This is a genomic window from Streptomyces sp. NPDC034037 (assembly GCF_055575715.1).
This window is the reverse complement of the sequence record NZ_JBVISC010000002.1, coordinates 743,338-801,008: the sequence shown is the minus strand read 5'-3', so window position 1 is coordinate 801,008 and position 57,671 is coordinate 743,338. Positions and strand designations below refer to the sequence as shown.

44 protein-coding genes, 1 tRNA gene and 2 pseudogenes (1 of these 47 running past the window's edge) are annotated in these 57,671 nt (G+C 70.8%); 28 read left to right on the top strand and 19 right to left on the bottom strand.

Going from position 1 to position 57,671, the window contains the following annotated elements; genetic code table 11:
• Positions 1-40: 40 nt before the first annotated feature.
• Both ACZ516_RS09115 and ACZ516_RS09110 read left to right on the top strand, forming a co-directional pair.
• Positions 41-1,231, top strand: a complete 1,191-nt coding sequence (locus tag ACZ516_RS09115) for an MBL fold metallo-hydrolase (protein ID WP_469009310.1) — start codon at positions 41-43, stop codon at positions 1,229-1,231.
• Positions 1,232-1,854: 623 nt separating this feature from the next.
• Positions 1,855-2,082: a DUF5133 domain-containing protein gene (locus ACZ516_RS09110; protein ID WP_469009309.1), complete on the top strand. Its 228-nt coding sequence runs from the start codon at positions 1,855-1,857 to the stop codon at positions 2,080-2,082.
• A gap of 200 nt (positions 2,083-2,282) precedes the next feature.
• Here the strand turns inward: ACZ516_RS09110 and ACZ516_RS09105 are convergent.
• Positions 2,283-2,573 (bottom strand): annotated as a pseudogene (locus ACZ516_RS09105) (cbb3-type cytochrome c oxidase subunit I); the annotation flags it as partial.
• 187 nt (positions 2,574-2,760) lie between these two features.
• Here ACZ516_RS09105 and ACZ516_RS09100 point away from each other — a divergent pair.
• The 8 genes from ACZ516_RS09100 to ACZ516_RS09065 all read left to right on the top strand — a co-directional run bounded on the left by ACZ516_RS09100 (position 2,761) and on the right by ACZ516_RS09065 (position 10,083).
• A complete protein-coding gene (locus ACZ516_RS09100) occupies positions 2,761-2,928 on the top strand; it encodes a hypothetical protein (protein WP_358577523.1) in 168 nt (55 codons plus the stop codon).
• 54 nt (positions 2,929-2,982) lie between these two features.
• A complete protein-coding gene (locus ACZ516_RS09095) occupies positions 2,983-3,432 on the top strand; it encodes a DUF4383 domain-containing protein (protein WP_361082399.1) in 450 nt (149 codons plus the stop codon).
• A 106-nt stretch (positions 3,433-3,538) separates the two neighbouring features.
• Complete coding sequence (locus tag ACZ516_RS09090; protein WP_469009308.1) at positions 3,539-5,740, top strand: NACHT domain-containing protein; 2,202 nt, start codon at positions 3,539-3,541, stop codon at positions 5,738-5,740.
• 415 nt (positions 5,741-6,155) lie between these two features.
• Positions 6,156-8,090, top strand: a complete 1,935-nt coding sequence (locus tag ACZ516_RS09085) for a sensor histidine kinase (protein WP_469009307.1) — start codon at positions 6,156-6,158, stop codon at positions 8,088-8,090.
• A gap of 71 nt (positions 8,091-8,161) precedes the next feature.
• Complete coding sequence (locus tag ACZ516_RS09080) at positions 8,162-8,596, top strand: roadblock/LC7 domain-containing protein (protein ID WP_358577531.1); 435 nt, start codon at positions 8,162-8,164, stop codon at positions 8,594-8,596.
• Between the two features lie 2 nt (positions 8,597-8,598).
• The gene (locus ACZ516_RS09075; protein WP_469009306.1) at positions 8,599-8,970 is read left to right on the top strand and encodes a DUF742 domain-containing protein; all 372 of its coding nucleotides are present in this window, start codon (positions 8,599-8,601) and stop codon (positions 8,968-8,970) included.
• On the top strand, positions 8,948-9,559 hold the full coding sequence (locus ACZ516_RS09070; RefSeq protein WP_358577536.1) for a GTP-binding protein: 612 nt from the start codon (positions 8,948-8,950) through the stop codon (positions 9,557-9,559). Before ACZ516_RS09075 ends, ACZ516_RS09070 begins: the two co-directional genes overlap by 23 nt.
• A complete protein-coding gene (locus tag ACZ516_RS09065) occupies positions 9,556-10,083 on the top strand; it encodes a GAF domain-containing protein (RefSeq protein WP_361082407.1) in 528 nt (175 codons plus the stop codon). The genes ACZ516_RS09070 and ACZ516_RS09065 overlap by 4 nt, the downstream gene beginning before the upstream one ends.
• 6 nt (positions 10,084-10,089) lie before the next feature.
• Here ACZ516_RS09065 and ACZ516_RS09060 read toward each other — a convergent pair whose 3' ends face one another.
• Positions 10,090-11,970, bottom strand: a complete 1,881-nt coding sequence (locus ACZ516_RS09060; RefSeq protein WP_469009304.1) for a DUF2264 domain-containing protein — start codon at positions 11,968-11,970, stop codon at positions 10,090-10,092.
• Entirely contained in the window at positions 11,971-14,457 is a 2,487-nt protein-coding gene (locus tag ACZ516_RS09055) for a polysaccharide lyase 8 family protein (RefSeq protein WP_469009303.1), read from the bottom strand.
• A gap of 437 nt (positions 14,458-14,894) precedes the next feature.
• On the opposite strand from ACZ516_RS09055, the gene tdh reads away from it, so the two are divergent.
• Together tdh and ACZ516_RS09045 are read left to right on the top strand one after the other, a co-directional pair.
• Positions 14,895-15,923 (top strand): L-threonine 3-dehydrogenase, encoded by a 1,029-nt coding sequence (tdh, locus tag ACZ516_RS09050; RefSeq protein WP_361082630.1) that lies wholly within the window; start codon positions 14,895-14,897, stop codon positions 15,921-15,923.
• A 32-nt stretch (positions 15,924-15,955) separates the two neighbouring features.
• The gene (locus ACZ516_RS09045; protein WP_361082413.1) at positions 15,956-17,152 is read left to right on the top strand and encodes a glycine C-acetyltransferase; all 1,197 of its coding nucleotides are present in this window, start codon (positions 15,956-15,958) and stop codon (positions 17,150-17,152) included.
• 476 nt (positions 17,153-17,628) lie between these two features.
• Here the strand turns inward: ACZ516_RS09045 and ACZ516_RS09040 are convergent, their stop codons facing one another.
• Both ACZ516_RS09040 and ACZ516_RS09035 read right to left on the bottom strand, forming a co-directional pair.
• Positions 17,629-19,488 carry an FG-GAP-like repeat-containing protein gene (locus ACZ516_RS09040; protein ID WP_469009302.1) on the bottom strand — a complete coding sequence of 620 codons (1,860 nt, stop codon included), beginning with the start codon at positions 19,486-19,488 and terminating at the stop codon, positions 17,629-17,631.
• Between the two features lie 67 nt (positions 19,489-19,555).
• Positions 19,556-20,278 carry a hypothetical protein gene (locus ACZ516_RS09035; RefSeq protein WP_361082417.1) on the bottom strand — a complete coding sequence of 241 codons (723 nt, stop codon included), beginning with the start codon at positions 20,276-20,278 and terminating at the stop codon, positions 19,556-19,558.
• A 405-nt stretch (positions 20,279-20,683) separates the two neighbouring features.
• Between ACZ516_RS09035 and ACZ516_RS09030 the strand changes: the two genes are divergently transcribed.
• Positions 20,684-21,775, top strand: coding sequence for a hypothetical protein (locus ACZ516_RS09030; protein WP_469009300.1), 1,092 nt, complete (start codon positions 20,684-20,686; stop codon positions 21,773-21,775).
• Positions 21,776-21,812: 37 nt separating this feature from the next.
• Positions 21,813-22,370 carry a hypothetical protein gene (locus ACZ516_RS09025; protein ID WP_361082421.1) on the top strand — a complete coding sequence of 186 codons (558 nt, stop codon included), beginning with the start codon at positions 21,813-21,815 and terminating at the stop codon, positions 22,368-22,370.
• 50 nt (positions 22,371-22,420) lie between these two features.
• Here the strand turns inward: ACZ516_RS09025 and ACZ516_RS09020 are convergent, their stop codons facing one another.
• Together ACZ516_RS09020 and ACZ516_RS09015 are read right to left on the bottom strand one after the other, a co-directional pair.
• Positions 22,421-23,917: an NHL domain-containing protein gene (locus ACZ516_RS09020; protein WP_469009299.1), complete on the bottom strand. Its 1,497-nt coding sequence runs from the start codon at positions 23,915-23,917 to the stop codon at positions 22,421-22,423.
• Between the two features lie 376 nt (positions 23,918-24,293).
• Positions 24,294-24,886, bottom strand: a pseudogene (locus tag ACZ516_RS09015) (phosphotransferase); the annotation flags it as partial.
• A gap of 360 nt (positions 24,887-25,246) precedes the next feature.
• Here ACZ516_RS09015 and ACZ516_RS09010 point away from each other — a divergent pair.
• The 4 genes from ACZ516_RS09010 to ACZ516_RS08995 all read left to right on the top strand — a co-directional run bounded on the left by ACZ516_RS09010 (position 25,247) and on the right by ACZ516_RS08995 (position 27,864).
• The gene (locus tag ACZ516_RS09010) at positions 25,247-26,146 is read left to right on the top strand and encodes a LysR family transcriptional regulator (protein ID WP_469009298.1); all 900 of its coding nucleotides are present in this window, start codon (positions 25,247-25,249) and stop codon (positions 26,144-26,146) included.
• Positions 26,147-26,262: 116 nt separating this feature from the next.
• A complete protein-coding gene (locus ACZ516_RS09005) occupies positions 26,263-26,826 on the top strand; it encodes a helix-turn-helix domain-containing protein (protein ID WP_469009296.1) in 564 nt (187 codons plus the stop codon).
• Positions 26,823-27,365, top strand: coding sequence for a GNAT family N-acetyltransferase (locus ACZ516_RS09000; protein WP_361082426.1), 543 nt, complete (start codon positions 26,823-26,825; stop codon positions 27,363-27,365). Before ACZ516_RS09005 ends, ACZ516_RS09000 begins: the two co-directional genes overlap by 4 nt.
• A gap of 79 nt (positions 27,366-27,444) precedes the next feature.
• Positions 27,445-27,864 (top strand): MmcQ/YjbR family DNA-binding protein, encoded by a 420-nt coding sequence (locus tag ACZ516_RS08995; RefSeq protein ID WP_361082428.1) that lies wholly within the window; start codon positions 27,445-27,447, stop codon positions 27,862-27,864.
• Between the two features lie 38 nt (positions 27,865-27,902).
• Here ACZ516_RS08995 and ACZ516_RS08990 read toward each other — a convergent pair whose 3' ends face one another.
• A complete protein-coding gene (locus ACZ516_RS08990) occupies positions 27,903-28,826 on the bottom strand; it encodes a transketolase family protein (RefSeq protein WP_469009295.1) in 924 nt (307 codons plus the stop codon).
• An 84-nt stretch (positions 28,827-28,910) separates the two neighbouring features.
• Positions 28,911-29,627 carry a transketolase gene (locus ACZ516_RS08985; RefSeq protein WP_469009293.1) on the bottom strand — a complete coding sequence of 239 codons (717 nt, stop codon included), beginning with the start codon at positions 29,625-29,627 and terminating at the stop codon, positions 28,911-28,913.
• Positions 29,628-29,781: 154 nt separating this feature from the next.
• Here ACZ516_RS08985 and ACZ516_RS08980 point away from each other — a divergent pair.
• From ACZ516_RS08980 to ACZ516_RS08965, 4 genes are all read left to right on the top strand, one after another.
• Positions 29,782-29,855: transfer RNA gene (locus tag ACZ516_RS08980), tRNA-Pro, on the top strand.
• A 519-nt stretch (positions 29,856-30,374) separates the two neighbouring features.
• Positions 30,375-33,158: a helix-turn-helix domain-containing protein gene (locus ACZ516_RS08975; protein WP_469009292.1), complete on the top strand. Its 2,784-nt coding sequence runs from the start codon at positions 30,375-30,377 to the stop codon at positions 33,156-33,158.
• 435 nt (positions 33,159-33,593) lie between these two features.
• A complete protein-coding gene (locus ACZ516_RS08970) occupies positions 33,594-34,256 on the top strand; it encodes a HEPN domain-containing protein (RefSeq protein WP_361082436.1) in 663 nt (220 codons plus the stop codon).
• 318 nt (positions 34,257-34,574) lie between these two features.
• Complete coding sequence (locus ACZ516_RS08965) at positions 34,575-35,852, top strand: hypothetical protein (protein WP_361082438.1); 1,278 nt, start codon at positions 34,575-34,577, stop codon at positions 35,850-35,852.
• Between the two features lie 57 nt (positions 35,853-35,909).
• Here ACZ516_RS08965 and ACZ516_RS08960 read toward each other — a convergent pair whose 3' ends face one another.
• A complete protein-coding gene (locus ACZ516_RS08960; RefSeq protein ID WP_469009291.1) occupies positions 35,910-36,824 on the bottom strand; it encodes an antibiotic ABC transporter ATP-binding protein in 915 nt (304 codons plus the stop codon).
• Between the two features lie 129 nt (positions 36,825-36,953).
• Here ACZ516_RS08960 and ACZ516_RS08955 point away from each other — a divergent pair, with 129 nt between their 5' ends.
• A complete protein-coding gene (locus ACZ516_RS08955; RefSeq protein WP_361082442.1) occupies positions 36,954-37,811 on the top strand; it encodes an NAD-dependent epimerase/dehydratase family protein in 858 nt (285 codons plus the stop codon).
• A gap of 25 nt (positions 37,812-37,836) precedes the next feature.
• Here ACZ516_RS08955 and ACZ516_RS08950 read toward each other — a convergent pair whose 3' ends face one another.
• On the bottom strand, positions 37,837-38,667 hold the full coding sequence (locus ACZ516_RS08950) for an NAD-dependent epimerase/dehydratase family protein (protein ID WP_469009289.1): 831 nt from the start codon (positions 38,665-38,667) through the stop codon (positions 37,837-37,839).
• 200 nt (positions 38,668-38,867) lie between these two features.
• On the opposite strand from ACZ516_RS08950, the gene ACZ516_RS08945 reads away from it, so the two are divergent.
• Entirely contained in the window at positions 38,868-43,052 is a 4,185-nt protein-coding gene (locus tag ACZ516_RS08945) for a caspase family protein (protein WP_469009288.1), read from the top strand.
• Here the strand turns inward: ACZ516_RS08945 and ACZ516_RS08940 are convergent.
• The 7 genes from ACZ516_RS08940 to ACZ516_RS08910 all read right to left on the bottom strand — a co-directional run bounded on the left by ACZ516_RS08940 (position 42,995) and on the right by ACZ516_RS08910 (position 52,107).
• Positions 42,995-44,503, bottom strand: coding sequence for an alpha,alpha-trehalose-phosphate synthase (UDP-forming) (locus tag ACZ516_RS08940; RefSeq protein ID WP_361082448.1), 1,509 nt, complete (start codon positions 44,501-44,503; stop codon positions 42,995-42,997). The two genes, ACZ516_RS08945 and ACZ516_RS08940, sit on opposite strands and share 58 nt — an antisense overlap.
• Positions 44,500-45,093, bottom strand: coding sequence for an SIS domain-containing protein (locus ACZ516_RS08935; RefSeq protein WP_467493825.1), 594 nt, complete (start codon positions 45,091-45,093; stop codon positions 44,500-44,502). Before ACZ516_RS08935 ends, ACZ516_RS08940 begins: the two co-directional genes overlap by 4 nt.
• 248 nt (positions 45,094-45,341) lie before the next feature.
• A complete protein-coding gene (locus ACZ516_RS08930) occupies positions 45,342-46,433 on the bottom strand; it encodes a glucokinase (RefSeq protein ID WP_361082450.1) in 1,092 nt (363 codons plus the stop codon).
• A 347-nt stretch (positions 46,434-46,780) separates the two neighbouring features.
• The gene (locus ACZ516_RS08925; protein WP_469009286.1) at positions 46,781-48,151 is read right to left on the bottom strand and encodes a hypothetical protein; all 1,371 of its coding nucleotides are present in this window, start codon (positions 48,149-48,151) and stop codon (positions 46,781-46,783) included.
• Positions 48,151-49,395 carry an ATP-grasp domain-containing protein gene (locus ACZ516_RS08920; protein ID WP_469009285.1) on the bottom strand — a complete coding sequence of 415 codons (1,245 nt, stop codon included), beginning with the start codon at positions 49,393-49,395 and terminating at the stop codon, positions 48,151-48,153. Before ACZ516_RS08920 ends, ACZ516_RS08925 begins: the two co-directional genes overlap by 1 nt.
• Before the next feature lie 18 nt (positions 49,396-49,413).
• Positions 49,414-50,514, bottom strand: coding sequence for a DUF1152 domain-containing protein (locus ACZ516_RS08915; RefSeq protein WP_469009284.1), 1,101 nt, complete (start codon positions 50,512-50,514; stop codon positions 49,414-49,416).
• Positions 50,515-50,670: 156 nt separating this feature from the next.
• Positions 50,671-52,107, bottom strand: a complete 1,437-nt coding sequence (locus tag ACZ516_RS08910) for a coproporphyrinogen-III oxidase family protein (RefSeq protein ID WP_469009282.1) — start codon at positions 52,105-52,107, stop codon at positions 50,671-50,673.
• Positions 52,108-52,747: 640 nt separating this feature from the next.
• Here ACZ516_RS08910 and ACZ516_RS08905 point away from each other — a divergent pair.
• From ACZ516_RS08905 to ACZ516_RS08890, 4 genes are read left to right on the top strand one after another with little or no spacing between them, the layout of a single operon-like run.
• Positions 52,748-54,043, top strand: coding sequence for an ATP-grasp domain-containing protein (locus ACZ516_RS08905; protein WP_469009281.1), 1,296 nt, complete (start codon positions 52,748-52,750; stop codon positions 54,041-54,043).
• 44 nt (positions 54,044-54,087) lie between these two features.
• A complete protein-coding gene (locus ACZ516_RS08900; RefSeq protein ID WP_361082462.1) occupies positions 54,088-54,834 on the top strand; it encodes a 2OG-Fe dioxygenase family protein in 747 nt (248 codons plus the stop codon).
• A 46-nt stretch (positions 54,835-54,880) separates the two neighbouring features.
• Positions 54,881-56,158 (top strand): MFS transporter, encoded by a 1,278-nt coding sequence (locus ACZ516_RS08895; RefSeq protein ID WP_469009279.1) that lies wholly within the window; start codon positions 54,881-54,883, stop codon positions 56,156-56,158.
• Positions 56,155-57,210 (top strand): GNAT family N-acetyltransferase, encoded by a 1,056-nt coding sequence (locus ACZ516_RS08890; RefSeq protein ID WP_469009277.1) that lies wholly within the window; start codon positions 56,155-56,157, stop codon positions 57,208-57,210. Before ACZ516_RS08895 ends, ACZ516_RS08890 begins: the two co-directional genes overlap by 4 nt.
• A gap of 34 nt (positions 57,211-57,244) precedes the next feature.
• On the opposite strand, the gene guaD is transcribed toward ACZ516_RS08890, so the two are convergent.
• Positions 57,245-57,671, bottom strand: the 3' end of a protein-coding gene (guaD, locus tag ACZ516_RS08885) for a guanine deaminase (RefSeq protein WP_469009276.1). It continues 1,109 nt past the right edge of the window; 427 of the gene's 1,536 nt are visible here — the last part of the coding sequence; its start codon lies off the right edge, out of view — the gene reads right to left on this strand; its stop codon occupies positions 57,245-57,247.

Genomic DNA, 57,671 nt, shown 5'->3' with positions numbered 1-57,671 from the left:
GGACATAATGGGAGGCCAGTCCCCCCTTTCTGGAGGTCCCGTGTCCCGGTCCCTGATTCCCGGGCTCCGCACCCTGCGGACCCCCGCCTTCGGCGCGGATCCGGCGGGCGCGCGGCTGGCGCGGATCCGCAGGTCGCCGAACTTCTCCGTGGCCGACGGGTCCTTCCGCAACCCCGTGGGGGCGCGCATCAGGCCGTCGGGTTCCAGGAAGGAGTTCGCGAAGGTCTACTTCCGCAAGGAGGAGCGCGCGCGCCGGGGCCCCGCCGGGACGATCCCCGTGCACGCCACGACCCTCGCGGACCTCGCGAAGCCGCCGGCCGACGGACTGCGCATCACCTGGATGGGGCATTCCAGCGTCCTCGCCGAGCTCGACGGGCGACGCGTGCTCTTCGACCCGGTGTGGGGCCAGCGGTGCTCGCCGTTCTCCTTCGCCGGGCCCAAGCGGCTGCACCCCGTGCCGGTGCCGCTCGCGGCCCTCGGGCCGGTCGACGCCGTGGTCATCTCGCACGACCACTACGACCATCTGGACATGCCCACCATCAAGGCGCTGGCCGGGACCGGCACGGTGTTCGTGGTGCCGCTCGGCGTCGGCGCCCACCTGGAGCGCTGGGGCGTCCCCGCCGACCGGCTCCGCGAACTGGACTGGCAGGAGTCGACGCAGGTCGCGGGGCTGACCCTGACGGCGACGCCGGCGCGGCACTTCTGCGGCAGGGGCCTGCGCAACCAGCAGCACACGCTGTGGGCGTCCTGGGTGGTCGCCGGGCCCGAGCACCGCGTCTTCCACAGCGGGGACACCGGTTACTTCCCGGGCTTCCGCGAGATCGGCGCCGAGCACGGGCCGTTCGACGTCACGATGATCCAGATCGGCGCCTACTCCGATTTCTGGCCGGACATCCACATGACCCCCGAAGAGGGCGTGCGGACCCACCTGGATCTCCAGGGCGGCCGGGCGAGCGGCGTGATGCTGCCGATCCACTGGGGCACGTTCAACCTGGCGCTGCACGCGTGGGCGGAGCCGGGGGAGTGGACGAGGGACGCGGCCGAGGAGGCCGGCCAGGCGGTGGCGTTCCCGCAGCCGGGCGAGCCGTTCGAGCCGACGGGGAACCTGCCGGGGGAGGCGTGGTGGCGGGCGGTCTCCGACCCGATCGCCCCTCCCTGGCGCGGTCCCCGAGGTGCTCAGGGTGCGGCCGAGACGAGCAGGGGTGATCTCGACCTCGCGGGCGAGCGGTGACGTCGGTCGGCGACGAGCTCGGCGCGATGGTCCGGACGCTGAAGCGTCCTCCGGCTCGGCCGGTGTCGGTGGCAGCGTCTGCGGTGCGGCGCATGTCTGCCGCATCAACCGACCTCAACGCCGAGACATCGCTGTCACCGGTGTATCCCTTCAACGCGTCAGGGGAGACGATCACCCTCTACGACGGCCCGGTGGCCGGACCGGCCGGGCCGGAGGTGCCCGGAGTTGTGCGGTACGACTTCACGGGCCCAGGTTCCCGTCACGCCTCCCGGAATGCGCCGACTCTGCGATGGCAGCTGCCGGGAGGAATCCATCAACTCACCGGCAGCTCGATGAGCTGAACCCCGCCAAGGCGTGCCGACGACGCACCACATCGCCGCAGCGCACCGACCGCGAGATCATCGTGCAGTCCTGGGCCGCTGCCCGTATGGATTCGGCCACCTGCCGGGCGGGGGAGGGCGCCTCGCACGGGGCGAAGCGGTGAGCATCGGCACCGACAAGCCCTGCCCACCGACCGCGCTGCGCCCTCCGATGATGACCGAAAATATGTCGGCATGGCGGTCCAGGCGTGGGGCAAACGATGGATGTAGTACCCACCTGGATCTGGTGAAGGAGAGCTTCCCATGCTGATGGCGCACCCGGCAGTGCTGAAGGATCTGGTCGAGCAGTACGAGACCCTGCGGGCCCTGCACGCCGAAGACGGCAGCGCCGAGGCGCGCCAGCGCATGGAGGACGTCGCCTACACCCTGTGTGTATCGACCGGTACGCGCGACATCGAGGCGGCCCTTGTCGCGGCCCGCCACTGCCTGCCGGGCGCTCGCGTGGAGGACGACTCGCTCCTGACTGCCTGAACGCGGCACGCGGCGGGCCATCGGGGACTTCCCCGCTCGGCTGTGCCCTTCGGGTGCTTCCCTTACGCCTGGCGTGCATGACCGTGGACCCAGATCGTCATGGACGTGCACCTTCGCGCTTTCGACATGCGGCACAGGACCTCGGCCCGTTCGTCGCCGACTTCCCCGGTCTGGTGGTGCCGGCGACGCGGTAACACGGGGAAGAGCTCCACGCCGGTGGGTACGGCGATCAGATAGGTCATGAATGCGAAGAACGGCAGCAGTGCCGCGCCGGTCGCGAACATGTGGTGCGCCCACACCGTCACGGACAGGCCGGTGATCGCGATGGTGGCGCCGACGAGCCCCATGTATTCGAAGATCGGTTTGCGGGAGAACTCGGGGAGGATCTCGGTGATCACACCGAAGAACGGTAGCGCGAGGATGTGGGCCTAGGGGTGCCCGCAGAACCAGAACAGGTGCTGCCAGAGAATGGCCCCGCCGTTCTCCGGGTTGACACCAGTGCGCTGCTGAGGACGAGGAGGGCGGTGAGGCGAAGGTGTTCCGCTTCCGCAGTTTCTTGCGGTGATCCCCGCTCCGGTCGCCATCGAGCCCGATCGGTGGTGTGCTTTTGGAGGGTAAAGGGGCCGGGACGGGGTGCCTGCACGGGCCTGACACCGACACATCCGGCACGGAGGCAACATGAGCGAGCAGACACCGTCACAGGCCGAGGGCGAGCGAGAGCAGGACACCGCGTCGAATGGCGAGCAGCCGACGTCCGACGCCCCTGAGCCGCCCCGCACCACTCCCTCACAGGCGGAAGGCGAAGACACGGACGAGGAAGACCGCGAGTCCGTGGAAGGGAACTGATAGCTCGTCAGTGGGCGCCGGCCGCGAAGGCTGTTGAGAAGGAAGGTCGCCGTCATGACCGCACGTACACGCGCCACACGGGGTTCCCGTAGCCCGGTCCAGCGGGCGGCCCTGCTCGTCGGAGCGGTGTTCCTGCTGGTAGGAGTGCTGGGCTTCATTCCGGGAATCACCACGGATTACGACACCATGAAGTTCGCGTCCCACGACTCGGGCGCGGAGTTGCTGGGCGTTTTCCAGGTCTCCATCCTGCACAACCTGGTGCACCTGGCCTTCGGCGTCGCGGGTCTGGCCCTGGCCCGGACCGTCTCCGGAGCCCGGACATTCCTGCTGGCCGGAGGAGCCGTCTATCTGGTGCTGTGGCTCTACGGCCTACTCATCGACCACCACAGCAGCGCCAACTTCGTACCGCTCAACAACGCCGACGACTGGCTGCACTTCGTCCTCGGCATCGGCATGATCGCACTGGGCGCGCTGCTCACCCGTCGTAGCGCCGCGGCCAGGTAGGAACCGGGCGGCGGCCTTCAGTACCGGTGATCCAGGGTCTCGTGATGGTCCCTTGAGCCATGATGTGCTCATGGTGCATCGAAGGCGTGCCGGGGGAGTCTCGGCAGTGGTGTTCAGCGTTGGGGTGTGCTTGGTCGGCCTGTGGTGGACGGTGGACACGCTGCCGCAGACGAAGGGGGAGAAGCCCGACCCGGCAGGGGTCCTGGCTCTCCTGCCCAGCCTGGTGGGTGTGGTCCTCGGGGGATGGGGAGCGTGGGCGGGAATCCAGGCCCTGCACAACCAGCGCACGGCCTCGGTGATCGCGGACGAACTCGCCGGACTGGTGGCGCGGGTGGAGGGCGTGCAGTACCGGCAGTTGCTGGGCAGTGGGCCTGCCGCGCCGGACGGGCGGATCGACCTCGCTTTCACGGTCACGGCCACAGGGATGAGCAGTTCGCGCGCCGACGGAACGCTGGAGGGGATCGCCGAGTACTACCGCAGCCTGCGGCCCGGGCGGATGGTTATCACCGGTACACCGTCCGAGGGCCGGGACGGGCGGATGGGCGGTGACGCGGGAACCGGAAAAACCGTGCTCGCCCTGTCCTTGATACTGGGCTTGGCCAAGGAACGTTCCCCGCAGGAGCCGGTGCCGGTACGACTGACCGCGGCATCCTGGCCCGGCAGCGGCATACGGGACTGGCTGCGGACACACCTGACCGATGTTTATCGTCTTCCCCGCCGCGAAGCCGCCCGTCTGGTGGACGCCAACCTCGTTCTGCCGGTCATCGACGGTCTGGACGAAATGGACCCGGGCACAGCCCCCGGCTACACCTCACGCGCCGCCGCCTTCCTCCGCCGCATCGAACGGTTCGAGCACGGTGGCGAACACTGTCCGGTCGTCGTGACCTGTCGGCACGCCCACTATCAGGCCCTGGTGGAAGCAGGAACAGAGCCCCGGATCGTGGCACACGTTGCCGTGGCCCGCGTCGACGCTTCCCGCGCCCATCGATACTTGTCGCAACGCGTGGCCGGTACGGAGCGGGGTCGAGACCGCTGGCAGCCGGTTCTCTCCGCCCTGGACGCAATGACGGCGGGTCCGGTCGGCACCGTTCAACCGGCACACACTCTGCTGGCCGAGGTACTGGATACACCCTGGCGCCTGACTCTCGTCGCCACTGTCTTCGAGGAGCGCACCGTCGATGGGAGATACCTGCGTGATCCCGGCGATCTGCTCGTGCTGGCCCCCGGCGGGCATCTTTACGAGTACCTCTTGGACCACTACATCGGTGCCGCGGTGGCCACACGCCACCGTGAATCGGACGGCATCCCCCGGCCATCGGGTACGCACACCGCCGACACCGTCTGGCGCAACTTGGCCTTCCTCGCCCGTTACCTCAATGACAACAGCGGCCCCCAAGACGGCCCACCCCGATACGTCGCAGGGCGTGCGCTGAGCAGCACCGACCTGGTCCTCCACGAACTGTGGCCCTTGGGCGGGAAGCATCGGACACGGTGGACCGAACGTGTTCTGGCCGTGACGGCGCCACTCCTGCTGGTCAGTCTTGCCGGACTTCTGGTAGCGGGTGACTCTTTCGAGTTGGTAGTGCCATGGGCGTTCCTCCTCTGTTTCGCGGTGCTCTACCGTTCAGCATGGCCGAAGCCATGGCGGATCGACTTTGGTCGCCTTCGTACCCCGGCCGGCCGACGCGCTCTTGCATTGGGTTCCACGGTCGGTTTCTCGATCGGTTTCCTGGTTTTCTTCGGCCTGTTCTATAGTATTTTCGGCTTCTTCTATGCGACGAATGAGGCCAGTGACCCATGGCTGCTCCAGGACAGCCTCGTGGTCGGCCTGGCGTTCGGGCTCGCGACAGGGCTCGCGGCCGGTCTCGCACGCGGGCTCATGAGTAAACAGGAGCAAGCGGGAGTCCTTCCCCATCACCTCATCCGCATGGACCTCACGGCTGCGATCGTGTTCGGACCCGTGACAGCGGTCGCGGCCACATTCCTTTCCGGGCTCGTAAGTCTGCTCGCGTTCAACACCCTTTACGGAGTCAGCTTTGGGGATCTTCCCTTTTTGACGGTGTCCTTTTTCGGGTTGATGATCGGGGCGTTCATTTTTGGTCTCCCTGTCGCAGGCGGCTCGGCAGCCCTGCGGTATTTCGCGCTCCTCCTGCACATACGCAGGAAGCTACCGTGGCGGTTGGGGCGCTTCCTCGACGTCTGCTATGAACTGGGCATCCTGCGCGTGTCCGGGACGGCATGGCAGTTCCGCCATCGTGAACTTCAGGACCACCTCGCCACCCGCCCCGTGCCACCACCCCGCTCATGAGCGTTTCGACGTGGGCCGACGTCGGCTCCCCGCCAACTTCTGCGGCACGGTGCCGGCCGTGCGGCCTGCGCTGCTTGCAGGTCCGCGTCTCAACGAACCTGCTTACGGCTGGGCTGTCGAAAAGTTCGATGTCAACAGCCTGAGCAGTTGTGGCGGAAACGTACGTACGGCGTGAATCAGACGCCCGTACGAGACGTCATACCAGAGCGGGACGCACCCCCGCAGACTTTGTCAACTGCCCACCGCACGTGATGCCGCGCCGACTACCGTGAGTGGCCGTCGGGCGACGCAGCGATCACGAGAGCAGGCATGCCATCGCGACCTGCCGGCCGGCACGGCGCTGCCGAAAACATGCCGCACCCACGAGGAGTCGGACCACCCGCCGAAGCCCCGTCGCAACGTACCGAGGACGCAGATGTCGCACCTACGCGCACCGGCCGCCCGCGCAGACCGCCGTGAGGGCGGACGGCACGGCAGGCCCGGCAGCCGGGCCGCCCTGGCCCTGCCCGAGACGCACATACGGCCCCAGCTCCTGCGGATCGCCGTGCTGCCCGCCGTCGCCGTCGGGCTGAGCGCCTGCGCGGCCGTGCTGTTCACCCTGAGGTCCACCGGCGCCCGGCCCGGGCCCGCCCTGTTCGCAGTGCTCACCGCCGCGGTCCTCGTCGGCCTCACCGGCATCGTGATCGCCGCCGTGGCGGCCGACCGCGCCGCCAGGTCCGTGCACGACCGGCTCGGCGCCCTGCGGCGCACCGCCGCGCGCGGCCAGTCCGAGCTGCGCGGCGTCGTGGAACAGCTGCGCCGAGGCGATCAGCCGCCCGCGCGCGGCACACCACCCGGACCCCGGCCCGGCGGGGACGAGTTCGACCAGCTCGCGGACGAGCTGTCCCGCGCCCAGGGCGTCGCCGTCGACGCCGTCGTGCAGGCCGCACAGCTCTCCGGGCACGCGGGCAGCGAACAGAAGGTCGAGGTCTTCGTCAACCTCGCCCGGCGCCTGCAATCGCTGGTGCACCGCGAGATCTCCCTGCTCGACGAGCTGGAGAACGAGGTGGAGGACCCCGAACTGCTCAAGGGCCTCTTCCACGTGGACCACCTGGCGACCCGCATCCGCAGGCACGCGGAGAACCTCGCCGTGCTCGGCGGCGCCGTGTCGCGCCGCCAGTGGAGCAACCCCGTCTCGATGACGGAGGTGATGCGCTCCGCCATCGCCGAGGTCGAGCAGTACTCCCGCGTCAAACTGGTGCCGCCCATCGACGGCACCCTGCGCGGGCACGCCGTCGCCGACGTCATCCACCTGCTCGCGGAACTCGTCGAGAACGCCACCGTGTTCTCCGCCCCGCACACCCAAGTCCTGCTGCGCGCCAACCTCGTGACCGCCGGGCTCGCCGTCGAGGTCGAGGACCGGGGCCTCGGGATGCCCCTCGCGGAGCAGGACAAGATGAACCGCCTGCTCGCCGACCCCGACCAGGTGAATGTCGCGAGCCTGCTCCAGGACGGGCGGATCGGGCTCTTCGTCGTCTCCGCCCTAGCCCGCAGGCACGGCGTCGCGGTCCGCCTCCAGAGCAACATCTACGGCGGTGTGCAGGCCGTACTGATCCTGCCCCAAGCCCTGTTGGGTGCCGAGCCGCAGGCGGAGCCCGTCGCCGACGTACGCCGCCGTCCGGCAGCCGAGGAGGCAGCGCGGGGCGCCTCGGGCGACGGGCGGAACGTATCGCCCGTACAACACGATGTGCCGACCGCGCCGATCGGGTCCGCCGTGGCATCGACGGCGTCCGCCCTCCCAGGCCTACAAGGGGTGCAAGGAGTGCAGGGCGTATCGGGTGCAGCAGCCGTACAAGACGTGCTTTCTGTACAAGCTGTATCGCCGGTACAAGACGTGCCCCCCGTACAAGACGTGCCCCCCGTAGGAGACGGAGGGCCAGGACAGGGCGGCGGCGTAGGGGGTGCCGCCCGCGCAAAGGGCCTCGTACCCGCGCCCCTGCCCGTGCGCGGCGCCCGCCAGGACCGGCCGACACCCGCCGACGCCGTGCCCGGCATCCGGCCCGAGGACCGGCGGGCCGCCGCCGAGCACGCGGCGGCACCGCTCACGCCCCTGGGCGGCGCGGCGCCGGACCGCGTCGACCGGCCCCAGCTCCCCAAGCGCCGGGCGCAGGAACACCTCGCCCCCCAACTGCGGGACGCCCCGGCGCCGCGCCCCGACAGCGAGCACCTCGTCGGCCACGACCCCGGGCTCATGGCCGCGTTCCAGCGCGGCATCGGCCTGGCCCAGGCGCAGGACGCGCGCGACCCCACCCCACGCGGCGGCGGCCTCCCCGGGGACGGGCGCGAGCAAGGCGGTCGGCCCACACCATGACGCCCCGCCGCCCCCCACCGTCCCCGCACCCGCTGACCCTCGTACGTCGTACCCCAAGGAGTCGATCCACCATGGCGAGCGATGCGCCGACCGGCCATGTATCCGATCTCGACTGGCTGATGAGCGGCCTCGTGCAGCGCGTGCCGCACACCCGCAGTGCCGTCCTGCTCTCGTCCGACGGCCTCGTGAAGTCGGTGCACGGCCTCGACCCGGACAGCGCCGACCACATGGCGGCCCTCGCCTCGGGCCTCTACTCGCTGGGGCGCAGCGCCGGCATCCGCTTCGGCGACGGCGGGGACGTCCGCCAGGTCGTCGTGGAACTGGACTCGACCCTCCTGTTCGTCTCCACCGCCGGCTCCGGCACCTGTCTCGCCGTCCTCGCGGGCCGCGAGGCGGACGCCGCCATCCTCGGCTACGAGATGGCGATGCTGGTCAAGAGCGTGCGCCCGTACCTGATCACCGCGCCCCGGCAGCCCGCCGGGGAACCCGCGTCGATGAGGCGCTGAGCGTGGCGGCCCCGCACGACGGGCCCTGGCTCGACGACGCCGCCGGACGGCTCGTGCGTCCCTACACCGTCAGCGACGGACGGACCAGACCGACCACCCAACTCGACCTGCTCTCCCAGGTGATGGCCACCGGGGCGACCCCCCTCGGCTACCTCGGGCCCGAGCACTCCGCGGCCCTCGGGCTGTGCGGTACCCCGACGTCCGTCGCCGAGGTCGCGGCGCAGCTGAAGCTGCCCGCCGCCGTGGCCAAAGTGATCCTCTGCGATCTCCTCGACTCCGGGGCCCTCACCACGAAGGCCCCGGACTTCTACCACAACCCGACCGACCGGTCCCTGTTGGAGGCAGTGCTCGATGGATTACGACGACAGCTCTGACCCCTTCCCCACCTCCGACCCCTTTCCCACCGCGCTGAAAATCCTGGTGGCCGGCGGTTTCGGGGTGGGCAAGACGACCTTCGTGGGCGCGGTCAGCGAGATCGCTCCGCTGAGCACGGAGGAACTGCTCACCACGGTCAGCGAGGCCACCGACGACCTGTCGGGCGTGGAGAACAAGACCACGACGACCGTCGCCATGGACTTCGGACGCATCACGCTCGACCCCGAACACGTGCTGTACCTGTTCGGCACGCCCGGCCAAGAGCGGTTCTGGTTCATGTGGGACGAGCTGTCCGAGGGCGCCCTCGGCGCGGTGGTGCTCGTGGACACCCGCCGCCTGGAGGACTGCTTCGCGGCCGTGGACTTCTTCGAGCAGCGCGGCATGGGCTTCATCGTCGCGATCAACGAATTCGACGGCGCCCACCGCTACGAGCCCGAGGAGGTGCGGTCCGCCCTCGACCTCGACCCGCGGGTGCCCGTGGTCCGCTGTGACGCGCGGATCTCCAGCTCGGGCATCCAGACGCTCCTCATCCTCGTCAAACACCTCCTCAACCACGCGCCGGAGCCCAGTTACGGAGCCCACACGTGAGGTACGACCCGGCCGGCCACCTGCTGCTCACCCCCGTCGACAAGGAGGCCCCGGCGCGCGTGCGGCGGCTGCGCGGTCTGGGCATCGGGGACCGCGTCGAGCCGGCCTTCGACCACTTCGCGGGCCGCCTCGCGGAGCTGACCGGCGCACCGTACGCGATGGTCAACTTCATCGACGAGCACCGCCAGTTCTTCGCCGGCCTGCACCCGCAGGGCAGCTCCGTGGGCCGCTACATGGCCCGCGACCACGGCTACTGCCCGCACGTGGTGGTGCGCCGCAAGGCCCTCGTCCTGGAGGACGTCCGCGACTTCCCGCGGTTCGCGGGCAACCCCGTGGTGGACGAGACCGGCATCCGCTCCTACCTGGGCGCGCCCCTCGTCGACCGCACGGGCATCGTGCTCGGCACGGTCTGTGTGGTCGACGTCGAGCCGCGCCGCTGGGGGCGGGCGGGGCTCGACACGATCAAGGCGATGGCGGCGGAACTGGTGGAGCAGATCCACCGGCGGGAGGACGGCTTCATCTGACCCCGCTCACAGCTCCAGCTCCGTCCCGTCGGGGAACCGGACCCGTACGCCGTCCTCGTCCACGGCACAGGTGACGCCCTCGCGCAGTGCCCGCGCGTTGATCGTGTCCCGTGCGAGGATGACCAGCGTGACATGGACGCTGTGCCCGCCCGGATGGTCCGGGAAGGCGAGGAAGGGCGTCGCGGAGTGCGGCCCGTAGGCGTTGGCCGCGACCTCGCGGGCGACGCCCGTCTCCTCCTGCCAGCCGTGCAGGGCCACCAGGGCGCTGGTGAGGCCCGTCGCCGTGCGGGTGAGGGCCCAGCCGGGGCCGGATTCGACGTGCGGGCATGCCGCGTCCGCGACCGCGTAGCCGCCCTCGCGGACCGTCGCGCCGGCCGGGGCCCGCAGCCGGTGCGCGCGGATCTCCCACGGGCCGTGCAGAGCGCTCGTCGTCACGACGGGGAACGTGCCGTCGTGGCCAGGCAGGCGGGCGTCGTGGTGGGAGGCGGCGAGCCGTCCCGCGCAGCGCAAGGGGTGGATGCGCAGGCGCCGCGAGGGCGTGCCGTCCGGGGCGAGCAGGGCGAGGTGACCGTCGACGCGGCGCTCCCACGCGCGCGGGGCGGTCTCGGGGGCGCTCGCCGTGGAGTAGCCGAACTTGGCGTAGTGCGGGTCGTCCTGGGCGGGGCCCGCCAGGGGGTTGTGGTCGCTGCCGTGGTTGATCAGCCGCACGATGCCGTCGTGCCGGGTGCCGTGCAGGAGCCAGCCCGGCCGGGGGAGCGCCGTGTACTGGTCGTACTCCTCGACGGGGAGCGGCAGTTCGCGCTCCGTCCACACCGGGTGGTCGGCGGGCAGCAGCAGACCGAGGAAGGCCTTGCTCGACCAGTACGGTGACGCCGGACCCGAGTAGGGCTGGGTGGCGGGCGGGAACGTGCCGTACCAGCCGAGCGGCAGCAGCCCCCGCTCGTCGGGGACGCCGCGCTCCACGAAGTGCCGCACCGCGCCGGAGGCGAGCCGCCGGGTCAGGCCGGGCGCCAGGGGCGTGCAGCGCACGAGGGCACCCATCCAGGCGGGCACGGCCGCCGCGAAGCGGTAGGTCAGGGAGCGGCCCTGATGGACGGGGGCGCCGTCGGCGCCGAAGAAGTGCGGGTGGACGGTCAGGAACCGGGCGAGGCGCTCGCGGTAGAGCGCGCCGCGGCCACCGTCGTCCTCGCCGGCCATCCGGGCCCACAGCAGCGGGTACAGGTGCATGGCCCAGCCGATGTAGTGGTCGAAGTTGCGCCCGTCGCCGTCGCTGTACCAGCCGTCGCCGCGGTACCAGTCCTCGATGCGGTCCAGCCCGCCCTCGATGTCCGACCGGCTGTGGGGCGCGCCGACCGAGGCGAGGAACTGCTCGGTCACCACCTGGAAGAGACGCCAGTTGTTGTCCCAGGTCTTCGCCCCGATGAACCCGGAAAACCAGTCGACGACCCGCTCCCGGACCCGGGTGTCGAGCGTGTCCCAGATCCAGGGGCGGGTCTCGTGCAGCCCGATCGCGATGGAGGCGGCCTCGACCATCTGCTGGGAGCGGTCGGTGAGTTGCGGCCACGCCTCGGCGCCGGCCCGGTCGGTGCCCGTTGTCAGACCCCGCGCGTAGCGTTCTGTCAGGCGGGGGTCCACCTCGCCGCCCGCCCCGGCGATCCGGAAGGAGGCCAGCAGGAATGAGCGCGCGTAGCCTTCGAGGCCGTCCGACACCGCCCCCGAGCAGCTCTGGCGCCCCGGCAGGCGGTACTGCGCGAAGCCCGGCGTCGCGTAGGGCACCAGCGCCTCCAACTGCCGGTCGGCGAGCGCCTCCCAGTGCGCTCTCGTCCAGCCGGTCAGCGGGGACAGGACACGGTCGGCGGGCGGCAGCCAGCTGCGCGGCGCGGACATTCAGACGACCTCCGCGGTGTGCGTGCGGCCCCGGGAGCCGCCGACCCGGACGGTGACGACAGGGTGCCGCCCCGGGGTGAGGGTCACGGTGTCGTCCGCGCGGAGCACCTTGCGTACGGGAAAGGGGAGTTCCACGCTGAGGGTCGTCTCCGTGCGGCCGGGATCGGCGACGGCCACCGACGTGCTCTGCGCACCGCGCCGGACGAGGACCGTGCCCGGCCCGGACGAGACGAGCCCGGCGGCGCGGCCCGGCCGCCAGAAGTGCGCGGCGAGCAGACCGGCGCGGGGTGCCTCGACGGCCTGGGCGGTCGTGTCGTTGGCGACGATCCGCACCGGGCGGCCCAGCGCCCAGGCCTCGGTCGCGGCGGGACTCGCGCCGGGCAGCAGGACGTAGGCGTACGAGGCGTCGGAGGGGGAGGCGCCGTGGTCGAGCCAGAGCGTGAGATAGCGCCGTGTGAGCGGCGTCGTGCCGCCCGCCGTGTCCGCCCCCGTGTTGATGTCGCGCCATCTGCCGGTGCGTTCTTCGCGCAGCGCGCGCAGGCCGAGGGCGTCGGCCCGGCCGGGGAAGTCCGGGAAGACGTAGCCGCCGGTGCCCGACAGGTGCGCCCACCGCGCATCGTCCAGCCGCGCGGACCAGCCCGGGTGGCCGGGTTGCGGGCGGCCGTCCACGGTCAGGGCCCCGGTAGGCCCGCCGGGCCCGGGGAGTTCGTCGCTTTGTCCGTGGATGCGGCGGTTCTCGACGACCGTCTCGATCGTGCGGCCGTCGCTCGCGTTGATGCCCGCGCCGAGCACGAGCACCGCATTGTCCAGGCAGAACCACGCCTTGCGGGCGCGCAGGGTGCTGCCGTCGGCGAGCAGCTCCATGGCGGCGGCGCCGTAGCGGCCGTCCAGGGCCGCGCCGCCCGCCACGGCGTTCTTCGGGCGGTAGGTGCCGGTGCCCGCTCCGGCGCCGATGTCGGCGCGGGCGCGGGTGTCCACGGTCGTGCCCGGCAGGCGGTACGGGTCCACGGTCGCCCAGAAGCCGTCCCCGAACTGCCCGAGATCGTCGCCGTGGTACAGGTAGGTCATGCCGTCGCCGGTGTACCAGCCGTGGAGGTTCTCGCCGTTGCCCGCCTCGTACGCGGCGATCCGCCGGGAGGAGAGCGACAGCGTCAGGGCCCAGCCCGGCCGCCGGTGCACCACCCGGTCCATGTCGGCGAACACATGGTGGCCGGTGAGCCGTTCGGCGGCGGGAATCGACGGGTCGTCCAGGACGGCCTTGGCGCGCGCCAGCGCGGGGATGCCGACCAGGCCCGCATAGGGGGTGGTGGTGTTGCGGCGGATCCACCCCTTGGCCAGCGAGCGCCAGCGCCACGCACAGGTGTCGGGGGCGCCCGTGGCCAGGTGGAGGATGTGGGAGACGGCCGCCGCGCCGTCGTGGTGGTCCCGCGCCTCCTCCCGCGACACCGCACGGCCGCGCAGGGCGTCCATCATCAGCCCGTCGAAGATCACCGGTGCGAACGTCCGGTCCACCGCGTCGTACAGCACCGACGTACGCGGGTCCTCGACCGCCCACGCGGAGCCCGCGAGCAGCGCGATCAGCCGGCCGGCGGCGCCGAGCAGGACACTGCCGTACGTGCCGGTGTACGCGACGGAGCCGTGCTGGACGAACGAGCCGTCCTCGTAGAAGCCGTCGCCCGAAGTGACGTACCTGAAGAGGCTGTTCCGGCCGCCGTCCCGGACGTCGGACAGGCCGTCGCGCGCGAGCGCCACCGTGGCCGGGTCCCGGGCGAGCAGGCCGCGCAGGGCCACGATCACGGCCTTGTCGGCGCGGTTGGCGCCGGTCTCCGGGAGCGAGGGCGTGTTGGCGCGGCGGTCGGGGTCCGGGCAGAAGCGCGCGACCGTCGCCGTGTAGGCGGCCAGGTCCTGCGCCGGCATCCGCTCGCGCAGCAGGACGCAGGTGTCCATCAGGGCGCCCGGCGCCCCGATCTCCCAGAACCACCAGTTGCCGGACTCCGGGCGGCCCGGGTGGTAGCCGGTGGCGTGCAGGAAACGCAGTGCGTCGAGGAGCGTCCCGACGACGTCCGCGCCCGTGCCGGCCCCGGACGCGGTGCCGGGCGGGGCGCTGAGGGACGTGCCGGGGGTGGCCCAGGCCGTGGCGAGGGTGCGCAGACGGGTGTAGCTCTGGCCGAAGTTGCCGGGCTCCGAGGCGGGGGAGAGGTCCGGCCACAGCGCGGTCCTGCCCGCCGAGCGGTCCAACTGCCGCCACCAGGTGGCCGCTTGGGTGTCCAGGGCCTTGAGCGCCGCGGCGAAGTCGGGATCGCCGGCGTCGAACGCGCCGCCGGTGAGCTGGGTCGCGGCGCGTTCGAGGAGGGCGTCGTAGGCGCTCTCGTGGTCGGCGGCCCACGCCGTGGTGCCCGCGACCGACGGCATGACGGCGGACGCCGCCCCGGCCGCGAGCAGGGAGCGACGGCTGGGCCCGGTGGGGCCGGAGAGGGGCAGGGGCATGCGGGCTCCCGGAGGCCGGAGGTGTCGGGGCGGAGGGGCGTCAAGGGCGCGGGGCACAGGGGCGGTGGCGATTGCGCGACAGCATGTAAGCGGTTGCTGTGAGGTGCAAGAGGTCCGGCGTCTTTCTGTGTTCCTTTCTACCCAGAAGCCATGGGGCGGCGGGGTGTTGTGGGGACGCGGCGGTCTCACTCAGCCTGTAAGCGATTACTGCGGTGCCGTCGGGGGCCAGAAATGAGCCTGTCGGGTCGCGGCCGACAGGTGCCCGCCCTGTACACCGAGCAGACCGCCTGTTTCGAGCGTGACCGGACCCGCTGACCCACAGGTCTGAAGGAAACCTGCGGCGCCGCTTAAGAAATCCTCGATGGACCCGGGCGCCCCGGTACGGAAGATTCCTGTGCCGTCGGGGGAAACATCGACGTACGACAGGAGCCGTGGCGTTGAAGGCGCTGGTCAAGGAGAAAGCGGAGCCGGGTCTCCGGCTGATGGACGTGCCGGAGCCGGTCATCGGCCACGGCGACGTCCTCATCAAGGTGCTCCGCACCGGGATCTGCGGCACCGATCTGCACATCCGGGCCTGGGACGGCTGGGCGCGGCAGACGATCACCGCACCCCTGGTCGTCGGCCACGAGTTCGTCGGCGAGGTCGTGGAGACCGGCCGCGATGTCGCCGACGTCGAGGTCGGCGACCTGGTCAGCGGCGAGGGACACCTGGTCTGCGGCAAGTGCCGCAACTGCCTGGCCGGGCGGCGTCACCTGTGCCGCGCCACCGTCGGCCTCGGCGTCGGCCGGGACGGTGCCTTCGCGGAGTACGTCGCGCTGCCCGCCGGCAACGTCTGGGTGCACCGCGTGCCCGTCGACCTCGACGTGGCCGCGATCTTCGACCCCTTCGGCAACGCCGTGCACACCGCTCTGTCCTTCCCGCTGGTCGGCGAGGACGTGCTGATCACAGGGGCCGGGCCGATCGGCCTCATGGCGGCCGCCGTCGCCCGCCACGCCGGCGCTCGCAACGTCGTCATCACCGACGTCAGCGAGGAGCGCCTGGAACTGGCCCGCAAGGTCGGCGTCAGCCTCGCCCTGAACGTGGCGGAGTCCACGATCACCGACGGCCAGCGCGCGCTCGGGCTGCGCGAGGGCTTCGACGTCGGCCTGGAGATGTCCGGCAACCCGCGCGCGATGCGCGACATGGTCGCCAACATGACCCACGGCGGCAAGATCGCGATGCTCGGCCTGCCGTCGGAGGAGTTCGCCGTCGACTGGGCGCGGATCGTCACCTCGATGATCACCATCAAGGGCATCTACGGCCGCGAGATGTTCGAGACCTGGTACGCGATGTCCGTACTGCTCGAAGGCGGCCTCGACCTGGCCCCCGTCATCACGGGCCGCTACGGTCACCGCGACTTCGAGGCCGCCTTCGACGACGCGGCGAGCGGCCGCGGCGGCAAGGTCATCCTCGACTGGACCTCCTGACCCTCCCCGGCCCACCCCGAAGGAATACACGCATGTTCGACTCCGTACGCGAAGACCTCCAGGCCACGCTCGACGAGATCCGGGCCGCCGGGCTGCACAAGCCCGAGCGGGTCATCAGCACCCCGCAGTCCGCGACGGTCGCCGTCAGCTCGGGGGGCGAGGTCCTGAACTTCTGCGCCAACAACTACCTCGGCCTGGCCGACCACCCCGAGGTCGTGGCCGCCGCCCACGAGGCCCTCGACCGCTGGGGCTACGGCATGGCCTCCGTCCGCTTCATCTGCGGCACGCAGGAGGTCCACAAGGAGCTGGAGGCGCGGCTGTCCGCCTTCCTCGGCCAGGAGGACACGATCCTGTACTCCTCCTGCTTCGACGCCAACGGCGGTGTCTTCGAGACCCTGCTCGGCCCCGAGGACGCCGTCATCTCCGACGCGCTCAACCACGCCTCGATCATCGACGGCATCCGCCTGTCCAAGGCGCGCCGCTTCCGGTACGCGAACCGCGACCTCGCCGACCTGGAGCAGCAGCTCAAGGAGGCGTCCGGGGCGCGCCGCCGGCTGATCGTCACCGACGGCGTCTTCTCCATGGACGGCTACGTCGCCCCGCTCGCGGAGATCTGCGACCTCGCCGACCGGTACGACGCGATGGTCATGGTGGACGACTCGCACGCCGTCGGCTTCGTCGGCCCCGGCGGCCGCGGCACCCCCGAGCTGCACGGCGTCATGGACCGCGTCGACATCATCACCGGCACGCTGGGCAAGGCCCTCGGCGGCGCCTCCGGCGGTTACGTCGCCGCCCGCGCCGAGATCGTCGCGCTGCTGCGCCAGCGCTCGCGCCCGTACCTCTTCTCCAACACGCTGGCGCCGGTGATCGCGGCGGCCTCCCTGAAGGTCCTCGACCTGCTGGAGACGGCGGGCGACCTGCGCGAGCGCCTCGCCGCCAACACCGCCCTGTTCCGCTCGCGGATGACCGAGGAGGGCTTCGACATCCTGCCCGGCGACCACGCCATCGCCCCGGTCATGATCGGGGACGCGGCCGTCGCGGGACGCATGGCCGAGCTGCTCCTGGAGCGCGGCGTGTACGTGATCGGCTTCTCGTACCCGGTGGTTCCGCAGGGCGCGGCCCGCATCCGCGTCCAGCTCTCGGCGGCGCACTCCACGCAGGACGTGAACCGGGCGGTGGACGCGTTCGTGGCGGCGCGCGCGGAGCTGGGGGAGCGGGGCGGGGCCTGACGGATCCCACGCGCGGCGAGGGGCGCCACCCTGTACGGGCGGCGCCCCTCGGCGCGGGCATTGGACACGGGTCCCCCGGCTCAGCCGAGCAGCGCCTCGTCTATACACCGGTTTCCAGGGCTCCTCGCATAGGGACAAGCCCCTTGCCTGCCGACACGGCCCGGGACAGAGAAAGGCCCACAGAAGTGTCTCCGCGGGGCGACATCGAGAACAGGCACGCTCCCGACCCCGGGCCTGGTGCTGAGCGTCTGTACTTGCCATTCACACAGGCCATTCGCAAGCTGCTCAGTAAGCGAGACGTTGTGCTCAGTCTCAGGGTGCCGGCTGCAACGATGTGGAGCTGGCCGTCCCGCCTGGCAGCACGCGCCAGGTGCGAGCTGAGGTTGCGTTCCCGGTGGTTGGTGGCGAGCTAGGGGCCTAATAGCCGCCCTCGTCGTTGCGGATGGCCGGACGCCGTGCTGTGGAGATGGAACCTCTTATCGGGTTTTGAAGCGGCGGAAGACGTTGCGGGCCACGTACACGCCTGGTCCGCCGAAACCGACGATGTCGACGCGGCCGTCACCGGTGATGTCGGCGACGAACCGGGGGTGGTGGCCCACCCGCCAGGCGCCCGCGTCGTCGTTGTGGCCGAAGCCGCGGCACACCAGCTGCGCCTGCTCGAACCGGCCGTCACCGCAGCTGTGCGCCACCCAGACCCCTTCGTCGCCGAAGCCGACGATGTCGGGGTTGCCGTCGCCGGTGACGTCGGCGAGGACCCGGAGGTGTTTCTTGCTCGTCCACCCCTGGGCGTCCCCGAAGTCGTTCAGGACGAGCTTGGGGGGCTCGAACGTGCCGTCGCCGCGTCCACGGGCAACGACGACGCCCTGCGGGCCGAACCCGACGATGTCCACAGCTCCGCCGCCGGTGGCCGGGAGCAGGGAGCGGGGGTACTCCTCGGTCGAGCTCCACCCCTGGTCGACCCCGAAGTCGTCGAGGACCCACAGGGGCTCGGCGAATTTCCCTTCCGTGTTTTGGAGTGAGATCCAGACGCCGTCGTCGTGGAAGCCGACGATGTCGGTGCGGCCGTCACCGGTGGTGTCGGCGAGGAAGCGGGGGTGCTTGTCGGCAATCCAGCCGCCCGCCGACTGGCCGTGGCCGAACGCCCGGAGAGCCGGTTCGGCTGCCAGGGAGGCGAATTTCCCTTCCGTGTTTTGGAGTGAGATCCAGACGCCGTCGTCGTGGAAGCCGACGATGTCGGTGCGGCCGCCGCCGGTGGTGTCGGCGAGGAAGCGGGGGTGCTTGTCGGCAATCCAGCCGCCCGCCGACTGGCCGTGGCCGAACGCCTTGATGACCGGCTCGCCGCTCGTGGGTGCGAACTTTCCAGTGTCGTCCTGCAGGAACACGCGGACACCGTCGGCGGCGAGTGTGACGGCGTCGGGCTTGCCGTTGCCCGTGGTGTCCACGAGCGTCCATAGGTCTTTGGGACTCGGGGAGGGCGCGGGTGGGTGCAGGACGCGCTCGTCGTCTTTGAATGTGCCGTCACCCAGGGCGACGGCCGTCACCGGCCCCTTCGCGGGCTTGAGCCCGACAATGTCGGCGCGGCCGTCACCGGTGGTGTCGGCGAGGAACCGGTCACCGAGCCCGGCCCACCGGCCTGGCTCCAGGGCGCCCGGTTGGCCACCGATTGAGCTGCCGGCTCCGACGCTCTGCCAGGCGCTGGCGTCCTGCCCGCTTCCGAAGCGCTTCAGGACCAGCAGCATGTCGCTGAAGGAGGGTGTGGCGTCAGGCGCCGGTCGCAGCGCGGCCGAGGGGACAAGTCGCCAGGACTGGCGGCTGTTCCAGTGGCTCAGTGGCGCGAAGCGCAGCACGGGATCGCTCGTGCGCTCGGGCTCGGCTGTGACGAACCGCCAGCGCTGGCTTGCCGCGCTGTCGTCGTACTCGCGCAGGACGACCCGGATCTCGTCCGCCGCGGGGTCGGCGAGGTCGAGGACGGCGCCGTCGGTGGCGTCTTCGATGAGGTAGAGGCCCGCTTCGTCCTCGACGGGGACGAGCCGCCAGCGCTGGGCCTTGCTGCCGGCGGCGGCATCCGATTGGAGGATGCCGCGGTCTGCGGCGGCGGGATTGTGGAGGACCTTGCTGCCGACCGCGTTGCGGATCACGTACGTCTGCTCGTCTGGTGTCTGTCCGCCTGGGGCTTGCACGGGGGTGAGCTGCCATTGCTCCGGGGTCGGGCGCCCGTCCGGGAAGTCGCGTACGACCAGTGTCCCGTCCGTTCCCGGCGTGGACCTGGCGCCGAGGACCTTCCCCGTCGCTGCGTTGACGATCTCCAGTTTCAGTTCTTGCGTGGGCACGGGCATCGTGGTGCCTCTTCCGGGCGGTGCGGGCGGGGGCTCGGGGCAGGTGCGGTGGGGCGACGGCCGTGGGTCACGTGAAGACGTGATGGTAGGGGACGCTCCACTCGTTGGGCAGGCGCGGGTAGAACGTGTTGATGACCGTCCCGGTGAAGTCCCCGCCCCAGTTGTAGGTCACGCGTACCTCGCTCTTGGCCGTCACCGCGTGGTCCTTGAAGCCGAGGATGGTGTCCGGGTGGGTGATCGGCACAAAAGTGATGCCGCCCCACGGCGTCACCGTGACGACCCACATCTGCGTGTCCTCCGGCGCGCCGTTCTTCCCGCGCCACAGGTCGCCGACCTTGTCGGGCAGGCCTACCTGGACGGTGTCGCCCGTCGTGCCCGTGGGGGCGTCCTGGTGGACGGTGATGCGCCGGCGCTGCGGCTTGGGCACGCCGTCGTCGCCGCGCCCGGGATCGGCCTGGCCGGCGGCGGGCGGCTTGGGGGGCTCCTGGCCCGCGGCGCTCTCGATGAAGTACAGCGGTCGCTGCCCGAAGAAGCCTGCCGGGGTGATGTACCAGAGGTGGCCTTGAGCCTCTTTGATGGCCGTGTCGAGCGTGGTGGACAGCTGGACTCCCTTGTCGTGGGTGCTCTTGTCCAGCTCGGCAGGCCGCAGGAAGCCTCCGTTGAAGGCGTGAACGAGCATCACTGGCCGGTTCTCGACCAGTGCGGCCACGATCGCGTTGTCGTAGCTGTTCACGGCGACCGGGCCGCCCACCACCAGGTTCGACATCGCCGTGCGTTCTTGGGTGTACATCGCGGAACCTCACCTGTTGTCGAAGTGGAGAACGATAAACCAGCCACAAGGGCAGCGCTTTTCGGCATGGCATTGCCGCCGCATTTATCCGACCTGCATCGACGCAGTCCCGGCTTTTTAGGGGGCAATCAAATCCAATGCCGCCGTCCAGCAAGCGGGTGCCAGCACGACCTGCGCGTACAGAAATTCGCGAGGAATCGATCGAGTGGCTGGCAATGCCTCAACTTACCTCAATTGGCGGCGAGTGTGGGGCGGTCAGTGATTTGTTTTCACTCGATTGGGTGTGATGCCCGAGGGGGCCTTCCCAGGAATTGGGGCCTCTGCTAGTTTCGAATTTCGGCAAGCGCGCGGATATCTGTTCCATTTCATCGAGCGCGTTTCGGACAGATCAGTCGAGGACGGGGAATGCCTTCCACCGCATACAACCTGGAACGGTTCAAGCGTCATCCGCTGACAAAAACCAACCTGCGGGAACTGAACATCGACTTGCAGGTCCTCCTGAACCACCCCAACCTGGTCTACACCGACAACAACGGCGTGCAGCACAGGCCCGTCGGCGTCTCGATCAACAAGGAGAAATCCTCCGACGCTTTCCCGGACTCCGCGTTCGATCGTGGCTGGCTCGCCTACATGAACCTCGGGGAGCCACTGATCGAGGAGCGGGGTGACATCACTCCGCCCCGGCCCGACACGTTCTCCTCCCGCGCCTACGTGAACCGCAGCCAGAAGAACTCAATGACCTTCACCGACTCGGTCGAATTCACCGTGTCGAACGGGGTGACGTGGTCGCTTCACGGGGATGCCAAGCTCACCTTCGGCGGCACCATCGGCGCGCAGCTGCAGTTGCAGTTGCAGAACCAACTCAAGATGGATCTCCAGGCGCAGTTCGGGACGCAGATGCGGAACGACATGGCGAACAAGAACGCCAACACGGTGACCAACAAGAACAGCAAGGACAGCGTCGGGGTCGACAACGCCAACGCCACGGAGACAGCCACGACGAACTCGACGGGGAACTCCACGTCAAACTCGGTGACGGACTCGGTGGCATTCACCACTCAGGGCAGTGCCACCGGCAGTGCGTCGCTCAACGCGCAGCTGGCCCTGGGCCTCGCAGCCACCGTCGGCGGGTCCCTGACGACCAGCTGGACCTCGAAATCGCAGATCGGCGGCACGGTTCCGGCGGACTCCCGTGTGGAGACCATGGCCACGCAACGGCGCGTCCACCGGCACTACGAGTACGAGATCCCGGTGACCTTCGCCGGGTATCTCGCGGTGCAGTACGCCGTACCGGTTCCGGTCCTTTCTCCCCCGCAGCCCGGAAATCCCGGGCTCGCCCAGGTGGTCGCCTATGACATCGCCAGCATCAATCTGGCCGGCGGCGGATTCCGCATGAAAGGACGGATGGAGGTCGTCTCCGCCCTGGACGTCCATCACACGATGTTCGAGGAAGAGCGCCTGGTCTACAGCCAGCGAGCCCTGCACAAGGGCCCGTGATCGGGCGGCGACGCCAAATCCACGACGACGAGAGGCAATGACCATGGTGTTCAACAACATTTTCGGTTTCGCGGAAGACAGCGCGGCGCTCTTCTCGGTGAAACCCGGCAACACCGACTCGCGACGGGCTGCGGACACCGATTTCGAGGACGTCGCAGAGGGCGCGTACGACGACAAGAGCGCGGACCTGTTCATCAATGATCTCCACGGGGCTTCCTCCCGGGCGAAAGTCGTCCGGGAGCAGTCACCTGAAGCGCGGGTCATCATGGGCATCCTCGGCTCTTTCATCCAGACGACGAAGAACTCGGCCCAGACGGAGAAGGACTCGGCCCATGCCGGCACGGTCTCCGGCACGGCGTCCGCCGGCATGGCAAAGGCGAAGGAGACGGTGAAGGAGGAGGACGGGCTGCAAAAGCACGGGGGCCTCCAGAGCGACCCGGACAGGGCGGCATACGCCAAGACCCCCGAGGCGCCGAAGACACCCAAGGCCGCAGAGCCTGCCGAGCCCCCTTCAGCGACCGCCAAGGCTCCGCAGAGGCTGGGGGAAACCAAGAAGACCGAGACGACCACCGAGGGACCATCCAGTTCCCCGTAGCGCTCACGTCGTAGGGGGGCAGGGGTGTGACAGCCCCTGCCCCTCCTGCGTCATACCGGGAGCAACTGCCACTGACGGTCCCGGGGGTCGCCGTCCGCCTCGTACTGCTTGATCACCGTGCGGGCGTTGGTGTCGACCCGCAGCAGCAGACCACTGTTGCGGTTCGCGATCTCGTACACCCGCGGAGAATCGGTCACCGGGCCCACCGGGATCAGCCGCCACTGCTGGTGGTGCGCGTCAGCACCCTCGTAGGCACGCTGCGCCACTACCGCACCCTTGGCCTTGTGGGCTCCCACGACCTCCAGGACCTTGCCGCTGCGCACGTTCTCGATCCGGTACAGGACCTCGCCGTCGTCCTGCCCCGCCGCGACCAGCCGCCACCGCTGGTGATCCCTGGGGACGGTGAGCGTCTGCTGTACCTCGGCCCCGTCCTTGGTCGACTCATGTACGACTGAAATCCTCAATTTGCTGCGGACGTTGGCCCAGGAGACCACCGTGCCCGAATCGGGCAGCCCCGCCAAGTTCGCCGACGTGATCTTCCGGACCCGGGCGTTGCTGTAGTCGGCGATGTAGAGCGAGTCCACGCAGTCCACAGCAAGCCCGTACGGGTTGGACAGCTTGGCGTCCTTGGCGGCCAACTCGCCGTCACCATCGAAGCCCGGGGCGCCCGTTCCGGCAAGCGCGCTGACCTTCCCGTCAGCCGCGACCTTCGTGATCCGGTGGCTGCCGTAGTCGGCGACATAGAGGTCGCCCACGCTGTCCACCGCCATCCCCACCGAGACGTTCAACGGGGCCGTGGCCGTCCCGGCAAGCGTGCGGATCTTCCCATCGGCCTTCGGGACCATCCGGACCCGCTGGTTGCCGGAATCGGCGATGTAGAGGTTGCCTGCACTGTCCACCGCCACGGCGCTCGGGAACTTCAGCTGGGCGTCGGTGGCGAGGGTACCGTCAGGGGCCAAGCCAGGGGTGCCCTTCCCGGCCACCGTGCTGATCTTCCCGTCGGCCGTGACCTTCCTGATCTGGTGGTTGCCGTGGTCGGCGATGTAAACATCGCCCGCGCTGTCCACCGCGACATCGTGCGGCGTGCTCAGAGGGGTAGCGGTGGCCAAGGTGCGGTCAGTGGCCCCGGTGCCCGTCCCGGCGAACGTGCGGATCTTCCCGTCGGCCATCGTGACCTTCCGGATACGGTGGTTGCCCGCATCGGCGATGTAGAGGTCGCCCGCGCTGTCCACGGCAATCCCGCGCGGGTGTTGCAGCGCGGCCAAGTGGGCAGAGACCCCCTCTTCTCCACGTCCCGGACTCCCGGTCCCCGCGACCGTGCTGATCTTCCCGTCAGACGTGACCCTCCGGACCCGATGGCCGGCGTGCTCACAGATGTAGAGGGTCCCGTCGCGGTCCACCGCGACCCCGTACGGCCCGTTCAACTTGGTCGAACGGGCCAGCTCCACACCCTGTTTGGCCGCCTCTGGGATAGCTGTTCCCGCGACTGTGCTGATCCGGCGAGCAGCCTGCTCGCCACCCGCAGTTCCCGTGTCCGTGCTCATCATCTTCGTCCCTTCACCGGTCCACGCGGCCGCCGCCTTGATGGTGACGGCGAGAGCGGGCGAACAGAGCGCGAAGCAGAACGCCGGATCACACCCTTTTCCTGAAACGGAGCGTTTACTCATGGGCGGCCCATGGGGCGCCTCCTGCACAAGGCGAACCACGCCTCGACACACGACCGAAAGGCCAGCCACCCTCACGAGGCAATACCAGACGTGGCGTTGACGAAGACAAGCTCCGCCGTCGTTGTCGTGTCGCGGCATGCGGCGGCGAGGCATGAGCCTGGCCGTGGTCCCGGCCGCGACGCCGGAGAACGACGACCTAGTTCTACTTCCCCGACACTTCTCACCCCGACAGCCAACTCGCCTAATGAAGGTACTGGAAGCCCCCGTGGAACCAGACCCGGGGCGGTCCCAGCCGGGCGCGCCCAGGGCGGCGTCCTACAGCGCGGTCATCGCCTCGGCGTCGAACACCCCCTCGACCTCGGCGATCGCTGTCCGCGTGTCGCGGTCCCTGGCGGACAGGGAATCGGGCGCGTGGTCCGGGGCTTGCCGGGCCGGGAAGTCACCCGGCGCGATCGCCTGCAGCGCGGTGAGGAACTCCGCCAGCCGGAGCGCGGCCTCGGTCGAGTCACCCGGTTCCTCGGCGGTCGCCACCTCGCCGTCCAGCCAGCGGGACACCGCCCACGGCCACGGGTAACCGAACCCCGGCTCGCCCGCCGCCACCGGCTCCGGCACGGCCAGCGGCAGGTGCGGGGCGAGCCGCGGCAGCCACTCGGACTCCTTTCCCGCCTGTTCGACGGCTCCGTCATGGCGGGGCAGACGGACGGACAGCTCCTCGCCGAGCCGGTAGATCACATGGTCGGAGCCGGCCGGGTCGATCAGGTCGAGCGGCAGCGCGGCCCACTGCGGGAACTGGGCGTCGACCAGCCGCCTGGCCAGCGTCGCCTCGATCGCCGGGCGGGCGGTCACCATGGGAGGGTCCTTGCGGCCAAGAGGCGTGGCTCCTTGAGATCGGCTCGGTGTGCCCGTCGGCCTGGTCGGCCCGTCGACCCGGCCCCGGTCGGCCCGGTCGGCCCGGTCGGCCCGGTCGGCCCGGTCAGCCCGGTCGGCCTGGGCGGTCCGCTCCGTGCGGTGGGCGGTGGGCGGGGGTCGGGTGCCATCTCAGTGCGTCGAGGGCCCGCCTGCCGAACGGTTTTCCGAAGATCCCGGGACTACGGGGGCGCGTACGGCGTGACAGCGCGCGCCCCCTGTGCGGCGTCCCGTGGGCGTCCCGCCAGGCACCCGGCGAGACCGATGGTGCGGTGGGGGCTCCCGATTTGGGAGAATCGCCGCATGATCGAAGCACGGCGGCTGCACATCCTGCGTGCGGTGGCCGACCACCGTACGGTCACGGCCGCCGCGGCCGCCCTGTACCTCACCCCGTCCGCCGTCTCCCAGCAGCTCACCGCCCTGGAGCAGGAGACGGGGCACCGCCTGGTCGACCGCTCGGCGCGCGGCGTACGGCTGACGGCCGCCGGCGAGATCCTGCTGGCGCACACCAACGCGGTGCTGGCCCAGCTGGAGCGGGCCGAGGCCGAGCTGGCCGCGTACAGCTCCGGCGAGGCGGGCACCGCCACCGTCGCCTCCTTCGCCACCGGCATCGGCCTGGTCGTCGCCCCCGCCCTGGCCCGCCTCGCCGTCTCCGCGCCCGGCATCAGGGTCCGGGTCCAGGACGCGGAGGGCGACGCGAGCCTGCCGATGGTCCTCGACCGGCAGGTCGATGTCGCGGTGGCCGTCGAGTACCGGGGCGCGCCGGGCGCGGACGACCCCCGGCTGACCCGGGTCCCGCTCTACGCGGAGCCCTTCGACGCGGTGCTCCCGCTCGGCCACCGGCTGGCCGGCGCCGCACGGGTACCGCTGGCCGAACTGGCCAAGGACGCCTGGATCGGCCCCTTCGCGGGAAACCCGTGCCACGACGTGGTCGTCCTCGCCTGCGAGCAGGCCGGTTTCCAGCCGACGCCGGAGCACTGGTCGGACGACTTCCGCGCGGTCGTGGCGCTCGCGTCGGCCGGCGCCGGCGTGGCCCTCGTACCGCGTTCGGCGCTGCGGGGCATGGACGTCTCGGGTGTCGTGGTCCGCCCGGTGGAGGGCGCGGCGCCCACCCGCCGGGTGTTCGCGGCGGTGCGATGCGGGGCGGAGGGACACCCGCTCATCCGCCCGATCCTGACGGCCCTCGGGGAGGCGGCGGGCTGAGAGCCGGCGACGGTGGTCCGGTGTGCGGATGGCGGCGGTCCGTAGAGCGGACGGCGGCGGTTCGGAGAGCGAGATCACCCTTGTTCCGGTCCCACATGCGGGATAGCGTGCCGAATATGGAACACGAAGGAGTCGACGCGCGCCTGGCCGCCCGACTGTCCGAGCTGCGCGCCGAACGCGGCTGGTCCCTGGGCGAGCTGGCCGAGCTGAGCGGCATCAGCCGCTCCACCCTCTCCCGGGCCGAGCGTGCGGAGATCAGCCCCACCGCGGCCCTCCTGAACCGCCTCTGCGCCGTCTACGAACGGACCATGTCCCAGCTCCTGAGCGAGGTGGAGGCAGAGCCCGCACAGCTGGTGCGCGCCGTCGACCAGGCCGTCTGGTCCGACGACGACGCGGGGTTCATGCGCTGGCAGGTCTCGCCGCCGCACATCGGGATGCGCGGCGAACTGGTCGAGGGCCGATTGCAGCCGGGCGCCGACATCGCGTACGACCGGCCGCCCGTGCCCGGTCTCGAGCAGCACATCTGGGTCCTGGAAGGGTCCCTGGAAGTGACGGTCCAGGGGGAACCGCACGCCCTGGGTACCGGTGACTGCCTGCGCTACCGGCTGTGGGGCGCGTCGCGCTTCCGCTGCCTGGGGGAGCAGGCGGTGCGGTACGCCCTCGTGGTGGTGAAGTCATGACCGTCGCCACGTCCTTGGCGCGCCTCGACGCCGCCCGGCTCCTGGAGTGCGCGGACGATCTGGGCCGCCTCTTGGCCGACACCGTGCGGGGCGGTGCCTCGCTCGGTTTCCTCGCGGACCTGGACCGCGCGAGCGCGGCCGCGTGGTGGCGCGGGCTGGCTCCCGCGATCGAGGAGGGGCGCCTCGCCGTCTGGGCCGCGCACGACGCCGAGCGGGTCGTCGGAACGGTCTCCGTCGCGTTCACCGACAAGCCCAACGGCCGCCACCGCGCCGAGATCGCCAAGCTGATGGTTCACCCGTCCGCGCGGGGCCAAGGCCTCGCCCGCGCCCTGCTGTCCGCCGCCGAGGACGCGGCGGCGCGGGCGGGGGCGACCCTCCTGGTCCTGGACACCGAGACCGGCAGCCCCGCCGAAACCCTCTACGCGAGGACCGGTTGGACCTCGGCCGGGACCATCCCCGACTACGCGACGGACCCGGCCGGGACCCTCCGGGCGACGACCCTGTTCTACAAGCGCCTCGGCGAGAACCCGGCCCCCTGAACGAACGGGCCCGCACGAGACCCCGGCCACGCCGGGGCGGGCCCGGGCGACTGTCAGTGGCGTTGGTTACGGTTCCGGCATGTCGAAGTCCAGATCCCGGGCCCGCGTCACCTCCGACGACGTGCGCCGCATCGCCCTCGCCCTGCCGGAGACGGTGGAGAAGATCGCCTGGAGCATGCCCACGTTCCGTGTCGCCGGAAAGATGTTCCTGACGGTCCCGGACGACGAGACGTCCATCGCGGTGCGGTGCCCGAAGATCGAGCGGGACGAGCTGGTCCTCGCCGAGCCGGACAAGTTCTGGGTCGCCGCGCACGAGGCGTCCTCGGCATGGGTGCGGGTGCGCCTGGCGGCGCTTGACGCCCAGGAGCTGACCGACATCCTGGCGGACTCCTGGCGCCAGGCCGCGCCGCCCCGACTCCTGGAGGAAAATCCCGAGTTGGGGGTCCTCACCCCCGAAGACATACCCGAGGACATACCCGCGGGCATCCCCAGGGCATAGGGGCACCACCACCCCGCAGCAGCTGAGAGGCGCGGGCCCTACGGCGTACGTACGCGGGCACGCTCGCCCAGGAAGCCGCCGATCCGCTCGCGCAGCGACCCCGCGTCCAGGCCGTGGGCGGCCAGATGCTCCTCGATCTGCCCGTAGCGGCGCAGCTCACGGCGGCCCACGCCCAGACCGAGCACGCGGTGCGGGACATCGGCGAGCGCGTCGTTCGCGGCGCAAGTCGAGGTCCCGGCGAGGTACGGCTCGACGATCACCACGTCGGCCGCCTCCGCGTCTCCCACGGCCCTGCGCAGCGCTCGCCCGTCGAAGGGCCGCACGGTCGTGGCGTACAGCACGGTCACGTCGAGCCCTTCTGTCGCCGCGAGGACCTGGTCGAGCAGCGGCCCGACGGCGATCACCACGCCCGCGCGCCCCTCGCGCACGGTGAGGAAACGTGCGCCGTCCGCGTGCAGCGCCCGGGAGTTGGACTGCACCGACAGGCGTACGTACACCTTGTCGTCGCCCGCCGCGACGGCGTGCCGCAGAAGCGTCTCGGCCTCGTCGGGGTGGCCCGGCACGTGCACGGTCCAGTCGGCGAGGGTGTCGAGCAGCGCCACGTCGCCGGGCGACATGTGCGTGAAGCCGCCGGCGGGCCAGTCGAAGGACGCGCCGGCGCTCACCAGGACACCCCCGAGGCCCTGGTGCCCGAAATCGAGTTTGAGCTGCTCGAAGGGCCGCTCCACGAGGAAGGCGGCGAAGGTGTGCACGACGGGCCGCATCCCGGCGAGCGCGAGCCCGGCGCCCGCGCCCACGAGCAGCTGCTCCCGGATGCCGACGTTGATCACCCGGTCGGGGTGCTCGCGCATCGTCTGCGCGAAGGCGTCCTTGCCGATCTCGGCGAGGACGACGGCGACGCGGGGATCCTCGTCCAGCAGCCGGGAGACGACAGGGGCGAATCGGTCACGCATGGTGTCCATGGCGGAACGTTCCTTTCCAGATGTACGGAGGGGGAGGGGCGGTGCGGCTCACGCTTGCCGGGGGTCGTGCGGGGGCTCGACCGCCTAGTCCTTGGGCTCGACCCGGGCGACGACCACGCGCGGCCGCCCCGGGTGGGGTGCGGTGAAGGCCGCGTACAGGGCGTCGTGGTCGCGCCCGTCGACCGTCTCGGCGGACCACCCCGCGGCCTCGAAGCGGGCCTGGAGCCCACCGGGCCGCGCGTGGCTGGCGGAGGCGTTGTCGATCACGAGGACGTGCAGTTGTTCGAGCCGTGCCGGGCCCGCGAAGGCGATGGCCTCGTGGTTGCTGCCCTCGTCCATCTCGGCGTCACCGACGAGCGTCCACACGGCGGGGCCGGTGCGCCCCTGGGCCCTGAGCCCGAGCGCCGTCCCCACGGCGACGGGCAGCCCGTGCCCCAGCGAGCCGCTGCCGATCTCGGCGCCGGGCACCAGCATGCGGTCGGGGTGGTGCCCGAGCGGGGAGTCGTATGAGCCGAAGCCCTCCAGCCACGCGGCGGGCAGGAAGCCCTTGGCGGCGAGGACGGCGTAGTAGGCCATGGGCCCGTGCCCCTTCGACAGCAGGAACCGGTCCCGCCCGGGGTCGTCCGCCCGCTCCGGCGTGACGCGGAGCACACGGTCGTAGAGCACCCACAGGGCGTCGAGCGTCGATGTCGCGGCGGGCCCGTGCTTCTCGTCGCCCGTCATCAGCGCCATGAGGTGGGGCAGATCGGCGTATCCGTAGGCGCGTGCCGGGGGCGTCGTCGTGGTCGTGTTCGTCACCATGCGAGGAAGCGTCCAACCTCAACCTCGCTTGAGGTCAAGGATCGCCGTCCGCCGGAAAGCCGTCCGCCGGAAAGGGGTGAGCGATCACCAGTGAGAGTGCGGTATTGTTTTCCTGCGCGTTCGGCCAGGGGGAAACCCCAGGTCACACGGGCAACGGGACGTGGCGCAGCTTGGTAGCGCACTTGACTGGGGGTCAAGGGGTCGCAGGTTCAAATCCTGTCGTCCCGACTCGTGAGAGTCGCAGATGAGGGGCCGCTTCAGAGCAATCTGAAACGGCCCCTCGATCGTTTTCGGGATCAGTCCGACGATCTTGCGCAGGACGTGCACCTGGACGGCGCCGGACGGTCCAGATCCAGTTCGTGCCGTCGGGAAGGGCAAGCCCTCGCGGCCCGATCCCGAAGATGCTCATGCCGAGCAGCTGACGGTGGCGTGAGGGTGAGCGCCTGTCCGGTCACTGGTCGACATCACTGCGGCGACCGTGCAGCGCCGTGAAGAGGTCGACCAGGGTGGCGGCGAAAGTGAAGAGACTACCTGCGGCCTGAACGATGACCAGCCAGTCGCTCATGATTCCTCCCGTGTTCGGTGGCGTGGTTTCAGTGCAGCGGCCGGGCGCGCCCTCCGGCCACGGTCTCGGCGGGAGTCGGAGGAAGCCGGAGGCAGACCGAGAAACCTTGGAATCGGCGACGGTGACGGGTCCCGGTCCGTATGTTGAGTGGTCGGTACGGGCGGGCCGTGTGAGGGGGCGCGGTGGGGGCAGTGGACCCGGATCGGGCGGACGGGCCCGCCGGCTTCGCGGCGTGCCTCGACGCGCTCCGTCGGCAGAGGGGCCTGTCGTACGAGCGCATGGCGGCGGCAGCCGGGAAGTTGCCGCCGAAGCCCGGCGGACCGGCCTGGGAGCCCCTGGCCAGGAGCACGATCGGTGAGATCGTTACCGGTCGCCGGATGCCGTCGCGCGACAAGCTGTTGACCTTCCTCGCCGTGTGCGAAGTGCCGGCCACGGAAGTCTCGGGGTGGCTGGCCGCGTGGAGCCGGGTCGGGTCCGTGTCGGTCCGACGGCCCTCCGGGGCTCTGCTGGTCCGGGATGCCCGGCCCCGCGCGCTCGGCGTTCACGCGGCGATCCAGGTGACCGGTCCGGCGACCGCGGCGGACGAACTCCCGGTCTACGTGCCGCGCGACGTCGACGCCCGCCTGCGGGCCGCGCTGGCCGCCGGACGGTTCGTGCTGCTGGTCGGTGGGTCGTCCGTGGGCAAGACGCGCAGCGCGTGGGAGGCGGTCCGGGCAGAGCGGGCCGACTGGTGGCTCGTCCAGCCGCCCGACGCCACCGCCCTGGCCGCCTTGGCGGCCGCGCCCGCTCCCCGGACCGTGGTGTGGCTCGACGAGTTCCAGAACTACCTCAGCGATGGGCTGACACCCGCGACGATCCGCGCCCTGCTGGCGGGTGAGGCCGAGACAGTGCTGGTCGGCACGCTCTGGCCCGACCACTACTTCCGGTTCACCGCGAAGCCGGGGGCGCGCGAGGACGATCTGTTCCGGCGCGAGCGTGAAGTGCTCAAGCAGGCGGAGGTCATCGACCTCGCGGACCGGCTGACTCCCGCGGAGCGGGAGCTGGCGGACGCCGCGGCGCGGGACGATCCGCGCATCCGCGTCGCCCTGACCTCGGCCGACTACGGCATGACCCAGGTCCTCGCGGCAGCCCCTCATCTGGTGCTGCGCTGGGAACAGGCGTCCGACCCCTACGCCCGTGCCCTCATCACCGCAGCTGTCGATGCACGTCGGCTCGGAGTCGAGGGCGGCGTGCCGACCGCCTTGCTGACGGCGGCGGTCCCGGCGTATCTCGCCCCCTCCGAGATCGCCAGGGCCCCGCAGGACTGGTTCGCGCGAGCCACGGCTTACGCGACCAGGGAGCTGCATGGCGCGACTTCGGTCCTCAACCCGCTCCCAGGACGGGAGATGGGCACGGTCGCCGGATACACCGTGGCCGACTACCTCTTGCAGCACGGTGCCGCGACGCGGCGCGCGAGCGTGCCCGCCGACAGCGTGTGGCAGGCGTACGCCGACCACCTCACCGGCGCGGACCTGTGGCGCACGGGACGGGCCGCGGAAGACCGCGGCCTCTTCCGGCAGGCCGAGCAGATCTATCGCGCGGCGGCCGGAGACCTGGCGCAGGCCCGGTCGTCGCTCATCGATCTGATGGCGCGACAGGGCAGGATCGAGGACGAGGAGCGGGTCCGGCGGGCGGCGGCCGCCGCCGGCGACGACCTGGAGCTCGTCCGGCTGGGCAACTTCCTCGACCAGCGCGGCCGACCGGCCGAAGCCGAACGCGTGTTCCGCGACGGCCTCGCACGGGGAGACATGAGCGTGGTCAGCAGCCTGGCTTCCTTCCTGGACAGACACGGCAGGACAGCCGAGGCTCTCACCACCTGGCGGCAGGCCATCACCGCGGGCCACCACGTGTGGTTCCCGTTCATCGAGTTCCTGCAGAGCCACCGGATGCGCGACCAGGCCTACCAGGCGCTGCGCGAAGGCGCCCGGGCCGGCGACCTCGGCTGCCGTAACCAGCTGGTCATGATGCTCGACATCGGCGAACGCACCGCGGAGGCGGAGGAGGTGCTGTGGAGGTCCGCGATGGCCGGTCACCGTTACGCCCATAGCATTCTGGCCAGACGCTTGGAGAGTGAGGGGCGGGCGGCCGAGGCCGAGTGGGTGTGGCGCCACAGCGTCCGGCACGGAGACGGGGACGAGACCTCGTCCAGTGGGCGCGAGATGCTGAGCGACCTCCTCCTGCGGCAGGGCCGGCCGGCCGAGGCGGAGGAACTGTGGCGCGCCGGGGTCCGTGCCGGGGAACATGGATCGGCCTCGGGACTGGCCACGGTGCTCGAACGGCAGGGCCGTGTCGACGAGGCGGTCGAGCTGCTCCTCCCCAGCGCCCTCAAGGGCGACCCCGACGCCCTGCTGACGCTGTCCCTCCTGCTGGGTCGGCACGGCAAGGAAGCCGAGGAGGAGCGCCTCCTCGAAGAGGTCTCCACGACCTACGACAAGGGCACCGGCTGGCTGGTCAGCCTCCTGCTGAAGCAGGGGCGCTCGGAGGAGGCCGAGGCTGTACTGCTCCGCTCGGCTCTGAACGGAGGCGAGAGTGCCTGGTCTTCCCGTAGTCGCCTCGTCCAACTCCTGGTCGAAAGCGGGCGGATCGACGAGGCGGAGGCGCTGCTGCGGAGGATCGCGGCAGCCGGCAATCTGACGGTGAACGAGGAACTCGTCACCTTCCTGGAAACGCACCGGAACACCGACGAGAGTGAGGCGATCTGGCGCCGCCTGGCGGACCACGGCGACTCGGCCACGCGCTGGTACGCCGGTCACCACCTGACGAAGTTGCTCGCACGGACGGGCCGCATCGCCGAGATCGAAGAACTGTGGCGCCGGAACCTTGCCATGGGAGGCGGTACGCAGGTCCTGGACGTGCTCACCGGCATGCTCGCCGAGCAGGGGCGGACCGCCGAGGCCGACCGTTTGCGCAGAGAGGGAGTGAGCTAGGGCGCACTTCCAGGCGGTGGGACGGCACAGGTCCGTATGTCGCCGGGAGCGTGCGGGCGCGACGGTGGGTGGCCCGGGGTTCTGCCGGGCGAGCGGTTGCCAGGGCGACCGGAGGCTGCGTACGAAGCGGCTGCGCGCCTGTCTCCGCCCGCCGACGGAGAACAGGGTGCCGCTCAGGCCTTGCCCGCCTCCCAGGTCTCCTGACCCAGGACCTTCACAAAGACGCCCAGGCCAGCCGCGCGACCATGAACCGGGCTCCGGCCGTCCCCGCCGAGTGGGACGCCCACATCGCGGCTCATCGGAAGGTCACCCCCGATGAGGCGAAACGCGATGCCGCAACTCAACGACGAGGTACCACTGTCACTCCCGTCCGCTCACGCTGTCCCCGCCATCGCCGCTAACCTCCTGTTCAACCCGACCTTCCAGAGGAGCCCAATGCCCAGCAAGGCACGCCTGGCCTTCGACGCGAACCGCAAGGACATCGACCGTCTACTCGAAATCCACGCCGACATCACTCCCCAGGGGCCGGGCCGCAAGTGGCAAGTCGACGCCCTCCACAAGGCATCGATCGTCCTGCTCTCTGCTTTCTGGGAGGCGTTCTGCGAGGACCTTGCTGCGGAGGGACTGGAACACCTGGTTACACACGGGGTAGACGCGCAGGCACTTCCCGAGCCGCTCCGCAAGCGGGTGTCCAAGGAGCTTGACCCCAAGAACCAGCTTGCTGCTTGGGCTCTTGCGGACGGCGGCTGGCGTACGCTGCTCCGCACACGACTGGCCAACCTGCAGGCCGAGCGGAATCAGCGACTGAATACGCCGAAGACCTGGAACATCAAGATGCTCTTTGGCGACGCCATAGGGATTGAGGACGTCCCGGATCATTGGTCCTGGCCCGGAATGAGCCCAGCCAAGGCTGAGAAGAAGCTCGACGCCCTCGTCACCCTCCGAGGAGATATCGCTCATCGCGGTTCTTCGCTGACGGCACCCACCAAGCCCAAGGTCGAGACCTACTACGCTCACATCCAGCGGCTGGTCGACACGACCGAAACCTACGTCGGAGCAGAACTGCAGACGGCGACCGGCATTCCTCTCTGGACGTAGTCGCAGGGCGGGAGCGGCTGTCTCATGAGACTGCTGATTGTGCGCCTTGCTCGGAGCGAAGATCTTCTTTCTGCTTGCCAGCGCTCGCGGACGGGGCGGTGTTGGTGGCCTCGGAACTGTCACCACCGCCGTTGCAGGGGGTAGCGGCCGGCGCCACGCAAGCGGTGGCTATGACAGCCGCACGGTGCGGTGACCCCGGGGGCGGAACAAGCCCCTCCGTGATCGTTCGTGGCCAGTTCGGCCCTCACGCCACCACCCCCCGTGGCCGCTACATTCACCCCCGACCGGACACACCCGACCAGGGGGAAGCAGGCAACGATGCGTTCCACAGGACCCGTCAGCCGGTTAGGCAGATCAATTACGGCGGTGACCGCCACGGCGGCCGCCATCGCGGTCACCGCCATGAGCCTCGCCGCCTCACCAGCTGCCGCCGCGCCCACCGGCACGACCGCGCCCCAGCCCGGCGACAGCTGCACGGCCGCCGACCTCGGCACCCGCCACCCGTACATCAAGACCACCGAAGTGTCACCGACGATCACCCACTTCAAGGGCTGGTACGTCACCGAGGGCACCACCGGAAACCAGACCGTCACCACCAGCACCCAGACGACCATCTCCGTCTCCGTCGGCCTCAACGGCAACGCCGAGGGCGGTTTCGCCGTCGAGACCCTCGGCAAGGTCGGCGCGAGCCTGGGGCTGAGCGTGAAGGTCGACTCCTCCTCCACCAGCACCGTGTCGAACGCCGTCACGTGGAACTTCAGCAAGCCCGGCTACTACGGCGTCTACAAGGGCACCAAGAAAGTCACCGGCACGTACGGAAGCCTCAACTGCAACCGCGTCCAACAGGGCGACGGCAGCTGGGCGTTGAAGTGGTTCGAGGGGACCGGCGGCGGCAGCTTCACCACCTTCACCACCCTCGAGGAAGGCGCCGTGCGCTGCCAGGACAGCGTGCCCGCGGGCAGCATCATGGCCAAGGCGCAAGGCCTTCTCGACTGCGGCTCGGCCGCCGCGAAGGCCGAGCGCCCGGCGGGCGCCGTGGCGCCGACGGCGAAGGAGAAGCGGGACCGTCTCGTCCAGCGCCCGGCCCTCACCGGCGCCACGCCCGCCGAACAGCCCAAGGCCGCCGGACGCGGCGCGCGGGCCGCTCTGGACTGCGTGGGCGGCACCTTCAAGATCGCCGTACCCGGCAAGTCCCTGTCCTGGGGCGCACCGCTCCGGGCGGACGACGGTGTCCGGCTGCGGCCCTCGACGATCTTCAGCGGCCACCTGGACCACTGGCGCCTGTGCAATGTGACGGAGCGCGACGGGGTCCTCGAGGCGTCCCTGTGGAACTGGGGCAACGGCGGGTGCGCGAGCATCCCCGCGCAGAACGCGGCCATCGACCGGGCGGTCGTGATGACGGTCCCCTGCGCGGAGGACGACCTCCAGCGGTTCTACGTCTACCGCGACGTGCCGGGCAGCTCGAAGGTCGGTCTGCAGAACAAGTACACCGGCTCCATGATGGGCCACGACCGGTACGCCGACGGGGAGTTCCTGCGCCAGTACTCCAACGGCAGGCAGGACGGCACGGGTACCTACGAGCTGATCGGAGTCTGACGGCCCACACCCCCTGACGCCGACTACTTCCTGATGCGGGCCGCGCTCTGGACCGCGTCAGGGAGTGGTTTCGGTGAGCGCTCCCGCGATGGCCCTGCCCGTGGTGGGGGCCGTGAGATAGCGGCTCACGGAATGCATCTCGACGCCGTTGTGGACCTCGTGGTCCTGGACCTGCGCGCCGAAGCGGGGGGCGAGTTGCTTGACGAGGGCGACGATGTCGCCCTCGTCGGCGATGTTCGTCCAGCGTTCGATTCCGGGGGGCCAGACGCCTGTGCCCTGGTGGGGAGCCGGCGACAGGCGGTCGAAGATCAGGCCGCGCAGTCCGAGCGGCGAGCCGAGGGTGATCAGTGAGGAGATGCGCCACTCGGGGTGCGCCTTCCGCAGTGCTTCGTCGCACAACAGCTCGTACGCCGCCACGCTGCCCAGCGAGTGCGCCACCAGCACCCGGGTGTCCGCCGTGATGGTGCGGGCCACCGCCGCCCGCACCCGCACCCGCAGGTCGGGCTCGTCGAAGTACCGGCGGACCTGCTTCAGCCCGAAGATGAGCAGCGGTTCCGCGACCCGCGCGAAGTAGGGCGCGTGCGTCAGCGCGTCGAGGGCACGGCGTACCAGCGGGCGCGTCAGCGGGCGGGTCGCCGCGTATCCGACCACACCGCGGGACTTCTCGTCCGGGCCCCGCACCTGCGGGTACGCCCGCGCCGCCGCCAGCCACCACTCCAGCAGCAGCTCCGCCTCGTAGTCGCCCTCCACGTCCGTCTCGTCGTACGCCGGAATCGCCGTCGCCCGGGTCCCGGGCCGGACGAACGCGTCGCCGTAGAAGGCGCATTCGATGTCGTGGTCGCCGAGTGCCGGTCCGGCCGGGCCGAGAGCCGCCGTCACGCCGTCGCGCAGGGCGGGCGCGACCGAGGCGTGGAGCGTTCGGGGGCCCTTGAACTGCTGGGCGATCCCGTGTACCACCACGATCCGCGCCATGGGACCTCCTCGGACGGGCACCGGAGCGGCCACCTTCCGGGGTGGTCGGCACAACGACTATAGTCCCCCCGCCACTCGCACAGCCGGGGTGGCGGTACGTCAGATGCCGGTGCTGACAAGGGAGTTGCCATGCGAGTCGCGGTGACCGGGGGACTGGGCCGGATCGGGCGGGCCGTGGGCGCGGAGCTGGCCGCGCGCGGACATGAAACCGTCCCGGTCGACATCGCGCCGATGCGGGCGCAGGAGCCCGGCTACCGGCGTGCGGATCTGCGCGAGCTCTGGCAGGCCGTCGACGCCCTGGACGGCGTGGACGCGGTGGTCCACCTCGCCGCCACGGGCGTGCCCGACTCGCACACCCTGCACTCCGACCTGGCCGAGGGGGCGACCTTCACGGCGAACACGACCTCCACGTACAACGTGTTCCAGGCGGCAGCGGTGCACGGCGTCAAGCGCGTGGTGTGGGCCTCCAGCGAGACCGTGCTCGGGCCGCCCTTCCGGATCGGCGGCCCCGTCCACCTGCCCCTGGACGAGGGCCACCCCGTCCGCCCGGAGACCAGCTACGCCCTGTCGAAGGCGACAGGTGAGGGTCTCGCGCACCACTTCGCCCACTGCCACGCGATGACCCTGGTGGCACTCCGCTTCTCGGTCGTCATGGACCGGACGGACTACGCGGCACTGCCCGAGTACTGGGCCCGGCCCGAGAGCGGCCGGTGGAACCTGTGGAGCTACGTGGACCTCGACGACGTCGCGATGAGCTGCCGGCTCGCGCTGACGGCGGATGTCGAGGGCGCGACGGCCCTGATGATCGCGGCTCCCGACACTCTGTCGGACCGGCCCACCGCCGAGCTGCTCGAAATTCTCGGCGAGGGGGCCAAGCTCACCACCAGGCCGTTGGGGGCCTTCGAGTCGCTGCAGTGTTCCGCGAAAGCACGAGAGCTGCTCGGCCGGCGTCCCGCTCGCTCCTGGCGGGACGTGTACGCCGGTTGAGTCCGGGCCGCGCACCCTTTCCCGCTCAGTCCGGATTGGCGCCGCCCTCCGTCCCGGAAGGGGTACGGCCGTGAGGCAGATCGGTGAAGAGCTCCTTGAAGGCCGGCGAGAGCCGCATGAAGTCGTAGGCGGGCTCGAAGCCCAGCAGTTCGCGGGTCGCGGTGATGTCCAGGCGCTTGAACCAGTTGTCGCTGACCGCGTGGAAGATTCCGAAGCGAATTCCCTCGACCCGGATGGCGCGTTCCAGGAGAGGATGGAGATCCTGGTCCGCGACAAATGTTCCGATCATCCATTCGGAATCCGCGGCCCGCGCGGCCTCGGGATTCTGGAAGGCGCCGATCCGTACCGCCACGACCGTCATTCCGTGGCGCTCCGCCATATAACGTCCCAATGCCTCGCCGAAGCATTTGGAGACCCCGTACAGATTCCCCGGGTTCACCGGCGCGTCCGGCGTGACCTGGCGGCCGGGCGCGTAACCGGAGACGGCGTGCACCGAGGAGGCGAAGACGACCCTCGGGCAACCAGCCGCCCTGCTGGCCGTGAACAGGTGGTACGTGCCCACGATGTTCGCGGTGAGCAGGCTGCCCCACTCGGCTGCGGTATTGGAATCCGCCGCGAGATGCAGTACGCAGTCAGCGCCCCGGCACAGTTCGGTGAGGCGGGGGAGGTCCGCGAGGTCGCAGTGGGCCGTACGCCCGTACGCGGCGAGTCCCGAGAGGTCGGTCCCGGGCCGGTCCAGCAGGAGCAGTTCGAACCGATCGGCGGCGAATTCCGCGAATCCGCTGCCGATACGCCCGGCCGCCCCCGTGACGACCACCTTGAGGCGGCCCTCGGTGAACGGCAAAGGTGTCTTCATCACAACCGCGTCGCCCATCCGCGCCCCACTCGTCAGTGCCGACTCCGGGCCCCAGTCTCTTCCCGTAGGCGGTGAAATGCTATCGATTCACCTGCATGGGGCGTATCGTACGACCGGAGACAAGGTTCCGAGGGGGCGGAAGCGGTCGAATGATCTCGAACGAGCCAATGGGAGCCGACTGCGGGAATCCCCGCCGATTCGTGATCGCTGCCGGGACCGGCACTTATGCGGCCCAGGGGATCGAAGACCTGCCGGGGGTCGACGGCGACGTGGAACTCGTCGCGAGTCTGTTCGCCTCCTTCGGCTACGAGCGGGTGCTCCGGGACCGCAGCCGGAATCCGACCGCCAAGGAACTGGTGTCCGGACTGGAGGACTGGCTGGGCTCGGCGGACCGCCGGCCGGACGACATCATCGTGCTCTACTACGCCGGTCACGGCGTGCGCGCTGGCGGTGGACGCCACTACCTGCTCTGCTCGGACAGCGTCGAGAACCGCCTGGTGTCCACCGCCGTCAGAACGGACGACCTGGCCCTGCTGTTCGCAGACGACGTGGTCCGGGCCCGCGTGCTCATCGTCCTCGACACGTGCTACGCCGGGGCGGGAACGACCGACATCGCCATGGTGGCGAACCAGTTGGCGGCCCGGCGCACGACGGAAGCGGGCAACCTGTGGCTGCTGGCCGGCGCCCGCGCCCGGGACGAGGCCGACGAAGGCGTCCTGACCGGGGCGCTGGCCCGCACACTGGCCGAGCCGAGGGCAGGCGCCCACCAGCAGTACATCGACCTGTCGGAGATCACCGAGCGGATCAACGACCACTTCCGCGAACACCACCCGTACCAGCACGCGAGCTGCACCTCCGTGGACACGGCCGGGGTGCCGCCGTTCTTCCCCAACCGCAACTTCGTACCCGGCCTTTTCGGCCAGGAGTTGGACGTCGAGACGCTCACCAGGATGCGGCGTGAGCGCTCCACCCACTTCGACCTCCGCGCCCGCGGCGTGGAGTACGTCGGCGAGGTGGGCTCGTACTTCACCGGCCGCGTCGCCGCCCTCACCGCGCTGGCCCGCTGGCTGTCCCGCCCTTCCCACGACCGCCGCGCGCGCATCGTCACCGGCGGACCGGGCTCGGGCAAGTCCGCCCTGCTCGGGCGGCTCCTGCACCTCTCGGACAAGTCGGCGCCCGACGCGCGGACGCCCCCCGGGACCGTTCCGCCGACCGGGTGCGTCACCACCCACCTCCACCTGCGCCGCCGCACCCTCGACGACGTGGTGGCCGAACTGGGCCGGGCCGCGGGCTGCGTGGCCGCCACCCCGGACGACCTGCTCGGCTTCCTGCTGGAGCGGTCCGCGCAGTTCACGGTGCTCCTCGACGCCTTGGACGAGGCGGGCACCGTGGGGGACCAGGCCGAGGCGACCCTGATCGCGCGGGCCCTGCTGCGGCCGATGTCCACCATGGCGCAGGTCCGGCTCATCGTCGGCACCCGGCGCGGCCCGATCGAGGCACTGGGGACCGCCGTCGAGATCATCGACCTGGACCAGCCGGCGTACACGGGCATCGAGGACGTGGCCGACTACGTGACGGCCCTGCTGCGGGCCGAGGACGACCCCGACAGTCCCTCCCCCTACCGGGACGACACCGCCCTGGCCGCCGCGGTGGCGGGCGGCGTCGCGGCCCGGGCCGGGCAGTCCTTCCTCGTCGCCAACATGACGGCGCGCGCGTTGATCAACCGTCAGGTACAGGTCGACACCGCCGAGGCCGACTGGCACCGCCGACTTCCCAACGAGGTGAAGGACGTCTTCGCCGCCTACCTCTCCCGCTTCGGCGCCAACGAGTGGCGGGTGCGGCGGCTGCTCACCCCGCTCGCCTACGCCGAAGGACAGGGCCTGCCCTGGGACAACCTGTGGGCGCCGCTCGCCTCCGTGCTGGCCGGCGTGCGCTGCTCCGACGAGGACATCAACTGGCTCCTGGGACATGCCGGCGCCTACATCGTCGAGGTGCGCGTGGGCGATCGATCGGTGTTCCGGCTGTACCACGAGACACTCGCGGAGTTCCTGCGGGACTCCCGCCGCGACACCGAGGCCCACCGCCGGATCACCACGACCCTGCTCGACCAGGTGCCCGAGTCGGGCGCGCGCCGCGCCTGGACCAACGCCCACCCCTACATCCGCAGCCATGTCGCCAGCCACGCGGCGATCGCCGGCACCCTGGACGAGCTGCTGGGCGACCCGGAGTTCCTGGTGCACGCCGATCCGGTGACGCTGGCACCGGCGCTGCGCCGGGTCGGCACCGAGCAGGCGCGCACGGTGCGCTCGGTCTACCGCGCCTCGCTCAGGCTGCACCGCCAGTGCGACCCCCTGACCCGCCGGCAGATCCTCGCCTTCGACGCCGCGAGCCACCAGGCCCGGGAACTGGCGGCGCAGCTGAGCGCGAGCCTGCCCTGGCAGGTCCGGTGGGCCACCGGTTCCCAGGTCAATCCGGCGCTGCAGATGTCCTTCGGCGACCACTCCCACGGCGTCAAGAGCGCCGACTGCTTCGAACTCGACGGCCGGCCCCATGTCGTCACGGCCGGCACGGACGGCCTGCTGCGGCTGTGGAACCTGAGCAACGGCAACCTCCACGGCATGCTGCGCGGCCACATGGCGGAGGTGAACTGCGTGACCCACCTGCGGTTCGAGGACGAACCGCTCGGGATCAGCGCCAGCAGCGACGGCACGGTCCGGGTGTGGAACCTGCGGAGCGAGAGCGCCCGCACGCTGCTGAGCGGACACGTGGGCCGGGTGGGTGTCGTGACGGGCATCGTCGTCCGTGGCGGCCTGACGCTGGTGAGCGGCGGCGACGACCGCACCATCCGCCTCTGGGACCTCGCGAGCGGGCGGGAGCAGCAGCTCCTGGTCGGCCACACGGGGGCCGTGCGGGCCCTCGCCTGCGCGGAGATCGACGGCAGGCCGAGGGTCGCCAGCGGCGGCAGCGACGGCAGCGTACGGCTGTGGGACGTACCCGGGACCGAGGACCTGGAGTCCGGCCGCGCGGCGCGCCGCCAGGTGGGGCGGGTGGAACTGAAGGGGCACTCCGGTGAGGTGAACACCGTGGCGTTCGCGGAGCTGGACGGGGTGCCCGTGCTGATCAGCGGCGGCGACGACCGCACCGTACGCGTGTGGGACGTGCGGAGCCTGGAGCAGAAGTGCTTGTTCTCCGGGGACATGGGCTGGGTCAGAGCGGTGGCGTGCATGACGCTCGACGGGCGGAGCGTGGTGGTGTGCGGCACGGACAGCGGCCACGCCCACATCTGGGACCTGCGCCGGGAGGTGGAGCTGAGCGTGCTGATCGGGCACACCCACTGGGTGCGGGCCGTGGCGGGTGTGGAGGTCGAGGGGCGCACCGCGGTGGTCACCGGTGCCAGCGACGGCACCATCTGCGTCTGGGACCCCCGGGTGGAGACCCAGGCCGATGTGGTGGGGCACGCGGGCGGGGTCAACGCGGTCGGCACCGTGACCGCGGACGGTCACGTCCTCGCCGTCAGCGGTGGCGACGACCGGACCGTGCGCACCTGGGACATCGAGTCCGGCCGCCGGCGCGCGGTCATCGAGGGGCACACCGGGTTCGTCCGGGCGGTGGCCTGCGTCCGGCTCGACGACTCACCCGTGATCGTCAGCGGGGCCAGCGACGGGACCGTCAGGGTGTGGGACCTGACGAGCCGGCGACAGCGCGCGGTGCTGACCGGGCACACCGACTGGGTCAGCTCCGTGGCCTGCACGCAGATCAGGGGCAAGCCCGTGGCGGTCAGCGCCAGCGACGACTGCACGCTGCGGGTCTGGGACCTGCGCACCCTTGCCGAACGGGACATCCTGACCGGCCACACCGGCGGGATCAACACGGTGGCGTGCACGTCCTTGGACGGCCGGCCGGTCGCGTTGACCGGGTCGTTCGACGGCTCCATCCGGCTGTGGGACCTGGAGACAGGCCGGGCCTCCGCTGTTTTCACCGGTCACACGGGCTGGGTGCGGGCCCTGGACTGCGGCACGCTGGACGGGCGCCCGGTCGTGGTCAGCGTCGACGACGACGGCGGGGTGTTCGTGTGGGACCTGAAGGGCCGCAAGCGGCCGGTGCGCCTCAGCGACGCGGGGGCCGGGACCAACGCCATCGCCTGTATGCGGCTACGGAACCGGACGGTCGTGGTGACGGTCGGGGACGACCGCGTCGTACGGTTCTGGGATCTGCACACCCGTCAGCGCCAGGAGGGCTTCGTGCTGACCGCGCCGGGCTGGTCCCTGGCGGCGGCACCCGACAACCGGCTGGTCATCGGGACCGGCCGGGAGGTCTGCGTCTTCGACTACCGCGGCGACGGCACGCCTGCCGGAGGTGTGGCCGTCACCCGCTCCAGCTCCTGAACCTGCCGCGCGAGCCAGCGGACCGGATCACCGCCGGTCACCGCGTCCCGCAACCCCGCGGCGCGTCGGCGGCGCTCGTCGGGCGACAGGGCGAGGGCGTCCCGCAGCGCCCTCGCGGTCGCATCGACGTCGCGCGGATCCTCCAGGAGCAGGGCGTGCCTCCCCAGCAGATCGCTGCTGCCCGCCGAGCGGGACAGGACCAGCGCGCCGTGCCGCGCGTTCAGCTGCGGGCCCTCCTGCGAGACGAGGTTCATGCCGTCGCGTACGGGGTTGACCAGCAGCACGTCGTACGACGTGAGCGCCGCGAGGCACCGGGCCAGGTCATGGCCGACATGGACGTCGAGGCAGCCGGGGAACCGGTGGTTCAGACGCTCGACCAGGTGGCGGACCCGGTCGGCGTGGACGCGGTACTCGGGGATGCGTTCCCTGGACGGGGTCAGACAGCACGTCATGACCACCCGGCCCCGGAGCGCGGGCGTGTGTTCCAGGAGGTCCTGGAACGCCTCCAGTCCGCGCAGGACGTTCTTGGAAGGGTCGATGCGGTCGACTTTGACGATGCGTCGGATGGCCGGGTCCTGCGCCAACTCGCTCTGCCAGAAGGCGACCTGTGCGCTCCGCGCGTTCGCCGCGAGGAGCGCCGAGTCGGCGGGCACGGGGTAGCAGCCGACCGTGCTGGTGCGGGCCGGGGCCGCGACCTCGCCGTCCCGTGCCGGACGGGGACCGGTCACCACGCCGACGGTGTCCGGCGCCGCGCCGCCGCGCTGTACGCGCCACCCCCACGCCTCGCAGCAGGCCAGGAAGTTGGCGGCCCAGCGCGGTGACTGGAAGCCCAGCAGATCGGCGGCGAGCATGCCGTCCAGGACCGCCCCGGCGACGGAGTCCGGCAACCGGGCGAGTTCGTCCGGAGTGCAGAACGGCGTGTGGAGGAAGAGTCCGACAGGCTGACAGGGCCGCAGGGCGCGGATGAATCCCGGGGTCGTGGCCAGCTGGTAGTCCTGGACGAGCACGGGGGTGTCGGGCCGCGTGTCCCGCACGACCTGCTCCGCGACGCCTTTGTTCACCTGCTGGTAGGAGCGGGTGAAGGCCTGGGCCTTTGGTGGCCGGGCGGCCGTGTCGGCGACGTCCGGCCACAGCCCGTGCAGAGCCAGCCAGAGCATGCGTACACCCACGTCGTCGTAGTACTCGCGGTACCGGCGCTCGTCGACGGGGTGAGGGGTGTACGTATAGCCCAGGCGGCGGGCCAGCTGCGCGTGTTCGGCGGAACCGACGGCGCGCCGGTCACCTTCCGCGTCCGAAGGAGCGACCCACAGGGTGGACCGGGGGAACCCCCGGGCGGCGGCATCGAGGATGGCAGTGACGCTCCCGATCCGGCGCTCCGCCCGCAGTCGCGGCCCTGCGCCGGAGAAGGCGACCGGCCCGCGATCGGAGGCGATCGCGAGCGCACGCGTCACTGGGAACGCCCGACGGCGAGATCGACCGCCTCCGTGGCGAGGGGCCGCTGGGCGGTCAGCGGGTGCCCGCGCAAGGCGTTGGCCAGGGCGTGCAGCAGTCCGATGTGGACGGTCTCCACCACGCCGTAGTCCCAACTCGGCACGTGCAGCGCCACGTCCACCTGGCGCAGGGCGCGACCGCCGTCGGCGCCGAGCAGCCCGATGGTGGCGGCGCCGAGTTCGCGTGCCGTGTCCAGGCCCGCCAGTACGTTCTCCGAGTTGCCGCTGACGCTGACGGCGATCACGACGTCCTGCGGGTCGAGCAGCGTGTCGAGCTGGCCGGAGAAGCCCAGGGTGCTGCCGCTGTCGTTGACCCAGGCGGTCAGCAGCGCGGAACTGTCGGAGAGGGCGACGGCGCGCAACCGCTCATGTCTGGTGCGGCCGATTCCCTTGGCCAGGTCACAGGCCATGTGGCTGGCGGTCGAGGCGCTTCCGCCGTTGCCCATGATGTAGACCCGGGCGCGGCGGCGCCGTGCCGCTTTGAGGAGGGTCACGGCCTGGTGGAGCGCGCCCGGGTCGATCGCACCGAAGCCGCCGGCGGTGTCCCGCATGAACAGTTCGTAGACCTGCGCCACCGATTGCGTCTGCGGGGTCGACCGAGGTGGATTGTTTCGAGGTCGGCTGCTTCCGAGAACTGTCGGGTCATCCGACACGTTCGCCGGACCCTGTTCGGAAACGGCGGCCATGGGGTGCGCTCTGGTGTCGGAGGACCCAGGACATAGGCAGTGAGCTCCTAGCACGCGACGACATTGACGTGCGAACTTGCCTTGCGTGCTAAGGATGGTAGCTCAGAGGCCCCTTATCCGCAGGCGTGTTCGCGCCGCACGGGGGCCGGAACGGGTGCCTGCGCGGCGGACTGGCGCGTGAGCACGAAGGCGCCCCTGACCGCCACTTGACGGTCCGTCACGGCGTGGAGGGGGATCTCCTGCATGAGTTCCGCGTGCTCCGCGCCCGTCGCGACGAAGCGCTCCAGGAAGGCCGTGTCCGAGACGAGGAGGTCGCAGATCCCGGGTGCCTGCAGCACTCCGCTCGTCAGCCACACCGAGCCGCCCTCGCTCATGCAGGTCAGAACGGTGCTGCGCAGGAACTGGCCCAGGATGGCGCCGAACAGCCGCATGATCTCGCGGCAGCAGGCGTCGCCGCCCACGGCGGCCGCGGTGATGACCGGTCCGATGCCGCGGTGCTCCCGCCGGAAGCGGTCGACGTGTTCCTGGATGTAGGGGCCCGGCTTCTTGCGCGTGGTCATGAAGTCGTACATGTGGTCGATGCCGCGCAGTCCGCCGATGGACAGCTCCACCGAGATGGGGATGCCCGGCCGAAGCCGCTGCAGGGAGCGGAGGTAGTCCTCCTCCAGGACGGTCACCGGCTGCCAGGCCACATGGCCGGACTCCGCCGGGTGGGCGCGCCCCGAGCGGTCCACGGAGGCGCTGCCGACGCCGGTGCCGACCGACACCGCCAGCAGGGCGGGCCCCGGATGGGGCGTGACGTCCGGGGTCAGCGGGACCCAGTCGGACTCGTCGAGGTCCGCCACCCCGGCCGTCGTGGCGACCATGTCGTTGATGGTGACGAGCGACATCTCCAGGTCCGTGGCGAACGCCCGGCGCCGGAAGGTCGGCCACTGGGGGTGGTTGGTGATCCTGACGTCGCCGTCGCGCCCCGGTCGGCCGGCGACACCGGCGACCAGGGACCGGGGCAGACAGCCGGCCATGTCGAAGCAGCCGTAGAAGAGGTGCTCCAGCGAGTCGTAGTCGGCGGAGCGGGCCTGGACGTGCTTGACCTCGCCGGTGGCCGGATCGAGAAAACGCATGTGCGTCTTGGTGCCGCCGGCGTCGATCCCGGCGATGTCGGTGCGGGGAAGGCTGATGATCCGTTCTCGGGGAATGTGCGGCATGACGGCCCTCATCTGTCAGTAGCCGGAAGTGTCCGGTGATATGGGTGAGGCGGGTGCCGGAAAACTATCCCGACGCGGTGGCCGCCCGGTGCGGAACCGCCGTCGGTCGCGGCGACGCTCCCGCCCGCACAGAAGAACGCCGGTCACCGGCAGGTGCCCACACCAGGGACGCAGTTGAGGACCGCGGCCGCGGGTGCCTTTTCTCTCTCAATGGTAGGGGCCGGGTGTCTCCCGCAAAATCACTCGTAATAACGAACTTCCTTACGCACGCCGGATTTACGTAACCTTGTTTCCGATCTTCGTCCAGGCCGAGCGCCGCTACGGATTTCATTTCCCCGAGATCCGAGTCAGTCGTCGCAGAGGAACACCGTCCCCAGGCGGCCGCCCCTTCCGGAGCTGATGACGCCGCTGTCGATCTCGGGTGTGCCTCGCAGGTACGCCCCGCCGTAGCCGTGGCCGGCCAGGAAGACGCCCCAGGTGAGTACCGTCGGTTCGGTGGTGCCGGCGATGCCCGGGGTGGGGAAGTCCTCCGGCACGGGGCGGACACGGCGTTGGAGGATGTACGGGCCGTCCACCGCGGCGCGGACGGCGTCGGCCCACGCCTCGGCGGACGTCTCCCAGCCCGCGCGCACGTCCAGGCCGCTGTGCGAACTGCTCGCCTTGAGCACCAGGTCCTCCCGGTGCGCCTGCGCGTAGGGGAGGAGGTGCACGGGCTCCCCGGCGACCTCGCCCTTCTCGTCGCGGACCGCGCGGGTCCACGGGAGCAGGGCGTCGATCACCTCCAGTTCCGCGCGGTCGAAGAGGGGGCGGTTGCGCTCGTCGCTGAGGAGGGCCAGCGCGGCCTTGCTGCCGTACACCTCGTTCTCCAGCGGCGTGAAGAGGTGGACCAGCCCCCGATCGGCGGCCCGGGTGAGCGGAGCGAGCAGGGCCACGTCCTCGGCGGTGCTCACTTCGTTGATGACGAACCAGCGGTGCACGAGGTCGATCCGGCGCCCGGCGACGCGGATCCCGTCCGCGCGGTAGTCCACCTGCCCCAGATGGCAGGGCACGGCGTCGATGCCGTGGGCGGCGAGCAGCGAGGCCATCCGGCGCAGATGCGGTTCGAGTGCGGCGTAGGCGTCGGGCCACTCCATCAGGGCGACGACGGGGGCGGTCGTGCCGAGGCCGGGAAAGGACTCCCGCCACAGGTCCACGAGGACCTCGATCCCGTCGGTGAAGTCCAGGCGGTGCTCGTCCGCGAAGGACGCGATGTACGGCTCTTCGAGCAGGGCCCGATTGAGCACCCCGATGTCCCAACCGCCCAGGGGGCTGCCGCCGTTGAGTTCGAGCAGCCGAAAGCCCTCCTCCTCGCGGTACAGGTCGGCGCGAGCGCTCCGGGGAAGCTCGCGGGCCCTGCCGTCGGCTCTGAGGGCGGCGGCGAGCTGTTCCGGCGCCCAGCCGAGGGCGGCGGTGAAAGCGCGCAGATCACCGTCGTACAGCCGGTCGGGCAGCGACAGGAGGAGGTCGTACAGTCCGCTGAGCCGCGCTCCCAGCTGCCGGCTCTCGGCGCGGCCGAAGAAGACCGGGCGCGACAGGAAGGCGCTCCCGTAGATGTCCCCGGAGAGGGCGCAGGCCGCCCCTGCGCGTTCCGGCGCGCACTCCCCGGGCACCCCCGCCAGGTACGCGCGCGTCAGCCGGGCCGGGCCCCGCCGGTTCGGGAGCAGGCCCGCACCCGGCATCAGACGACCTCGATGCTGACGTCGGCCAGCACCTGTGCGGCGGCCGCGTTGACCTCGGCGGCGGTGTCGGCGTGCAGGATCACGTAGCCCACCCGTGAGTCGTTGTCGCCGGGAGCGCGCACGCGGCCGCCCGGCGGGACCGTCATCTTGCTCAGCGCCACCACGTCGCAGTCGCCCAGGCCCGTGACCGAGCGCAGGGTGCCCCCGCGGGGCGGGGTCAGGAAGCGGATGCCCGCGGCGGTGTCGGCGGTGGGTGTCAGCACGGGCTCCTGGCCGAGCGCGATCTGCACGTAGATCCTGGCCTCGTCGATCCCGCGGGCCTGCCGCATCAGGGCGACCACGTGGTCACCGGGCAGGCGGGCGCCGAGTTCGATGATCCGGGTGGTGCCGTCCGGCAGCAGCTTCAGTTCGGTGTGGGCGACGCCGTTGGTGATGCCGACGGCCCGGGCGGCCGCGACGGCCGCCTCTTGCAGGACGGCCACCTGGGCCGCGTCCAGTTCCGCCGGGACGGTGTGCCCGTACTCGGCCCGCTTCGCGCCCCCGGTGGTGAACTTGTCGTAGGGGAACAGCGGTGTCACGGCGCCGCGGACCGCCACCGTCTCGATGCTGAACTCGGTGCCGCCGACGTACTCCTGGATGATCACGTGCGGGTCGAGCGGGATGCCGTGCGGCATCTGGAAGATGTGGGACTGGGCGACCACGAAGGCGTCCGCCAGCTCCTCGTCGTCGCTGACGACCGACACGCCCCAGGAGCCGGACTGCTCGGAGGGCTTCACGACGACGGGGTAGGTCAGCCCCGCCGACCGCACCAGGGTGTACGCCTCGCCGAGGTCGCGCGCGGCGACGGTCCTGGGGGCCGGGATGCCGTGCTCGGTGAAGGCGCGGGCCATGATGCGCTTGTTGCGGCAGCTCAGTGAGCGCGTCGGGTCGTTCCCGGGCAGGCCGAGGTCGGCGGCGAGCCGCGCGACCAGCGGGGTCAGGAACTCCCAGCCGGCGACCACGCCGTCGACGCCCTCGGCCCCGGCCAGCTCCTTGAGCTGCCGCAGGGCTCCCTCACTGTCGGAGAAGTCGGTGAAGACGAGCTTCCCGTACTCCGCGATCTTCGCCTTGAGCGTGGGGGAGTACCAGTCCTCGTGGACGTCCTCGTGGGTGACGACGATGATCTCGGCGTTCAGGTCACGGGCGGCGTCGAGGATGTACTCGCCGGTGTTCCCCATCGCTTCGAGCAGGAGCAGTTTGGGCATGGTGGTGTGGACCCTCCTTCAGGGCGATGTCAGGCGGAACAGGGGCCCGGCGCACTGGCCCGGCCGCTGTTCGATGAGGCGGGCGCGCAGGGTCTGCGCCGCGGCGCCCGTGAGGCCGAGACCTTCGGCCAGGCAGCGGAAGGTGACGTAGCGCGCCCCGGGGTTGCTGGACCGCAGGTGCCGCAGGCGGGCGTCGACGTCGTCCAGGGCCTCGTTCACCGAACGGCTGGACCAGCTCTCGTGCGCCAGGCCCAGCGAACGGTCGCGTTCGCGCTGCAGCTCGGAGAAGCCGCAGACGTCCCGGCTGACCTTCTCCGCGCCGTGGAGGCTGTCGACGGCGTCGGAATACAGGGCGTGGGCCAGCCGGTTGCGGTGCAGGACCCGGTCGACGGCGATGCGGTGGACGCGGGCACTCGCGTCGGTCAGGAGGACCGGCCTGCCGGTGTCGCGCACCACGCAACCGCCGCGCAGGCCGTGCGCGGCCGCGGCCAGGAGCGCGCTGGCCTCCGAGGGGTGCCAGTCGAAGACGTGCTCGACGCGGCGGGTGTCGGCCCCGGTGAGGGTCAGGTGGTCGCTGCCCATGTCGGGCAGCAGGTCGGCCTCGGGAATCTCGCCGTCCAGGCCCGGACCCGCGAGACGGAGGACCGCCGGCACGCCCGCGGTGGTGCACGCGGCGATCACCAGCGCGTCCGGCAGCGGGCTGAGCAGGGTCGGCTCGTCGCCGCGGGCGAACACATCCCCTCCGACGTCGACCACCGTGACCTCGTCCACGGCGTACTTCTCCGCCGCCTCGGTGATCTGGCGGGCCAGGAGCGGCACGCCACCGTACGGGCTCAACAGCCCCAGGGTGATAGGCAGTTCGGCGGCGAGACGGGGAAGCGTGGAGCCCGCCGGCGCGATGGCGGACGAGTCGGCGGTGATCTGGGAGAGGTGGGGGGTGAGCGGCCGCAGATGCGCGAAGTCCCGTTCGGCACGCGGGCCGGGGACCGGGTCGACGACCAACCGCTCCCACGAGTAACTGAGCACCACCGCCGGTTCGTCACCGTGGAGCGCGTGGTGGACCAGGGTCGTGCCGATCACGTCGCCCCCACCGCCGGCGGCGACGAGAAGCCGAGTCATACGCTCTCCTGGGGCAGGGTCCTGCGCGGGTCGAACCGGCCGACGGGAGCGTCGGCGGCGGGGTGCCGGAGGGGCACGGAGCACCACGGAACCCGGCGCGGCCACCCTCTTTCCGTTCGGTGGCCGCACCGAAGAGCCGTGTGCCGGGAAAACCGGTCAGACGGCGTCCGTCTTCAGACCCGAGATGCTGAGCGGTTCGCTGCCCATGTGCTTCTGTGCCCGCTTATTGCTCTTGTGCAGGCCCGCGTAGTATTCGCGGTCGAGAGCGATGACATGGTCGGAGAAGAACATCCACGACAGGACGTCGCGGTACTTGAAACCGGCCGGCGTGAGCTGAATGCGGTCGGTGGGAAGCCGGCGCAGCAGACCCACGTCCTGTGCCGCTTCGAGGACCGGCTCGAAGAGATGGGCCTTCTCCTGATAACCGAAGCGGTCCAGTTCCTTCAGGTCCAGGTCGAAGGTGTCGAGGACGAGTCTTTTGCGTATGATCTCCTCGTCGTCGAGGACGAAGCCGGTGACGGGCGTGAGTTCGTGATTGCGCGCCTTGGAGATGTAGTCGCCGACCTCCGTGAGGCTCGGCTTCACGCTGCCGACCATGTAGTCCACCGCACTGGAATAGCTGCGTGCGCCGGCGCCCAGTCCGAGCAGCGGAACGCCGTGGAAGGTCAGTACCTTCTGCTGGTAGCCGCCGCGCCCGAGCTTCTTGTACCGGACGTTCGACTCCTGGATGTAACCGGCTTCCTTGAAAACGGCGTTCGCGTAGTCGTACCGCTCATACAGGTCGGGGCTCATCATGTACTGATAGGCCCCGGTCTTCGAGAACCACGCGTCCGGCCGGACCGTGAGGAAGTACGTGCTGATGGTCTCGGGGGCCAGAGCCGCGAGTTCGTCGACGGAGTGCTTCCAGCTCTCGGGGGACTGCCCGGCGAAACCCATGATCAGGTCGGTGCTCAGGTTCGGCAGGCCCTCCTCGCGGGTGATCTCGATGGCCTGGCGGATGACTTGCTCATTGGCCTGGCCCCGGCCCGCTTCGCGGATCTCCGAGGGCACCAGCGACTGGATGCCGATGTTGGCCCGGGTGAGGCCCATGGACATCAGGTCCCGCAAGGTGCCGGGTTCCTTGACGATGGAGTCCGGGGTGGCCTCGATGGCCACTTCCTCCACCGTGCTCCGCCAGTTGGGGTAGACCTCGTCCAGCGTCGCGAAGATCTGCTCGAAGTGACGCGGAGCCAACAGGCTCGGGGTGCCGCCACCGATGTAGATGGTGCGCAGCCGACGGCTCTGGATGATCTCCGTGTGATCGCGGATCTGGGTGCACAGGGCTGCCGTGTACGCGTCGTACACGTCCATGTCCTCGGAGATCACGGTGTACAGGTTGCAGAACCCGCACTTGTACCGACAGAACGGCACATGCAGATAAAGGTTGAGCTCGGGCACGGAGTGCCGCTTGAGGTCCTCCGCCCAGATGTCCCGGATGTTCCACGATCCGTTCAGCGGGCGGTAGGTGGAGCGGGACGGATACGCGTAGTTGAAAGGCGGAATCACACCCTGCTTGATGTGCCTGGCGAGTTCGTCGCGAATGGCGCTCGACATGCCTGATCCTTACGAACGTAGGTACGGCCTTGAACTGCCTGTCGACGGAGTGAGTACCGCTGTTCCATGCGGCAGATCACAGGCGTGGGGCTCACCGGAGAATGCGGGTCGACAAGATGGGCGCACGCCGATGCCCCGGCGGCGCAGCCGGTCTCAACTCTCGACGTGCGCCGTGATGGGGTGCGTGGCGCTCGTTCCCACAGACGATTTACGTGACTTTGCGATGCACTCAGCGCTTGGGCTCACAACAGTTCTGTCGGCCGGTGCGTAAATCTATGTGGCTGAGTTGGTGCGTGGTGCGAGTCAACAGGCGGCAGTGAGGTCGGCGCCAGTGGTGGAACCGACGACAAACACACTGCGGGGCCCGGTGGGTTTCGTCCACTCCTCCAAACCTGTCCGCACCATGAGACGTCTGGTGCCGACGGCTGCCTCCGAGGTGGTGAACGTGCATAACTTTGTGAAACCCAAACGCCTTGTGAGCGAGGCGAGTTGACGAGTGCCGTCGCGCGACACGGGCCGTTTCTGGCTGTCTCCCAGCGCGTTGAGTCGTCATTTCCTCGGCACGTCCCTACCTGAGTGACCGTCAATCACGCGACAACCGCAGCCTGTTGCGCAACCGGCGAGTGAACTGGAGCAGTCCATGACCGCAGCGGACATCAAACGCATCGCCTACATCCGGTCGATCCCGATATCCCGGGCCGGCCCCTATATTCCCGACCTGGCCCGGGCCGTGGCCGCCACCGGCCGCGAGGCCCGCATCTTCTACACCGACGGTGACTGCGACGCCGCGGACTTCCCCGGCGGCACGTGGGAGAAACTGCCCGAGGACGCCACCTCCGACCTCATCGCCGACCGGATCCGGGCCTGGGGCGCCGACGGCGTCGTCTCCCTGTCCTTCCCCGACGAAGCGGGCCTGCGCGACGCCGTGGTGAAGGAGAGGCTGGCCCGGCACGGCATCCCCATGGTGTCCAACGGGATCGAGCCCTCCCGGCTGCTCGCCGACAAGTGGGAGACCAAGAAGATCCTCACCGACCACGGCCTGGGGACCCCGCCGGGCATCTTCGTCGACGGCACGCTCCTCAAGCACGGCGCCGCGGCCGTCCCGGCGTACGCGGACATCATCCGCGTCAAGGCAGAGGAGATCGGCTACCCGCTCCTGTCCAAGGCGGTCTGGGGCAGCTCCGGGAACGGCATGCGCTTCCTGCGCGACCGGGCGGACCTGGAGAGCTGGCTCGCGGCCCCGGACGAGGGCAACGTCGTCCTGGAGAAGTGCGTCACCGGCGAGCTGTGCACCGTCGAACTCGTCGGCGCGGACGGCCAGTTCGCCGTCCAGCCGCTGTGCTTCACCGGGTCGACCGGCGGCGAGCCCACCTTCGCCTTCTGGGAGCTGCGCTCCTCGGCCCCCCGCGCCCGGGACGACGCCGCCTTCGCACCGGTCGCGGAGAAGCTGAAGAAGCTCTGCGCCACCGTCGGGATCACCGGCGTCATCAACCTGGACATCATCTACAGCCACGGCACCTACTACGTGCTGGAGATCAACCCTCGTGTCTCCGGCGCGACCGCCCTCGGAGTGGCCGCATCGGGCCACAACACCTACCTGAGCATGACGGACATCCTGCTCGGGCAGTGGCGGGCCCCGGCCGAACCGGTCCTGCCCCGGCAGCGCTGGTCCCTGGAGTTCCCGGTCAACGGCGTGACCGACACCTTCGTCGAGGAAGCGGAACAGGCCCTGGACATCGTCCAGATCACCCCCGCGCTCGTGGTCGACGGCCGCGAGTACGGCGGCCTGCTGATCGCCACGTGCGAGTACGGCGCCGAGACCGACTTCCTCGACCGGATCACCGCCCTGGACGCCACCCACCGCGTCCTGTCACCGGACATGCTCACGCGGCTCAAGGAGCTGCTCACCGGCCCGGCCGCCCAGAGCACCCGCTGACCCGCACCGCCCGCACCACCTCGCGCAGGAAAGGCCTCTCCTCCATGTCCCAGCCGTACGTCCATCTGCCGGCCGCCACGATCCTCGACTGTCTCGCCGACCACGGCGAGACCGAGATCAAGCAACTACGCGCGTCGTGGGAGGGGCTGCGGGTCGACCGCTACCTGAAGGACGGCGGCTCCTATCGCCGGCGCCGGTACAGCGCGTTCCACCTGACCGACGACGGCCTGGTGCGCGCCGCCCATGGCGCCTTCCGCCAGTCGCTCGCGGTCAACCCCCTGCACGGCGGCGTGGCCCGGGAGTTCGAGCCCATCGAGCAGGACGTGGCCGGCTCGCCGCTCCTCGCCACCCTCGTCCGGACGCTCGCCGACCGCCTCCCCGGCGACTTCGACCCCGCCACCGGCTGCATCGGCATCCACCAGATCCGCGTCCTCGCCACCCGTGACGCCGAGGGCCTGCCGGCACCGGAGGGCGTCCACGAAGACGGACACCACTTCGTCGCCCAGGTGCTCATGCGGCGGGAGAACATCGAAGGCGGCCTGTCGCGGCTGTACGACCGCGACAGGGCACCCCTGTACCGCACGCTGCTCACCGAGCCGTTCGAGACGATCATCATCGACGACCGCCGCGTGTTCCACGGGGTGTCGGCCGTCGAGGTGGCCGACGGTTTTCCGACGGGCGTCCGGGACATGCTGCTGGTCGACTTCTTCCCCCGCGCCGCCGACCCCGCCGCCGAGCCTGCCGGGACCGCCGCCGACCCCGCCGCTCCCGACGCCGAGGCGACGGCATGAGCCGACCGCCGCGTCCGGGCCCGTCCCCCGAGCGCCCGGAGCCCCGATGAGCACCAGCCGTCTCCTGGAGAAGTGGGGCCTTCCCGACCTGACGGGGAACGGCCGCTTCGTCACCGCGAACGTCATGGACAGCCTCGGCAACGGACTGCTTCTTGCGTTCACCGTCGTCTACTTCACCACCACGACCTCGTTGTCGCTCGGCTCCATCGGCGGCGCGCTCTCGCTCGGCCACCTGCTCGCCCTGCTCACCCCCGTCGTGGCCGGCTCCCTGATCGACCGCTTCGGCTCCCGCACGGTGGTGATCGCGGCCAACCTGGTCTCCGCGGCCGGATTCTGCGCCTTCCTCGCCGCGGACAGCGTCTGGAAGATCGTCGCCGTCCAGTTCGTCGTGCAGGCCGGGTCGAGCACCTACTGGACGGCGAGCCGGGGCCTCGTCCTCCTCGCCGCCGACCGCCGGGACCAAGCCCGCTGGTTCGGCTTCATCGGCGCCCTGCGGAACATCGGCGGCGGCTTCGGCGTCGCCGTCGCCTCCGCCGCGGTCGCCGTGGACGACGGCTGGGTCCGGGCGCTGGTCCTCCTCGACGCACTGACGTTCGTGGTGGCCGCGATCCTGATCGCCACCTGGCACCCGGCCGCCGCCGAGCGCCCCAAGCCCGCCGCCCGCACGGCCGCGAGCAACGGCTACGCGGCGGTGCTGCGCGACGCGCACTACATGCGGCTGATCCTGGCGAACGTGTCCTTCGTGCTGGCCGCGAGCGTGCTGCCGGTCCTTCTCACCCTCTACGTGACCGAGGCGCTGCACGCCGGGGCCTGGCTCGCGGGGGCCTGCATCCTCGGCAACATGGCCCTCATCGCCACGGTCCAGACCCTGGTCGCCCGCATGATCGAGCGCCACCGCCCGACCCGCGTCCTGGCCCTCGCGGGCGTGGTCAACGCCGCGGCGTTCGCCGTCTTCGGTGTGCTGCTCGCGCTCCCCGGCGGGGCGGTGACCGCGGGCCTGCTGGTGGCGATGGCGGTCTTCACCCTCGCCGAGATGCTCAGCATGCCGTCGAGCAGCGAACTCAGCGCCACCCTGGCCCCCGAGCACATCCGCGGCCGCTACCTCGGTGCCTTCCAACTGTCCTGGTCCCTCGGCAACGCCCTCGCCCCCGCGCTGCTCACCACGCTCCTCGGGTACGGGCCCGCCTGGCCCTGGGTGGTCCTGGGCGCCCTGAACCTCATCGCGGTGCCGCTGCTGCTCGGCCTGCGCGAGACCGCCCCGCACGACCGGGCCCAGGAGGAACCGGCGGGCACCACCGCGCCGCAGGGCGGGACGAGCCCGTGACCGGCCGCGACCACGAAACGGATGCCATGGACGTCACCCTCGTACCGGACATCACCGAGGTCCCTCCTGCCGCCTGGGAGGCCATAGCCGCGCCGGCGGGGTTCTACCTGTCCCACCGGTGGCTCGCCGCCCAGCAGCAGGACCCCACCGCCCGGGTCCGCTACGCCCTGGTCCACGAAGGCGGGGCGCTGGTCGCCGCCGCACCGCTGTACTCGGTGGACACGGAGCCGAACGACCTCTATCGCGTGCCCGAACTCGTCCCCGGCCGCGCGCCGTCCAGGACGCTGCTCGTGGGCGCGCGCCGCGGCTACCTCAACGCGCCCCTGCTGCACCCCGGCCTCACGCCCGACCGCCGCCGCGAGGCGCTGAACCACCTCCTGCGGGCCGCCGACACCCTCGCCGCGCGGGAGGGAGCACAGCCGTGGTGGCTCTACGTCACCGACGCGGCGGCCGCCGAACTCGCCGACGCCTGCGGGACCGAGCCCGTGCGACTCAACGAGGACGCCCGCATCCCGCTGCCCGGCGACACCTTCGAGGACTACCTCTCCGGGCTGCCGAGCAGCCGGCGCACGGCCATCCGGCGCGAGCGCCGGGCCTTCGCCGAAGCCGGTTACGAACTGCGCAGGCTGCGGCTCTCCGAGTGCGCCGAGGAGGTCGGCGCGCTGGCCGCCCAGTCGCAGGCCCGGCACGGGCACCCGGCCGACCCCGCCTTCATGGCGCGGCTGTTCCGTGAGCAGGCCGAGGGCATGGCGGACAGCGGCACCGTCCACGCCGCGTACGCCGACGGCCGCATGGCCGCCTTCAGCCTCGGCTACCGCTACGCGGACACCCTCTGGATGCGCGCCTCCGGGTGCGACTACGCACGACTGCGGGGCGCGCACGAATACTTCAACCTCGTGTTCTACGTCCCCATCGAGGACGCCTGTGCTTACGGCGTGGGCGCCCTCCACCTCGGCATGGAGTCCCTGCGGGCCAAGACGCTCCGCGGGGCCGTCACCTCCCCGCTGTGGGCGGTGGAAGCGGCGGCCCCGAAGGCGCTCTTCAGTTCCTGACCGAGGGGATGAAGTCCCTGACCGAGGGGACGACTCAGCCGCTCACCGGCTTCTCCACCGGGAGCCAGCGCTCCTGCGCGTACGCCTGCTGCTCGTAGGCGAGTTGACCCATGATGTAGGTCTCCTTCACGACCCGGTCGTCGCCCAGGGTCATCACCGCGAAGAGCTTCTCGTGCCACTGGTCGAGCAGGCTGCGCGCGTTGCCCCTGACGTCGTTCGGCTCGACGTTCTCCAGACGGCGCTTGATGACCGGGGTGGCCGCCAGGTCGAGGACCACGAAGTCCGCCTCGTTGCCGGGCCGGAACGAGCCGATGCCGGGGCCGCCGAGCCCCTTGTTGCTCTCGTACGGCTGGTCCAGGTAGAGCGCCCGGGCCCCGCCGAGGGTGGCCAGGTAGAAGGCGCGCCAGGCGGTCAGCTTCGGGTACGGGTTCTTCCAGCCCTCCGGCCGGGGCTTGCACTCC

What these genes read in the sequence shown, in the direction of transcription:
- ACZ516_RS09110 (WP_469009309.1), top strand. Translation starts at nt 1,855, where the DNA reads ATGCTGATGGCGCACCCGGCAGTGCTGAAGGATCTGGTCGAGCAGTAC.
- ACZ516_RS09100 (WP_358577523.1), top strand. Translation starts at nt 2,761, where the DNA reads ATGAGCGAGCAGACACCGTCACAGGCCGAGGGCGAGCGAGAGCAGGAC.
- ACZ516_RS09095 (WP_361082399.1), top strand. Translation starts at nt 2,983, where the DNA reads ATGACCGCACGTACACGCGCCACACGGGGTTCCCGTAGCCCGGTCCAG.
- ACZ516_RS09085 (WP_469009307.1), top strand. Translation starts at nt 6,156, where the DNA reads ATGTCGCACCTACGCGCACCGGCCGCCCGCGCAGACCGCCGTGAGGGC.
- ACZ516_RS09080 (WP_358577531.1), top strand. Translation starts at nt 8,162, where the DNA reads ATGGCGAGCGATGCGCCGACCGGCCATGTATCCGATCTCGACTGGCTG.
- ACZ516_RS09070 (WP_358577536.1), top strand. Translation starts at nt 8,948, where the DNA reads ATGGATTACGACGACAGCTCTGACCCCTTCCCCACCTCCGACCCCTTT.
- ACZ516_RS09060 (WP_469009304.1), bottom strand. Translation starts at nt 11,970, where the DNA reads ATGTCCGCGCCGCGCAGCTGGCTGCCGCCCGCCGACCGTGTCCTGTCC.
- ACZ516_RS09055 (WP_469009303.1), bottom strand. Translation starts at nt 14,457, where the DNA reads ATGCCCCTGCCCCTCTCCGGCCCCACCGGGCCCAGCCGTCGCTCCCTG.
- ACZ516_RS09045 (WP_361082413.1), top strand. Translation starts at nt 15,956, where the DNA reads ATGTTCGACTCCGTACGCGAAGACCTCCAGGCCACGCTCGACGAGATC.
- ACZ516_RS09040 (WP_469009302.1), bottom strand. Translation starts at nt 19,488, where the DNA reads ATGCCCGTGCCCACGCAAGAACTGAAACTGGAGATCGTCAACGCAGCG.
- ACZ516_RS09035 (WP_361082417.1), bottom strand. Translation starts at nt 20,278, where the DNA reads ATGTACACCCAAGAACGCACGGCGATGTCGAACCTGGTGGTGGGCGGC.
- ACZ516_RS09030 (WP_469009300.1), top strand. Translation starts at nt 20,684, where the DNA reads ATGCCTTCCACCGCATACAACCTGGAACGGTTCAAGCGTCATCCGCTG.
- ACZ516_RS09025 (WP_361082421.1), top strand. Translation starts at nt 21,813, where the DNA reads ATGACCATGGTGTTCAACAACATTTTCGGTTTCGCGGAAGACAGCGCG.
- ACZ516_RS09020 (WP_469009299.1), bottom strand. Translation starts at nt 23,917, where the DNA reads ATGATGAGCACGGACACGGGAACTGCGGGTGGCGAGCAGGCTGCTCGC.
- ACZ516_RS09010 (WP_469009298.1), top strand. Translation starts at nt 25,247, where the DNA reads ATGATCGAAGCACGGCGGCTGCACATCCTGCGTGCGGTGGCCGACCAC.
- ACZ516_RS09005 (WP_469009296.1), top strand. Translation starts at nt 26,263, where the DNA reads ATGGAACACGAAGGAGTCGACGCGCGCCTGGCCGCCCGACTGTCCGAG.
- ACZ516_RS09000 (WP_361082426.1), top strand. Translation starts at nt 26,823, where the DNA reads ATGACCGTCGCCACGTCCTTGGCGCGCCTCGACGCCGCCCGGCTCCTG.
- ACZ516_RS08995 (WP_361082428.1), top strand. Translation starts at nt 27,445, where the DNA reads ATGTCGAAGTCCAGATCCCGGGCCCGCGTCACCTCCGACGACGTGCGC.
- ACZ516_RS08990 (WP_469009295.1), bottom strand. Translation starts at nt 28,826, where the DNA reads ATGGACACCATGCGTGACCGATTCGCCCCTGTCGTCTCCCGGCTGCTG.
- ACZ516_RS08985 (WP_469009293.1), bottom strand. Translation starts at nt 29,627, where the DNA reads ATGGTGACGAACACGACCACGACGACGCCCCCGGCACGCGCCTACGGA.
- ACZ516_RS08970 (WP_361082436.1), top strand. Translation starts at nt 33,594, where the DNA reads ATGCCCAGCAAGGCACGCCTGGCCTTCGACGCGAACCGCAAGGACATC.
- ACZ516_RS08965 (WP_361082438.1), top strand. Translation starts at nt 34,575, where the DNA reads ATGCGTTCCACAGGACCCGTCAGCCGGTTAGGCAGATCAATTACGGCG.
- ACZ516_RS08960 (WP_469009291.1), bottom strand. Translation starts at nt 36,824, where the DNA reads ATGGCGCGGATCGTGGTGGTACACGGGATCGCCCAGCAGTTCAAGGGC.
- ACZ516_RS08955 (WP_361082442.1), top strand. Translation starts at nt 36,954, where the DNA reads ATGCGAGTCGCGGTGACCGGGGGACTGGGCCGGATCGGGCGGGCCGTG.
- ACZ516_RS08950 (WP_469009289.1), bottom strand. Translation starts at nt 38,667, where the DNA reads ATGAAGACACCTTTGCCGTTCACCGAGGGCCGCCTCAAGGTGGTCGTC.
- ACZ516_RS08935 (WP_467493825.1), bottom strand. Translation starts at nt 45,093, where the DNA reads ATGCGGGACACCGCCGGCGGCTTCGGTGCGATCGACCCGGGCGCGCTC.
- ACZ516_RS08930 (WP_361082450.1), bottom strand. Translation starts at nt 46,433, where the DNA reads ATGCCGCACATTCCCCGAGAACGGATCATCAGCCTTCCCCGCACCGAC.
- ACZ516_RS08925 (WP_469009286.1), bottom strand. Translation starts at nt 48,151, where the DNA reads ATGCCGGGTGCGGGCCTGCTCCCGAACCGGCGGGGCCCGGCCCGGCTG.
- ACZ516_RS08920 (WP_469009285.1), bottom strand. Translation starts at nt 49,395, where the DNA reads ATGCCCAAACTGCTCCTGCTCGAAGCGATGGGGAACACCGGCGAGTAC.
- ACZ516_RS08915 (WP_469009284.1), bottom strand. Translation starts at nt 50,514, where the DNA reads ATGACTCGGCTTCTCGTCGCCGCCGGCGGTGGGGGCGACGTGATCGGC.
- ACZ516_RS08910 (WP_469009282.1), bottom strand. Translation starts at nt 52,107, where the DNA reads ATGTCGAGCGCCATTCGCGACGAACTCGCCAGGCACATCAAGCAGGGT.
- ACZ516_RS08905 (WP_469009281.1), top strand. Translation starts at nt 52,748, where the DNA reads ATGACCGCAGCGGACATCAAACGCATCGCCTACATCCGGTCGATCCCG.
- ACZ516_RS08900 (WP_361082462.1), top strand. Translation starts at nt 54,088, where the DNA reads ATGTCCCAGCCGTACGTCCATCTGCCGGCCGCCACGATCCTCGACTGT.
- ACZ516_RS08895 (WP_469009279.1), top strand. Translation starts at nt 54,881, where the DNA reads ATGAGCACCAGCCGTCTCCTGGAGAAGTGGGGCCTTCCCGACCTGACG.